47 protein-coding genes and 1 pseudogene (1 of these 48 running past the window's edge) are annotated in these 57,671 nt (G+C 46.3%); 32 read left to right on the plus strand and 16 right to left on the minus strand.

The features are described from left to right. The first annotated feature begins 389 nt into the window (after window positions 1–389). Window positions 390–1,856, plus strand: a complete 1,467-nt coding sequence (locus tag HQM11_00005; GenBank protein ID MBF0349378.1) for a TrkH family potassium uptake protein — start codon at window positions 390–392, stop codon at window positions 1,854–1,856. A 351-nt stretch (window positions 1,857–2,207) separates the two neighbouring features. Here HQM11_00005 and HQM11_00010 read toward each other — a convergent pair whose 3' ends face one another. Next, entirely contained in the window at window positions 2,208–2,390 is a 183-nt protein-coding gene (locus tag HQM11_00010) for a winged helix-turn-helix domain-containing protein (GenBank protein MBF0349379.1), read from the minus strand. Between the two features lie 17 nt (window positions 2,391–2,407). Here HQM11_00010 and HQM11_00015 point away from each other — a divergent pair. Both HQM11_00015 and HQM11_00020 read left to right on the plus strand, forming a co-directional pair. Beyond that, window positions 2,408–3,564 (plus strand): annotated as a pseudogene (locus HQM11_00015) (IS3 family transposase). A gap of 472 nt (window positions 3,565–4,036) precedes the next feature. Beyond that, the gene (locus HQM11_00020; protein MBF0349380.1) at window positions 4,037–4,798 is read left to right on the plus strand and encodes a hypothetical protein; all 762 of its coding nucleotides are present in this window, start codon (window positions 4,037–4,039) and stop codon (window positions 4,796–4,798) included. 22 nt (window positions 4,799–4,820) lie between these two features. On the opposite strand, the gene HQM11_00025 is transcribed toward HQM11_00020, so the two are convergent. Further along, the gene (locus tag HQM11_00025) at window positions 4,821–5,171 is read right to left on the minus strand and encodes a hypothetical protein (GenBank protein MBF0349381.1); all 351 of its coding nucleotides are present in this window, start codon (window positions 5,169–5,171) and stop codon (window positions 4,821–4,823) included. 127 nt (window positions 5,172–5,298) lie between these two features. On the opposite strand from HQM11_00025, the gene HQM11_00030 reads away from it, so the two are divergent. From HQM11_00030 to HQM11_00090, 13 genes are all read left to right on the plus strand, one after another. Continuing rightward, complete coding sequence (locus tag HQM11_00030; protein MBF0349382.1) at window positions 5,299–7,638, plus strand: VWA domain-containing protein; 2,340 nt, start codon at window positions 5,299–5,301, stop codon at window positions 7,636–7,638. Beyond that, on the plus strand, window positions 7,625–10,108 hold the full coding sequence (locus tag HQM11_00035; GenBank protein MBF0349383.1) for an adenylate/guanylate cyclase domain-containing protein: 2,484 nt from the start codon (window positions 7,625–7,627) through the stop codon (window positions 10,106–10,108). The genes HQM11_00030 and HQM11_00035 overlap by 14 nt, the downstream gene beginning before the upstream one ends. 3 nt (window positions 10,109–10,111) lie before the next feature. Continuing rightward, window positions 10,112–11,110 carry a hypothetical protein gene (locus HQM11_00040; protein MBF0349384.1) on the plus strand — a complete coding sequence of 333 codons (999 nt, stop codon included), beginning with the start codon at window positions 10,112–10,114 and terminating at the stop codon, window positions 11,108–11,110. A gap of 230 nt (window positions 11,111–11,340) precedes the next feature. Next, the gene (locus HQM11_00045) at window positions 11,341–11,550 is read left to right on the plus strand and encodes a hypothetical protein (protein ID MBF0349385.1); all 210 of its coding nucleotides are present in this window, start codon (window positions 11,341–11,343) and stop codon (window positions 11,548–11,550) included. Beyond that, window positions 11,547–12,317, plus strand: a complete 771-nt coding sequence (locus HQM11_00050) for a FecR domain-containing protein (GenBank protein MBF0349386.1) — start codon at window positions 11,547–11,549, stop codon at window positions 12,315–12,317. Before HQM11_00045 ends, HQM11_00050 begins: the two co-directional genes overlap by 4 nt. A 6-nt stretch (window positions 12,318–12,323) precedes the next feature. Then, complete coding sequence (locus HQM11_00055; protein ID MBF0349387.1) at window positions 12,324–13,922, plus strand: hypothetical protein; 1,599 nt, start codon at window positions 12,324–12,326, stop codon at window positions 13,920–13,922. Window positions 13,923–14,144: 222 nt separating this feature from the next. After that, window positions 14,145–15,500 carry a hypothetical protein gene (locus HQM11_00060; protein ID MBF0349388.1) on the plus strand — a complete coding sequence of 452 codons (1,356 nt, stop codon included), beginning with the start codon at window positions 14,145–14,147 and terminating at the stop codon, window positions 15,498–15,500. Window positions 15,501–15,554: 54 nt separating this feature from the next. Then, window positions 15,555–16,412: a HEAT repeat domain-containing protein gene (locus HQM11_00065; GenBank protein ID MBF0349389.1), complete on the plus strand. Its 858-nt coding sequence runs from the start codon at window positions 15,555–15,557 to the stop codon at window positions 16,410–16,412. A gap of 110 nt (window positions 16,413–16,522) precedes the next feature. After that, a complete protein-coding gene (locus HQM11_00070) occupies window positions 16,523–17,194 on the plus strand; it encodes a FecR domain-containing protein (GenBank protein MBF0349390.1) in 672 nt (223 codons plus the stop codon). A 53-nt stretch (window positions 17,195–17,247) separates the two neighbouring features. Beyond that, window positions 17,248–18,516 carry a hypothetical protein gene (locus tag HQM11_00075; GenBank protein ID MBF0349391.1) on the plus strand — a complete coding sequence of 423 codons (1,269 nt, stop codon included), beginning with the start codon at window positions 17,248–17,250 and terminating at the stop codon, window positions 18,514–18,516. An 84-nt stretch (window positions 18,517–18,600) separates the two neighbouring features. Continuing rightward, window positions 18,601–19,749 carry a hypothetical protein gene (locus HQM11_00080; GenBank protein ID MBF0349392.1) on the plus strand — a complete coding sequence of 383 codons (1,149 nt, stop codon included), beginning with the start codon at window positions 18,601–18,603 and terminating at the stop codon, window positions 19,747–19,749. Window positions 19,750–19,773: 24 nt separating this feature from the next. Next, window positions 19,774–20,964 (plus strand): tetratricopeptide repeat protein, encoded by a 1,191-nt coding sequence (locus tag HQM11_00085; GenBank protein MBF0349393.1) that lies wholly within the window; start codon window positions 19,774–19,776, stop codon window positions 20,962–20,964. 6 nt (window positions 20,965–20,970) lie between these two features. Beyond that, window positions 20,971–21,978, plus strand: a complete 1,008-nt coding sequence (locus HQM11_00090; GenBank protein ID MBF0349394.1) for an NAD-dependent epimerase/dehydratase family protein — start codon at window positions 20,971–20,973, stop codon at window positions 21,976–21,978. A 316-nt stretch (window positions 21,979–22,294) separates the two neighbouring features. Here the strand turns inward: HQM11_00090 and HQM11_00095 are convergent, their stop codons facing one another. The 4 genes from HQM11_00095 to HQM11_00110 are packed head-to-tail and all read right to left on the minus strand — an operon-like array spanning window position 22,295 to window position 29,340. After that, a complete protein-coding gene (locus HQM11_00095; protein MBF0349395.1) occupies window positions 22,295–22,471 on the minus strand; it encodes a hypothetical protein in 177 nt (58 codons plus the stop codon). 43 nt (window positions 22,472–22,514) lie between these two features. Then, window positions 22,515–24,167 (minus strand): response regulator, encoded by a 1,653-nt coding sequence (locus HQM11_00100; protein MBF0349396.1) that lies wholly within the window; start codon window positions 24,165–24,167, stop codon window positions 22,515–22,517. A gap of 14 nt (window positions 24,168–24,181) precedes the next feature. Further along, window positions 24,182–25,006, minus strand: coding sequence for a protein-glutamate O-methyltransferase CheR (locus HQM11_00105; GenBank protein ID MBF0349397.1), 825 nt, complete (start codon window positions 25,004–25,006; stop codon window positions 24,182–24,184). Then, window positions 25,003–29,340 carry a response regulator gene (locus HQM11_00110; protein MBF0349398.1) on the minus strand — a complete coding sequence of 1,446 codons (4,338 nt, stop codon included), beginning with the start codon at window positions 29,338–29,340 and terminating at the stop codon, window positions 25,003–25,005. The genes HQM11_00105 and HQM11_00110 overlap by 4 nt, the downstream gene beginning before the upstream one ends. Window positions 29,341–29,793: 453 nt before the next feature. Between HQM11_00110 and HQM11_00115 the strand changes: the two genes are divergently transcribed. After that, on the plus strand, window positions 29,794–31,119 hold the full coding sequence (locus HQM11_00115; GenBank protein ID MBF0349399.1) for a hypothetical protein: 1,326 nt from the start codon (window positions 29,794–29,796) through the stop codon (window positions 31,117–31,119). A 31-nt stretch (window positions 31,120–31,150) separates the two neighbouring features. Here HQM11_00115 and HQM11_00120 read toward each other — a convergent pair whose 3' ends face one another. Beyond that, window positions 31,151–33,166: a HAMP domain-containing protein gene (locus HQM11_00120; protein MBF0349400.1), complete on the minus strand. Its 2,016-nt coding sequence runs from the start codon at window positions 33,164–33,166 to the stop codon at window positions 31,151–31,153. Between the two features lie 299 nt (window positions 33,167–33,465). Between HQM11_00120 and HQM11_00125 the strand changes: the two genes are divergently transcribed. Next, on the plus strand, window positions 33,466–33,966 hold the full coding sequence (locus HQM11_00125) for a hypothetical protein (protein ID MBF0349401.1): 501 nt from the start codon (window positions 33,466–33,468) through the stop codon (window positions 33,964–33,966). Next, window positions 33,953–34,141, plus strand: a complete 189-nt coding sequence (locus HQM11_00130; GenBank protein MBF0349402.1) for a hypothetical protein — start codon at window positions 33,953–33,955, stop codon at window positions 34,139–34,141. Before HQM11_00125 ends, HQM11_00130 begins: the two co-directional genes overlap by 14 nt. Before the next feature lie 7 nt (window positions 34,142–34,148). On the opposite strand, the gene HQM11_00135 is transcribed toward HQM11_00130, so the two are convergent. Next, window positions 34,149–35,240 carry a beta-lactamase family protein gene (locus tag HQM11_00135; GenBank protein ID MBF0349403.1) on the minus strand — a complete coding sequence of 364 codons (1,092 nt, stop codon included), beginning with the start codon at window positions 35,238–35,240 and terminating at the stop codon, window positions 34,149–34,151. Between the two features lie 86 nt (window positions 35,241–35,326). Between HQM11_00135 and HQM11_00140 the strand changes: the two genes are divergently transcribed. Together HQM11_00140 and HQM11_00145 are read left to right on the plus strand one after the other, a co-directional pair. Further along, complete coding sequence (locus tag HQM11_00140) at window positions 35,327–36,391, plus strand: histidinol-phosphate aminotransferase family protein (protein ID MBF0349404.1); 1,065 nt, start codon at window positions 35,327–35,329, stop codon at window positions 36,389–36,391. Between the two features lie 108 nt (window positions 36,392–36,499). Then, complete coding sequence (locus HQM11_00145) at window positions 36,500–38,212, plus strand: HAMP domain-containing protein (protein MBF0349405.1); 1,713 nt, start codon at window positions 36,500–36,502, stop codon at window positions 38,210–38,212. A gap of 100 nt (window positions 38,213–38,312) precedes the next feature. On the opposite strand, the gene HQM11_00150 is transcribed toward HQM11_00145, so the two are convergent. Then, window positions 38,313–38,603 (minus strand): type II toxin-antitoxin system RelE/ParE family toxin, encoded by a 291-nt coding sequence (locus tag HQM11_00150; protein MBF0349406.1) that lies wholly within the window; start codon window positions 38,601–38,603, stop codon window positions 38,313–38,315. After that, window positions 38,593–38,844, minus strand: coding sequence for a type II toxin-antitoxin system Phd/YefM family antitoxin (locus HQM11_00155; protein MBF0349407.1), 252 nt, complete (start codon window positions 38,842–38,844; stop codon window positions 38,593–38,595). Before HQM11_00155 ends, HQM11_00150 begins: the two co-directional genes overlap by 11 nt. A 190-nt stretch (window positions 38,845–39,034) precedes the next feature. Here HQM11_00155 and HQM11_00160 point away from each other — a divergent pair, with 190 nt between their 5' ends. The 7 genes from HQM11_00160 to HQM11_00190 all read left to right on the plus strand — a co-directional run bounded on the left by HQM11_00160 (window position 39,035) and on the right by HQM11_00190 (window position 45,652). Next, window positions 39,035–40,012 (plus strand): RluA family pseudouridine synthase, encoded by a 978-nt coding sequence (locus HQM11_00160; protein ID MBF0349408.1) that lies wholly within the window; start codon window positions 39,035–39,037, stop codon window positions 40,010–40,012. A gap of 265 nt (window positions 40,013–40,277) precedes the next feature. Beyond that, a complete protein-coding gene (gene ilvC / locus HQM11_00165) occupies window positions 40,278–41,324 on the plus strand; it encodes a ketol-acid reductoisomerase (GenBank protein MBF0349409.1) in 1,047 nt (348 codons plus the stop codon). Between the two features lie 36 nt (window positions 41,325–41,360). After that, window positions 41,361–41,699 carry an inorganic pyrophosphatase Ppa gene (locus HQM11_00170; GenBank protein ID MBF0349410.1) on the plus strand — a complete coding sequence of 113 codons (339 nt, stop codon included), beginning with the start codon at window positions 41,361–41,363 and terminating at the stop codon, window positions 41,697–41,699. Between the two features lies 1 nt (window position 41,700). Further along, on the plus strand, window positions 41,701–42,171 hold the full coding sequence (locus HQM11_00175; GenBank protein ID MBF0349411.1) for an EVE domain-containing protein: 471 nt from the start codon (window positions 41,701–41,703) through the stop codon (window positions 42,169–42,171). A gap of 7 nt (window positions 42,172–42,178) precedes the next feature. Beyond that, window positions 42,179–43,657, plus strand: a complete 1,479-nt coding sequence (locus HQM11_00180; GenBank protein ID MBF0349412.1) for a DUF3369 domain-containing protein — start codon at window positions 42,179–42,181, stop codon at window positions 43,655–43,657. 535 nt (window positions 43,658–44,192) lie between these two features. Continuing rightward, complete coding sequence (locus tag HQM11_00185; protein MBF0349413.1) at window positions 44,193–44,771, plus strand: hypothetical protein; 579 nt, start codon at window positions 44,193–44,195, stop codon at window positions 44,769–44,771. Further along, window positions 44,768–45,652: a class III cytochrome C family protein gene (locus HQM11_00190; GenBank protein ID MBF0349414.1), complete on the plus strand. Its 885-nt coding sequence runs from the start codon at window positions 44,768–44,770 to the stop codon at window positions 45,650–45,652. The genes HQM11_00185 and HQM11_00190 overlap by 4 nt, the downstream gene beginning before the upstream one ends. A 72-nt stretch (window positions 45,653–45,724) precedes the next feature. Here HQM11_00190 and HQM11_00195 read toward each other — a convergent pair whose 3' ends face one another. From HQM11_00195 to HQM11_00220, 6 genes are all read right to left on the minus strand, one after another. After that, window positions 45,725–47,011, minus strand: a complete 1,287-nt coding sequence (locus tag HQM11_00195) for an FAD-dependent oxidoreductase (GenBank protein ID MBF0349415.1) — start codon at window positions 47,009–47,011, stop codon at window positions 45,725–45,727. A 1-nt stretch (window position 47,012) separates the two neighbouring features. Then, window positions 47,013–48,377 (minus strand): radical SAM protein, encoded by a 1,365-nt coding sequence (locus tag HQM11_00200; GenBank protein MBF0349416.1) that lies wholly within the window; start codon window positions 48,375–48,377, stop codon window positions 47,013–47,015. Window positions 48,378–48,541: 164 nt separating this feature from the next. Beyond that, window positions 48,542–49,180: a methyltransferase domain-containing protein gene (locus tag HQM11_00205; GenBank protein MBF0349417.1), complete on the minus strand. Its 639-nt coding sequence runs from the start codon at window positions 49,178–49,180 to the stop codon at window positions 48,542–48,544. 27 nt (window positions 49,181–49,207) lie between these two features. Further along, window positions 49,208–49,372: a hypothetical protein gene (locus tag HQM11_00210; GenBank protein ID MBF0349418.1), complete on the minus strand. Its 165-nt coding sequence runs from the start codon at window positions 49,370–49,372 to the stop codon at window positions 49,208–49,210. Window positions 49,373–49,948: 576 nt separating this feature from the next. After that, window positions 49,949–53,761: a serine/threonine-protein phosphatase gene (locus HQM11_00215; protein ID MBF0349419.1), complete on the minus strand. Its 3,813-nt coding sequence runs from the start codon at window positions 53,759–53,761 to the stop codon at window positions 49,949–49,951. A 6-nt stretch (window positions 53,762–53,767) separates the two neighbouring features. After that, complete coding sequence (locus HQM11_00220; GenBank protein ID MBF0349420.1) at window positions 53,768–54,094, minus strand: STAS domain-containing protein; 327 nt, start codon at window positions 54,092–54,094, stop codon at window positions 53,768–53,770. A gap of 195 nt (window positions 54,095–54,289) precedes the next feature. Between HQM11_00220 and fliJ the strand changes: the two genes are divergently transcribed. From fliJ to HQM11_00240, 4 genes are all read left to right on the plus strand, one after another. Continuing rightward, complete coding sequence (gene fliJ / locus HQM11_00225) at window positions 54,290–54,736, plus strand: flagellar export protein FliJ (protein MBF0349421.1); 447 nt, start codon at window positions 54,290–54,292, stop codon at window positions 54,734–54,736. Window positions 54,737–54,792: 56 nt separating this feature from the next. After that, entirely contained in the window at window positions 54,793–55,386 is a 594-nt protein-coding gene (locus tag HQM11_00230) for a hypothetical protein (protein MBF0349422.1), read from the plus strand. An 86-nt stretch (window positions 55,387–55,472) separates the two neighbouring features. Further along, window positions 55,473–56,978, plus strand: coding sequence for a flagellar hook-length control protein FliK (locus HQM11_00235; GenBank protein ID MBF0349423.1), 1,506 nt, complete (start codon window positions 55,473–55,475; stop codon window positions 56,976–56,978). A gap of 11 nt (window positions 56,979–56,989) precedes the next feature. Further along, window positions 56,990–57,671, plus strand: the 5' portion of a protein-coding gene (locus HQM11_00240; GenBank protein ID MBF0349424.1) for a flagellar hook assembly protein FlgD. It continues 134 nt past the right edge of the window; 682 of the gene's 816 nt are visible here — the first part of the coding sequence; its start codon is at window positions 56,990–56,992; the stop codon falls past the right edge of the window.

Consider the following 57,671-nt stretch of genomic DNA (forward strand, 5'->3'; position numbering starts at 1 on the left):
CAGCTACTAACCAAGGTAATGCTTCAATACAAGGGATTTTCATACGTCCTCCTGGGGTGAATGGCGCTCAGAAAATTTTTATGCCAAATCAACACAACTCAACAGATGTTTTTTTCGAAAACCCAAGAAAATATTCTTTTTTACCAAAAGGACACTTAAGTCCTCCTGAGGTGAATGGTGCTCAGAAACTTTTTATGCCAAATCAACACAACAGATGTTTTTTTCGAAAACCCGAGTAAATGACGGTTCGCTAAAAATTGTCCAGATTGGAGAAATGGGGCTGAAAGCTTTTTGATAAAAATTTTACGGGTTTTTCCATATTTTTGATCCCTGTTATATATCGGGATTGTTATACTCAAGCCTTCATGAATTCTATCTGGAGGCGATGTATGATTGATACCCCCAATACCCGAAAAACTTTTTGCCAGATCACCGGTAAACTCCATTTGCTATTTTCATTATTCTTGCTGTTCCCCTTGCCTTGGTGCTTCTATTATGAATGGAATCCGGACATCGGACTGCTGTTCCTCCAAATTTCCGGGGTGGTAGCGGTCATTGGCGTTGTCCTGCGATATTACGGCAGGGACGCGCCGAACATAATATTGCCGCGTGATTCCTTATTCATCGTGGGCTATTCCTGGCTGGCGTTAGTGGTGACTGGCGCGTTGCCGTATTGGAAAAGCAATTACATTCCCGGTTTTGTGGATGCGATCTTTGAATCCGTTTCCGGTTTTACCACCACCGGAGCGTCCATCATGACGGACGTGGAGATCCTGCCGGATGCCATCCAATTCTGGAGAGGGTTGACCCAATGGATCGGTGGGATGGGAATTATCGTGTTATTCGTGAGTGTGTTTCCCAATTTGAGTTTGGGAGCCAAAACCTTGTTCAAACGAGAATCCAGTCAATTGCGTTCCGATCCGACAGAGCCTGTGATTCGCGACGCGGCCAGGAGCATGTGTTTGACTTACATGGTGTTGACAATCCTCCAGATTCTCCTGTTGCGGGGGGCGGGAATGTCTGTTCTGGACGCCATGATCCATACGTTCGCCAGTATTTCCACCGGGGGTTTCTCCAGCAGAAATGCCAGCGTCGGTGCTTTTCAGTCTCCGTTCATCGAAGGGATCATTATCGTTTTCATGTACTTGGGTTCGATCAATTTCGGCTTATATTATGACTTGGTTCATGGCAAATGGCGACGGGTCCTCAAAGATGCGGAATTGCGGTTTTTTCTAAGCGTGGGTTTGATTTTCACGGGTCTCTCCACGCTTTCGTTGTGGTTTCATTCCGGTTTCAATTTTCTGAAAGCCTTGCGATCCTCCGCTTTTCAAATCAGCACCATTCTCACCACGACCGGCTTTGCCTCGGACGATTATGAAAAATATCCGTTTGGCCCACAGGCTCTTATTTTTCTGTGCATGTTGATGGGCGGGATGGCGGGTTCCACGGCGGGAGGCATCAAACAATTTCGCATTTTTTTACTGTTCAAAATCATTGTGAATCACATTCACCTCAGTTTTCGTCCGTCCCTGGTGACCAAACTGCGTGTGGGCGACACGGTCATTCAGGATAACCTGTTACAGTCGGTATTGGGCTTTTTCTGTGTCTATGCCGTGACACTGGCAATCGGATTTGTATGCCTGGCCTTCAGTGGACAAGATCTGCTGACATCCCTGACGGCGGTGATGACCTGCGCGGCGGCCGCGGGTCCGGGTTTTGGGATGGTGGGTCCCACGGATAACTTCGCGGCCCTGAATGATTTTGCCACAGTGGTGTTATCGGTGGTCATGCTGTTGGGACGTCTGGAATTTTTTGTGCTGTTGGCATTTTTCCATCCGAGATTCTGGAGACGATAACCAACCAGCACGTGATAAGTACCCGACCATAAATCTTTAACCATTTTTTCTGGTTCCCTACCTCTTCTGGTGGGGAACCCTCCTTTTAATGTTAAAAAAACTTTTGAGCGGTACTTATCAGACACGGATCGGCAGGATGACCAAGGGAATACCGTGTTGATAGAGCCTTCGCTGTAGGGTGAAGGCGGTATAATTGTGCAGCCATCGTGTGGTGAAGAGGGAATCCTCGGGAAACACCAAGGTGGTCCTCTGGCAGAACCAAAAATATTTGTTCAGGACCATAGCACAGGACGGAAATGCTACTGGCACCCAGCATCAACCCGATCCATCCCGCAGAATAAGGACGCTGTTTCATGGCGTTTGTTCCTCAAGGAGGAGTAGCCGATAACCGATTCCCGGTTCGGTGATCAGCAGAGCGGGATTGTTGGCATCGACTTCGATTTTGCTCCTGAGTTGGGCGACATACACCCGCAGATAATGATGTTGTGGTACAGTCACTTTAGAGTATGCATGTTCCCGATCCTCTGCTAAAATGAAGAAAAAGGAGGTGGATTATGAAACAAGCATCACGACACTATACGGAAGAGTTTAAACAAGACGCGGTAAAATTGGTTGTGGAAGATGGGTACAAGCAAACGGAAGCGGCACGGAATCTGGGTATTCCTCCCCGCACGCTGGAAGGATGGGTCGAAAAAGCCCGACATCAGGATTCTGGCAAAAACCTGACAGCGTCAGAACATCTGGAGTTGAAACGGTTGCGTCAAGAAGTCAAACGATTGACGATGGAGCGAGAAATTCTAAAAAAGGCCACGGCCTTCTTCGCAAGGGAAAATCATTGAGATATGAGTTCATTGAACGAGAGAAGAAGGCGTATCCGATCCGGGTGATGTGTCATGTATTAAAAGTATCTGTTAGCGGATATTACAGTTGGAATAAACGTCAACAAAAACAAGAGGGAACCACGATTTCCTCTCGAAAGAATCTGGTAGACAGAGTCAAAGAGATTCATCAGGAAACCCGTGAAAGTTACGGGAGTCGGAGAATGTCTGCCCAGTTGAGGAAGGAAGGTCATCCGGTAGGACGCGCTCAAGCGCGAAGCCTGATGAAAGAAGCTGAGGTCACGGTAAAACAGAACAAACGGTTTATTCAGACCACAGACAGTCGCCATCCCTGGCCTGTGGCGGAAAATTTGCTGGATCGCCAATTCAATCCTGAAAAACCCAATCAGGTCTGGGCTAGCGATATCACCTACCTTTGGACTTCTGAAGGGTGGGTTTATCTGGCGGTTGTGATTGATTTGTACTCACGGAGGGTGGTTGGCTGGTCCGTTGATTCCCGAATGACCACCGAATTGGTGGAAAACGCCCTGAAAATGGCGATTCAACGAAGAAAACCAGCGCCTGGAATTCTGTTTCATTCGGATCGGGGAAGCCAATACGCCGCTGAAAGTTTCAGAAAACTGTTGAAACGTTATGGAATGATTTCCTCCATGAGCCGAAAAGGGGAATGCCATGATAATTCTCCGGTGGAACGCTTTTGGGGCTCCCTGAAAAAAGAATGGACCAACTCCATCCGTTATCAAAATGTGGATGAAGTCCGGTTGGATGTCATGAAATATATTGAAATGTTTTACAACTCCAAACGATTACATTCCACTCTGGGCTATCAAAGCCCCGTGGAATTTGAAAAACTGGCTTCCGCCAGTTGATCTCCCCAAAGGGGGATCTTGTTGCCTCCGGCGGCCAGAACCCTCACGGTTCTGGACTCTGGGTACGTTTGAAATGATCGGGAAGGAAGTAACTCCATTTTGTCTTGACCACCACAATATTTATTCATTGTCATCCTCCGTCTCCACTCCGGTAACTGTGAAAAATATATCCAATGCCACCGCGCTTACCGGGGGATATTATCATACGTGCGCCACATCCGGTGGCAGTGTCCGATGTTGGGGACATAATGGATATGGTCAATTGGGAAACAATAGCGCGTCCATGTCATCCAGCACGCCCGTGACCATTACGGGGTTATGAAATTCGAGCATAGAGTCCGACACAGAGAAAATTCAAGTTCCCAATTAACTCATTGGTACGATGCAATCTCTGATGCCTCCACGCCAGTGACCATCAAAGGTGTGAGGGTTATGAGCATGGCTTTTTGTTGTGATACAAGGAAATAATTTTATGCAGGCGTTACGATTTTGTCTGATCCGTTGCATTCCATGGGTAGCCTTGGCTTGGCCGGGTTTAATCTGGGCCGCGTGTTCCTATCAGGACATCGCGGATCTGAAAAACGAGAGTTTCCGGGATGATGATATTCGGCAATTTTGCCAATTGATGGAAAAACAGAATGCGGTTGCCGCTCCAACTTCAAATCTGGCGGGAACGCCGGTGAATGTGTCACCGGCTCCGGCTTGCGAATCCGTTTCGACACTGCCTGACGCGCCTCCGGCGCAGGAAACCCGGGACAGTTCCGGTTCCTCCCTCTGCTCCTGGATTCCATCATTGCCGGAAACCTCCTGGACGCCTTTACGGGGAATCAACGTGGGACTCACGCCCTTGTCCCTGCTGGCGGGAGCCATTCAGTTGCAGGGCGAATATATGTTTTCCTTCGGGATTTCCCTGGGAGTGGAACTGTTTGACTGGGATGCTTCCAGCAAGAATTACGGCACGCAAAGCCTGCGGCTCTTTGCCCGGAGTTACCATCCGTGGCGAACGGGGCACTGGTATGGCGGCGGGGGACCCGGGATGATCCGGGTGGAATACCCCGCCGAAACCATCAACAACACGGGCGCGACCCTGGATGGCGGTTATCGTTGGGTGAGCAATCAGTTCTTCATGGATCTGGGAATTTATATGGGATTTTGGGGCAAACAAGACGTAGATGGCGTGGACCGCAACCTGAATGTTATCGGCGGTGACTGGAAAGTCGGATTACGGTTTTAGAAAAAGAGCCTGTTCATGGGCGTCACGGATTTCTACTGGTGTTGACAGCTATCTGACGCAACAAATCCACGGTTTCCTCACGAGAACGACGAGATTCCTCAGCCAGTTGATCCATATGGGACGTCAGTTCCTGAAATCCGGCATGTAACGTGGTTTCCACCCGCTCCAGTCGGTTTCCCACTTGGGCCAGTCGGTTTTCCATGCGTCCCAGGCGTTCATTTCCCGAACGTTGGGCTTCCAGGATCGCGCCAAGAAGCGTGGTGTCCTGGCTACCGACCTGATCCGCCAAATCCTGGAGGGCCAGAATCAGTTTCTTGACGATTTCGGGGGTGCTGGATGGGGTTACTTCATCAATATTGGGTAATTTCAGCATGGATCTCCTGAGCAATGATCGATATCTTCGGAAAACGAATTCGGCACACGACGATATTTTTAAGTACGTTGAATTTACCATAATGACAAGTCCGCACTGACAGCGATCGGAACAAAAGGAGAGGAACATGAAAAACCGTTTAATCATGGCGGGTTTGATCTGTGGATTGACACTGTCGGGGTGTAACGCGGAAAGCCTGGGAACCTATACGGACACAGGACGGCATTCTGATCAGAGCGGTCAAGCTTTGGATGAAAAGAACGAGGTCTTGCCTGACGCGGAAACCAACATTCCGGAATCTGAGGCAGTCAATTCGGCCTCAGGGCTGAAAGCCGAGGATTTTTCCAAGGATTATGTTTCGATTGCTCCGGATAACATTCGGGAAACCCTGAAAAATACCAGGGAATTTTATAACAACTTCGATTCCGGTTTTCTGGGAAGACAGCCCACACTCACCAGTGTTTCAGATCTGGGAACGTGCAATCCTTTTGTGGAAACCATGAGTTTTATTGACGCAGGCAACGGCTTTTATGAACGTTTCAGCGCAGACAAGAATATCGAAGCTTGTCTTAACCAGGCACGAGATATTGAAACCATGCGTTATGTGAGTTCTGTTCATGGTTTTTTTCAGAAAACCCGGTTTTTGGATACGGAGGGATCTCCCGTCAATTTAACAACGCAGACAGACCTCGGTACTTTTCCCAGAGCAGAGGCCTTGAGCCGTTTTTACAGCAAAACAGTGATTCATCATATCACCTCCGCTACGGGCGAAACCCTGGAAGACCTCACCGAACTCAGACAATTGACCTCCGCATCGTCTAGTCCGGACCAAGTATGTGTACTCAATCCGGGTCAGACACAGATGGATTGTGTTCGCTATACGCAAAAAACAACAACCCAGGCAGGCAGTATCCTCAGGGATGAGACAACCGTTTCGTCCTTTGTTTCCAGCAATCTGACCGTTTCGGCGACGGGAACCTATTTCACTCAAGGTTCCATCGAATTCAGACTGAACAACTGGACCGGCACCATGACGTATTCCGACGATCCGGAAACACCGCCTTCGTTCACCGTAACCAATGGATCATTGACCGTGACAGGGAAACTGGGTGAACTGAACGTCAAAAGCCTGGGCAATGGCCAGAGTTTTTTTGCGCCTGGAGACATGAATCTGTCGGATAAAGTCACCGGAAATTTCAGCGGATTGACGATGAATACAGGAGAACAAAGTGACGTGGTGGGGTTTCTTGCCCTGGTTGGAGCGAGTTCCGGGGAAACCACCGGTAGCGCTGTGTACCAGCGGATGATTACCGATATTCAGTCATTGACCACCGTCATTTCTCAATTACAGGCGGTATCGGTGTTTGATAACGGCAATACCGTTCGTGGCAGTTACTCACTGAGTAGCCGGACCTTGCTGAATCCCACCACACTGTCCAATGAACTGCTGAAGAAAATCGGGGTGACTTCCGGAAACCAGGTCCAGAATCTGCCATATTCACCACTGAACAGTCTGGATTATCAGACGTTCCGGTTTGAACTGGCGGTTCAATACAATTCTGCGACAGAAGTCATTGTGATTGTCAATTTGGTCGCGAATGAAAATTATACCACTTATCAAGCGATGGTGGATTCCACTGTGAGCGTGAACAATCTGGTGAATGAGGAAGTAGCGCGGGTCAGTCAGAAAGACACTTTCACGGTAGCCGCCACAGCCAGTGTTGCGGATTTTTTGATGGTCATTGACAACTCAGGCAGCATGTCCGATGAGCAAACCGCACTGGCCGAGAATGCCACCAGTTTTTTTGACAAGTTGCAAAGCGCGGGGCTTGATTTCAGAATCGGTGTCATTACTACGGACAGTTCCACTTTACGCCATACAGGGTTTACCAACGATAAAACCGCGTTTCAGACAGCGGTTCAGGCGGGAATCGGCGGATCAGGCACGGAATCCGCAATTTACTTTGCCGAACAGGCACTTCTGGATACCGGCAGTGTGGTCAAGGCCGGATATCCTCGCGCAGGAGCCAGCCTTTCCATTATCATGCTCAGTGATGAATCGGATCAGTACAGTTCTTATGCTGGCAAAGCTTTTGATTTTGATTCAAATGTATTTCTGACCAAGAGCTACAAAGTTTATGTGATTGTCGCGGATTCCGGGTCCTCAACCACAGGCTATATCAAACTGGCCAGTAAAACCGGCGGTAGTTTTGGAAACATCTATCAGTCCAGCTATGCCGCAACCCTGGATGTGATTGTCCAGAATGCGGGTGGTGCCAATTACACTTTGAGCCACACTCCAATTGCGTCCACTCTGGAAGTGAAGGTCAACGGATCCGTGGTCCCCATCAGCAACACCAATGGATTTTTGTATAACGGTTCTGCGAACACCATTGCCTTTTTTGGAACAGCTATTCCAGCCGCAGGCGCGACGATGGAGGTCAGGTACCAGTATGTCTCCAGGTAAACGCCGTATCGTACCCCGGCTGTTATCTTTGAATGTTCTGATGATCGTAGGAGTGCTGTATGTTCTGCAGCCCCGTTTTCTGACGTTCATGGATAAAAAAAGCGTGGATTTGCTGATCACCGGGCAAAGCAATCCACCTCAGGCCAATGTACCCGTATTCATTGCCGCAGTGGATTCCAAAAGCATCGACGCCTTTGGCCGCTGGCCCTGGACTCGCTCCCGGATGGCGACATTAATTCAGGAATTGACCGATTATTATCAGGTCAAAACAATTGGACTGGATATGGTTTTTTCGGAACCTGAAACCGTATTACCGGAGCAAAATCGGAATGTGAATGGAATGCTTGAGAAATACTCCGCCAAGGATCAGGCATTGCTCAGAAATTTTCTCCAAACCCTCTCCATGAATTCAGCGGATATCCAATTGGCACAGTCAATTCAACAGGGGAATGTCACGCTGGGGTATTTCTTTTTTCTGTCCAGTCAACGATACCAAGTGGATCAGGCCACCCTCAAGACTTTGAAAAAACGGGGTGTCCCGGAATCCTTGCTACAAGCGATGGCACCTTTGCAGCTTTACCGGCGGATGACCCTGGAGGAATTTGATCAACTGTTGAATCAAAAATTGACTGAAGAAGATCTGGCCCAATTTCAAAGCATGATTCTGGAAGAAAGCACTCATGCTCCCTGGGATTATCTCACTCCGGAACAACAGCGTCAGGCTCAATTGACCTTGCAGGGCAACTCCTTCAATCTGGTCAGTGGGGTTCGGCATCTCAATTCAGTACCGTTGATGCGAGGGGATGCGGTGGAACCCAATATCTCACGGATTCATACCGCAGGAAAAGAAATTGGTTTTTTGAACGCTTTTCCCGACGGGGAAGATGGTGTCATCCGACGGGCACACCTGGTGATGCGTTATGGGGAATTGCTGTATCCGTCCCTGCCGCTACAACTGCTTAAAACTTTTCGGGATGAACCCTCAATGCAGGTCATGTTGAGAGAAAACCGCATGATAGAATTACGCATGGGATCGCATGTGTTCCCAACCGATGCGGATGGCGCCATTCTGTTGAACTTTCGGGGTCCCCGTGGAACCTTTGCCACGTTTTCCGTGGTAGACATCATGGAACATCGGGTTCCCAAGGAGTTTCTGACCGATAAAATCGCGCTGGTCGGCATCACGGAAGCCGGTTTGCTGGATATTTACAACACGCCCGTGGGAAATATGTTTCCGGGCGTGGAAATCCATGCCACCGTGCTGGAAAACCTGATGCACCAGGCCTATCTGAAAATATCTCCCTGGCAGGACGTGATCCTGTTGAGCGCCATCCTGGGGGTCGGAGTGTTGTTGAGTTGGCTGTCTCACGCACTGATTTATCCTTGGTTCAGCGTGGTTTCCAGTCTACTGCTTCTGAGTGCGTTTGCCACGCATTATTACGTGGTGATTCACCTTCAGACCTGGATGAGTATCCTGTATCCGTTTCTGCTGATTTTTGGGATTTGGGTGGTCAACACTGTGTATCGGCTGATTCTGATTGATCTGGCCAGAAAACAAGCTCGTCAACGCATTATTGAAACCAAAAATGTGTTTCAACTTTTCGTGCCGCCCCAGTTTCTGGACCGTATTTCCAAGGGCCGCTTTGAAGCCCTCCAGCATGGAATTGCCAGGCAGTCGCCTGTGTCAGTGATGTTTTCCGACATTCGATCCTTTACCACGATTTCTGAAAATCTTTCTCATCTGGAACTCTTTCAACTGCTGAATGAGTATATGCGCCACATGATTCCTGAAATTCAGCGGCAGGGCGGCTTCATCGACAAATTTATCGGGGATGCCATCATGGCGCTGTTTGATGAGGAAAGCTGTAAGAATGCTTATGGCGCAGAATCGTCCATTCTGGCGGCCATAGAAATGGTCAAAGCGCTGGACTTGTTCAATGAAAAACGCAAAGCCGCGTTTCAACCCCCGATCCTGTCAGGAATCGGGATCAATTCCGGCACAGTCACCATGGGCACCCTGGGCAACGAATCACGAATGGAATCGACGGTGATCGGCGATGCGGTGAATCTGGCCTCCCGTCTGGAGGGACTGACCAAAACGTTTGGCTCCCGGATTCTGATCAGTGAATCCACCTGGAAACAACTACCCGATCCGGATCGGTTTCAAATCCGCGAAGTGGGCTATGTCAGTGTGAAGGGGAAAAAGAAACCCACCACGCTGTATGAAGTATTTGATGCGGACCCGGAATGGGTACGTAACAAAAAAGCAAAATCCTGGCCCTGGCTGTTGAAGGGCATGGGCTTTTATCATCACCGCCGTTTTGACGATGCCGTGGAAGCATTGAAAACCGCGACTGCGATTTTTTCGGAAGACGTGGTCATTCAGCAATACCTGCACCTGGCGCTGGAATATCAGAAAAATCCGCCGGGTGAAAATTGGGATAGTCAAATCGTTATGACACACAAGTGAATTATGAAAACCATTATAACCACCATCTGCCTGAGTCTGATGCTCTTTGGTGCAGTGCCGATTCAGGCGGCAGATATTCTTATTTACAGTTCGTCCCACACCAGCGGCGCAGAAATCACGGAGTCGGAAATCACCGTACAGTTGGAAATCCGTGCCTTTGAACCGTTGACGGAGGTCATGATTAACGGACAAACCGTAGATGCGGACGGCGAAAGGCGGGTTTCCGTGGCGGTTCCCCTCATCCTCAAGGAAGGAGAAAATCCCATCGTGGTTTCGGCAAAAACAGCTCGGCAATCCGCGGAAGAAAATTTTGTATTTATCCATAAAACGGAACAACCCGACCATTGGAGTCTGATGTCACAGGTTGCCCTGAAATTGGATTCCAATGTCAACGAAGTCTCCCGCGCCTCTTCCCGGGTCCGGGGGCATCTATGGCAAGCCATTGTGATGCCGGAATATCTCCTGGAATGGGATACGGACACATGGGTGGGAATCAATGCGGTTGCCAGCCGGGAACGCTATCAGGAAAATGTTCTGCGTCCATTTGAAAACGGATTTTTGCGTGCGATAGGATTTTTACGCAAAAACATCGAATGGGGACTTTGGGAAACCGGACTGGGACACAACCGGATCAATGATCAGATGCTGGAACCTTCCAACAGTCTGGATATTTATCAAAAAGCACCGTCTCGTCAAAATCAGACAGAGCTTTACACCCAGCTTCATTATCCGTTTTCAGACACATTGCGGATGCTGGGAAAACTGACTTTGAAACAGCAAACGATCAGCCGGATTCCTACCGATCCCGGCTACAATGACACGGCGGCGCTCCAGAATTTATCCCTGAGAATTTATTGGCGTTTCGACACGAACAACACCCTGCTGGGACGCTGGGAGCGCGAGAATCATGACGCACAAGGAAAATATACCGATCATACGACAATACCTTCGCCAAATTTGAGAAAGACTAGTCACGAAAACACTGGGCTACCTCAGAAATAACTGAATTAAAAATAGACCCCTCAAATTCAAGGGTTATTATTAATTACTAATAAACTGATTTAATAAGGAATATTAGTTTCATAATTCTCATTAGATATTGTTGCGAAATCGGCCTACAACCATTTAAGTACGGAGGTCGTGTCTGTTGGCGAAGGTATTGTACGAGCGATACGCTTCAGATCAAAGGTTCCTATGATTTGGATTCACATCAATTTTCCGCAGGATGGAAGATGAAGACATTTCAACATGCCGCGACAGACCCCGCCCTGGATCTTGCCATCCAGTCCATAGAACAGCAGTGGACCCTGCGCTATGGTTATGCCTGGTCGCCCATATGGAATCCCTTTGTGGAATATGAACTGGAAACAAGCGATGCCAATACTTCCTTTCTGGAATACCGTAAACAAACTTTCACATTTGCTCTGTTGATTGTCTTATGAAGCATCTTATCATTCCTGTTTTGATTTGGTTGGTGGCGCCCTTGCTTTACGCTCAGGATGGTGTCCTGATTTTGCTGAAAGGATATTTACAACACACCCATGCAGGTTCCGACCAGGTTTACCGGGTGGGTGACGATTCACCTTCTGTTGAGGTCCGTGTTTTCGAAGGGGATGAAATCCAAACCGGAGAAAACACCGAGGTAGAACTCAAGCTACGTCAGGACAGTGAAAAAATGACACTCTATGCCAACACCTATCTTAAAATCAGCCGGATTGATGAACAGGAAACCTTACTGAATCTGTGGATCGGCAAGGCAAAATTTCTGGTAGAATCCGTAGTGGATCAATTTTCAGGAATCATGCGTTTCAAGGTGCAGACCGGAGTGGCATTCCTGGGAGTCAAGGGAACAGAGTTTTTTGTGGAAACCAATAAAACCGGAACTTCGCTGTTGACGCTTTCCGGAGTGGTGCTATTCGCCAACCGGACTAACCTGGAAGACCTGGTAGAAGTCACTCAGAACCATGTGTCCAAAGTTATCCAGAATCGACCTCCTACGCCTCCCGGTAAAATCAGTGACGCCAGGAAAGAACGCATTCTCAATGGCGACAGTAAAAGCTGGGGTAGTGCCGTACAGGAAACGGAACGCATGGATCAAGGCTTGAAGGATTCGTCACAGGAAACCCTCGAAGCCTTGCAGGAAGACCAAACGCTGGAACTGGAATTGTTGAAAGAAAAACAGGTGAAAATTCAGGTTGAATTTCAGTAGGACGGGATGATGTCAAAAATAATTTTTGGAATATGCTGGGTGTTGGGGCTTTTTTTACTGACCGGTTGTGAAGAAATTCCCAACAAGGATTCCTCTCGGCGAGGCCATGTGGTCTTGCAATTGAAACTGGAATCAAGAAATCCCCAAATGTCTCGATTGACCAGGGAACTTTCCACCAAAACCAACACCATTGTGGTTCAGGTCATTGATCCCACCTTGCTGACCGGAAATGAGATTCCCCCCGTAAGTCAGTTTACTGGCCAGGCTATTGCCCAAACCCTGCTGGATTTACAAACCCATACCATGGATGTTAACTTGCCGTTTGATCAATCCATGCGGTTATTGGTGTATGTTTTTGAGCAGCAGGTTTCAATTTCCGGGGTGGCAACCCTCGCGGAAGTGCCCATTCAGCGTGGTATTTCGGAAATCTTCACCATCGACTCCGACACAAACGAATTGACGCTTTCCATTTCCCTGGAAACAGTATTACCCGCCGCCGGCAGTTTTGGAACGCCGCCCAATCTCGTGCTTTCCGGAGGCGGACGACATTCCTGCCGGATTGACGCCTCCAACGCTATTCAATGCTGGGGACGTGGGGATCAGGGGGAATTGGGCAATGGTTTTACCACCAATTCCATGATTCCGGTTTCGGTTTACCAAATCACGACGGCACGACACATCACGACCGGAGTGGGATTCAGTTGCGCGGTGCTCACCGATGGAACTGTTTCCTGCTGGGGCAACAACACAGAGGGCACGCTGGGAAACGGTGAAACCGATAATCAAAGTTATCCAGTGGCCGCAAGGGGAGTGACTAACGCTATTCAGGTTTCCACCGGAAGTTTGTATGTTTGTGCCGTATTGGAAACAGGGAAGGGGATGTGCTGGGGCAATCTGTCCTATGGGTCCATCATCACGGCGGATGATTTTACTCCCGGCACGGGAAATCCCACGCCCAAGGAAATCAACGGACTGTCCAATGTGGTACAGATCGCTCCCGGTGGGGTTCATGCCTGCGCCCTGATTTCCAATGGTACGGTTCAGTGTTGGGGTTATGGGGGATTGGGGCAATTGGGGCAAGGTTCCACTTCCAGTTCTGAAACCCCGGTTCGCGTGCTGGAGATTTCCGATGTCAAACAAATTACTTCAGGTGGGGTGCATTCCTGCGCATTGCTCAAATCTGGTCTGGTTAAATGCTGGGGTGGCGGAACCTATGGGCAACTGGGCCATGGACAGACTCCGGAAAAACAGGCAAACCCTGTGGATGTTTCAGGGATCACCAACGCCACGCAAATCACGGCCGGTTTCTATTTCACCTGTGCATTGCTACAAACCGGTACGGTTCAATGCTGGGGCAACGGCAAATCCGGGCAGTTGGGAAATGAAACCAACACGGCAATTCAAAGCACTCCGGTGGATGTATCCACTCTCGGTGACGTGCTTCAGATCAGTGCGGGAAATTCTCATGTTTGTGCTGTTCTGAACGATTTGAGCATGAAGTGCTGGGGATTGGGACAAAACGGACAGCTTGGCAATGGTCAAAACTCCAGCCATAACAAACCTGTTGCGGTCCAGATCACGGGAGAAACCCTGACTCCGTTATAATCAAAATAATTTTAGTCAACCTGCTACGACGCATTAGGCCTATTATCTATTCCCACACGTGTTGTTACCAAAGATTTGTGCTGGCTGAAAACTCGCAAGAAAAAGATTTTTCTTGAGTTACTCAATTCTTTGTTTTAAGCAGAAACAAGCATGTTGTTTGGATTCACTGGGAAACTGGTGAATTCGAGTTTATATTTTGTAAATTTTGACAGAGGAATACTTATGAAACATAGTTTATTAGCGTTATGCATGGTCATTGCCGGATTAGTTGCTGTGAGTTGTGGTCCTTCAGCCCCACCTCCTACACCGGAAACATTCCTGACTCTGGCTGATGTTTCAGGCCGCCCCACTTTTCAGGAAACGTCACCCGATGTGAGAGTTATCGCGGTAAAAGCCAAAGCGTTCATCAAGTTGAATGATATTCGTGCGGCCAAGGAAAGAGCCAAGGAACTGGCTTCCATTCAGGCGGTGGACTCCATGGTTCGTGAACTGCTGGATGCTGATACCTACAACAAAAATTATGAGGAAATTGATCGGTATATGTCCCAGAACGTCAATAATTACATTGATGATGTTGAGGTCGTGGGTGAAAAGAAAATCTTCAATGACAAATATTATGGAATTGCCGCGGCCTTCAAGGTCAACCGTCAGAAAGTACTGGTTGCGCTACAAAAAGAGCTGAAGCTGATCAACACCAGCGCCAACAGCCTGATCACTGTGATTACCAGCAAAAAAGGCATTGATCTGTCAGCCGCGGGATTCAGGTTTGAAGACATGGAATCTGCTTTGATGAACCAGATTCAGACCGATTTGAATCAGCGTGGACTCCGAGCCATGGATTTCCGTAATGCCATCACTTCCATGCAGACCGATGAAACCAAAAAAGCCGCGTTTTCCAAAATTTCCAAAGATCAGTTCATGGCCACTATCGCTGGCAGTTCCGCCGGTAATGCGTCACTGGACCAACAAGTCAAGGGTGCTGAAGAGTTTTACAGCACAGGATTATCCCTGATCAAACAACTGGCAAAAGTTGTGATTGAAGTGAATATCTTCGCGGTGAATGGAAACATTCAGGGCGATATTGCGTTGTCCATGAATGTGACAGCCAAGAATATTGCCACTGGAACCGGCGGCGCGTTTGCCAACACTGTGGTGAATGTCGCGCGACGCGGCGGTCCGAATGTGATCGCTTCAGCCATGATCACAGGACTTGTCAAGGATTCCTATGAGGAAATGACCAAAGAATTTATTCCTCAGGTGGTTAAGGAAATGTCCACTGTTTCTGTTGGTGGCGACAAACTGATTGCGTATGATATTGTCCTTAAAGGCTTTGATGAAGAAGGTTCAAAACTGCGCAGACGGATTTCCGGAATGGAAAATGAGACATTCCGTTTTATCACCCTGGACAACACTGTTCCTACTATCTTAACCCTCAAAGTTCGTTACTCAGGAAAAGCACTTAAATTGTCAGACATGATTCTGGGTGCGATTGAAGAAGCCAATGTACCTGTAAAAGAACCTATATTTGCGCCTGAATTGACAGATATCGTGTTTGTTCGCGATACTTCTAAAAAATAATAACCATGCCGGGGTAACCCGGCTTTCCGATCTTCTCAGTTTGTAAAGGAATATATGTTACGAAAATTATCTTTATTGTGCGGAATCGCTTTGGTGATGGCCCTGGCCGCATGTTCCAGCCTGGATAAGGCAGAACAATTGTATCAGCAGGGAGAAAAAGACAAAGCCACAGATATAGCGATTGGTTTTCTGGACAGCAGTGATAAAGGTGAGCGAACCCGTGCTGCGGATTTGTTGGGAAAAATTGGAGGTGATAAAGCCGGTAAGGCTCTGACCGAAAAAATAGATGACCCTGATCCGGAAGTACAGGCAACCATCATTGTGAATGTTGGAAAAACCGGCTATACCCCGGCTTCGGCAAAGCTGGTTAAAATGGTTCCTGATGCCCGCGGAGAAATTTTTGAAGCAGTGGGTAAAGCCATTCGGCAACTGGGTGATCCGGCAATCAGTCTGCTGGTGGAAGATTTCCATGCGCCCAGCAAAAAGGCCTCTCAGGATCAGATCAAAAAAATGCTGGTTTATATTGGGCCAGACGTGACAGAATCCATTGCCCGATCCATGAAGAACAAATCCTATTTTGAGAATAAAGCTAATTTTGATATCCTGATCGAGATCCGGAATCCAGCAGTTGCCTCAATGATGCTTCCCTATATTGAAGATGATGAAGTGGCGCATCTGGTGGTGGAAGGTCTGACAAAACTGGGTAGCATGGCCGTGGACCCGGTGATGGAAAAATTGCGAATAGTGTCTCAAGCTTCAGGGAATGCCGCTCTGAAAGAACGACTTGTGAAAGTTTTGGGGCAAATCAAGGATCCTCGTGCAACCACGATCCTTGAACCCATGAGTCAGGATGAAAGTGATCTCGTTCGCCAGGCTGTCGATCGTGCACTTTACCAGATTCGGGGATTCTGAGTGATCGTCCGGAAGTCCTGCGGGTTCTTCCGGATTTATGCTTTCTTAAAGACCTCCGTCAGCCTTCATTTCTTGTCCATACCGAATCATCCTTTCTAAAAAAGGTGTTTATGAAATCGTTATTCCGTTGTTTATTTTTGGCGGGAATCCTGTTGTTGGGCTGGTCCTTTTCCGCAATGGCGCTGTTTCCTCAACAGGGATTTGGAACGTTGCAGGTCAAGAATCCTGGTGTCAAAGTCATTCGGGACGGCAAAGAGCAGATGGTTGGTTCCCTGGGACTGGCACTGATGAAAAAAGATGTCATCCAGACCGATGACAAAGGCAAAGCACAGATAGCACTGAACACTGGTGATGCCATCTTTGTGGGTCCAGTCACTCGCTTGATTGTGGATGAATCTCTCACAAATCAGGGATCATCAAGCGGTGTTCGTCATATCGTTTTATCCGTGTGGGGCAAAATCAGATCGCAGGTCAAACCGGATCCTAAAAAGAAATTCGAAATATTAACGACAACGGCCACAATCGGCATCAAAGGAACAGACTTTATTGTTGAAAACGTGGATGATGTGACCACAGTCGGCACGCTCAACGGGCTGGTTATGCTGTCTTCCCAGAAAAATCAGAATTCTGTGGATATTCCACCTGGAAAAATGTCATCGGTTTCTCCGCTCGGGGAGGTGATGCCGCTGACAGAGTTTGCGGGACGGTTGATGCAGGACATGGAATTTGCCGGAGCAAAAATGAAAGAAGAAGAATCCTCCGGAGCAAAAATCCGGTTGTGATTTTAAGGAAACGCACAGCTCAAATCTTGTCAGATTTAATTATGGAGAAAGGTATGTTACGTCAAAAGTTATTGGCTTCACTGCTGTTGGGCATTTCATTCTGGATGCTGGCTGGTTGTGAAACTCCGTTGTCCCAGTTTGAAGTGCAACGTCCCGCACGGGTCAGTGTGCCCCGTCAGGTGACCAAAGTGTTCATCAAACGCGCCCAAATCAAGGATATCAACGATGAATTGAAACTCAAGGAACAGGTACTACAGCATCTGGCGGCCCAGCTCAATAGTTTTGGCCGGTTTGAGGTTCAGGTTGTCGATGATATTGATGAAAGTAAAATTGACCGCGAAAAAGAAACGATCGGTATCATTCAGGGGGAAATCATCAGCGGAGGTGAGGTCGATCGAGGCCAGTTCACAGAAACCGCCATGTGCAAGGGCGGAATCGCCGGTCGGTTGATCGCCGCGGGTTCCGCCGCCGCTACAGATGCGGCGATCACCCTCGACAGCCATGCGTTTGTCTGTAAAACAGGAGGAATCAAAACGGCGTTGGTGGAAGGCGCGACCACACAGTTGCTCGCAATGGCCATGAAAACAACCAAACCACCCGAGGATGAGGTGGTTCGAGCTTACAACTACAAGAACATTTCTTTGTTTGCCCAGGCTTCCTTCAGTTTTTCCATCATCGGACAAACCAGGGAGACACTGGCAATCAGGGCGGATGCCGCCAGTTTCGGACGTCATGCCATTGATAAAAACAGTTATCGTAATGTGACAGAAGGACGTCCGCATCCACTGGTTCGGGCATCCATTCAAGTGTTCAAATTACCCACATTTCCAATCACGATCCGTCCTGCGGGTGTGGTGATAGACAGCATTCCCAAAGATGACTATTATGCCAATCCTCAATTGCCTGTGCCTTCTGTCAGAGATATTGATCCACAGGAAAAACAGGAAGTGATCAAACAACTGGTGGCAGAATCAGTCCAACCTTTTATTCAAACCATTTCGCCTTATCGCATTAAAATTCAAACGGAAATCGCATCCGGTGGTAAAGCCGAAGTTCAGGAACTCCTGAAGAAAGGGCAATGGAAAACGGCACGGGAACGTATTGAAACATTGTCTCAAAATGATCGGACACCACCAGACTGGTATAATCTGGGTCTCGCTTATGAAGGCAATGCTATTGTGGTGGAAGATTATGAAGACGCACGCCGTTTTTATATTGAAGCGCTCAATCGTGATCCCGGCAACAAACTGTATGCCATGAGTATTGGCCGCATGGCGCAACGACTTTCGGAAGCAAGAAAACTCAGACAACAGACTCAGTGAACAGTTTAAGTCCGTTTGTTTAAAACAATAAACATACCGAAGCCCTGGATTGGGACGTCGACTTTAATTCAAAAAAGGAAGTTTATGAAAACACTGCGCGGAAAACAACACAGAGCCCTACTTATTTCAGGGTTAGTGCTCCTCATGATCCTGGCGGGTTGTGCCAAGGCAAAGCTCAGGGTGCTGACACCCGCTGAAATCAACACAGTCAATATCCAAACAGTCGCTGTGGGTAGTTTTCAGATTGGCGGTATTCGTGAAAAATTCAAATCCGAAAGAAATGGCGGATGGATCACGCATGAAATTGCACTGACAGCCGCTGAAAAACAGGCCATCAGTCGGGCTGTGAGATCCAGAGTCATCAATCTGTTGACCACAACACCGTATTTCAAAGTCAGTTTTTCCGATGAATTCGCCTCAATGGAAAATGACACAGCCTTGCAACAACTTGTTTCCACTAAAGGTTATAAAACCCAGGATATTGACGCTGTGATCAACGGTAAAATCTGGCTCGATATCGAACGAACCGATGGAGCAGACATCAACAAGGTTGAGCTGTCCTATATTGAGCCTTCACAAGATCCTGAACGCCAGATGGATCTGGGGGTGGAACAATTGATCTGGTGGCCGTATAAATCGGAACGGGGAACTCTGGCTCTTGAAATCAAACTCACCCGCTTGAATCCGACAGAAGTCGTGGCTGTTACTTTTGATACCCGAAGTTACGCACACCGGATTGGTGGTATTCCCGCAGGCTTACTGGACCAGGCTTCAGGTGCGCTTTCCATGATGGGTGGTGCGGCGTCAGCGGATGCCGACAAAACAAAAAAGATTGAATCCGCGGATGAGGTTCTGCCTTCGTTTGACCAGATGGTTGCGGACCTTTCGATGTCTATTGCCGCCGCTTTTGTGAAAAAAATCGCTGTCACCGAAAAAGTCGTCAGCTATCCCATTGCGACAGGAGGCGATGCCAACACAAAGGTGCTGATTGAAGCAGGGGCTTATGATCTGGCCATTGAAAAATTACAAAATATTACCGCGACTGAACCTCTGGGTGATGATCTTTATAATCTGGGGTTATGTTTTGAAGCCAAGGGTGATTTTGGACTCGCCCTCAATTTTTATAGAGATGCCTTCAAACAGGATTCCACAAATCTGCTTTACGCACAGGGAATTGGACGGCTTGAGCGGCTTCAGCGAGAATATCCGGCGTTAAGAAAACAGCTTCGTTAATTTTTTCACATCATTGAGGTACCCATGAATCACAATCGATTTATTGTATATTTTTTTCTGCTGTTGATCGTCGGACTTTCCGCTTGCGCGCCTCAGGTGACGTATCAGGTGAAGCGTCCTCCGGCATATCCTGTAGAAAACATTGAATTTGTGGCAGTCGACTCTTTTGCCGCGCAAGATGGCCAGATTGCTCTGCCCAAACCCGTCAAAAATGTGAATGACAAGGATCTGCTCAAACCTGTGATCAATGAATTTGTGTCTGACACGGCTCAGGCGGGAATGGCTGGCGATTTGGCACGAGCCAATCTGGTTTCTGGATTATCGACTTATTCGCCTTACAGGATCATCAATACAACGGGTGAGCAGAACGCGTTCACGGGCGTTTTACCTGATGCGTCAAAAACAGCCTTGATCCGTGCGAAAGTAAAATATTCTGAGACCATTTTTGAAAGAAATGAAAAATTGAAATATGTATTGGTGATCCATAACCGGAAGGATCTGGCCTCACAACTGATGTCCATTGGCTTGGCAGCCGGTGCTCATGCGGCCGGTGCCGGTTTTGAGGAACCAACGCCTTATGTGGAAATTGTCGGTGCTATGGAAGTTGAATTTGAACTGTTGCGTCAAAGCGATCTTACCCCCTTGTTGCCCAATCAAACGCTCAGGGCCTATTACGTCAGAAAGTGGGGTGGGGAGAGCGGAACATCGCATGTTCCTGAAACACTGAGAAACACCATTGTGCAAGAATACCAGGGGGATGAGGCCGCCTTGAGCAGTTTGCTGTCTGACGTGGATAAAGCCCGTCTGGCACTGGATGATCCGGATGAATATCTAGCCAAAGGTTATGGCTTAAAAAGAAATTTTAATGTACCGCTCACACCACTTGATGTCAAAGTCAGGCTGGCTCGTCAGGTGACTCAAAAATATCTGAAAATGATCAGTTCTTATGAGGAACCCGCCAATCTGACTGTGATGGGTGGTGATGATGTTGCCGCAACCCTGATTAAAGGCAACGCTTATGAAGAGGCCATTGTCCGGTTGCAGGGATTGCCCGGTCAAACTTTTGAAAATACCTATAATCTGGCTCTGGCTTATGAAGCGTCAGGACAATTCAGTCTTGCCCGCCAGACTTATGAAGACGCCTTGCGCATGAATCCGGGAGATGCTTCTGTCAAGGAAGCTATGAATCGTCTGAAAAACTCTGTTACACGATAAATTACGATGGCTGCAAATATTCTTGTTACTGGCGCGACAGGGTTCATTGGTTCTCATCTGGTGCGACAACTGGTAGCTACAGGCCAGTCTGTGCGGGTGCTGGTTCGTAATCCTGAAAAACTCAAGGATGTGGAACTGGAACCATCTCCTTTGCTGGAAATCGCCAAGGGGGATCTGCTGGATCCGGAATCTATTGAACAGGCCCTGAAGGGGATCAGCAGGGTTTACCATATCGCAGGTTACATTTCGACCCGCAAACAGGATGTCGCTCAGGTTTATAAACTGAATGTGGATATCACCCGAAATCTGTTTTCAGTCTGTGCCCGGCATAAACTCGAAAAAATTGTTTATCTGGCAAGTATTTTTGCGCTTGGTGGAAATTCAATCATGCCAGTGGATGAAACCACGGAATACAACCTCGGACATTTCCCGATTGGATATTTCAAAGCCAAACGGGAAGCGGAGCTATACGCTTGGAGCTGTGTCAGCGAGGGCCTTCCGCTCACCTTTGTCTATCCGGGATTTTGTTATGGCCCCGGCGATGTTTATAACTCAAGTTCAGAAGCTTTATTGATGTTTCTGCACCGCCGGTTGCCGGTTTATCTGACAGGTGGCGCCAATGCCATGGATGTGCGGGATGCCGCACAGGGATTGATTCTGGGAATGGAAAAAGGACGAATTGGCGAAAAATATCTGGTTGGAGGAAGAAACATTTCCAACAGTGATCTGTTTGATCTGTTTTCTCAAATCACCCGTATTCCCGGACCCAAACTGGCAGTTCCCCGATTTGCCGGGCAGTGGGCCGGTAAACTGGCTGAAAAATTGATGAAGAATCCGCTGGTTGATTTTGAAGGCGCGACCGTCATGGGGCACTACTGGTATTATGATTCCTCCAAAGCCCGCAAAGAACTTGGGTTCACCTCCCGTGATCTGCGTGAATCCATCACAGATGCCATCCACTGGTTCTGCTCCTGCAAAATGGCTCCCTGGCCACCCGGTTGGAAACGAAGCTGATCACGAACCGTCGCTATAACACAACTCAGTTTTATTCCCTTCAATCATACGCTTTGTGGAACTGGCGGGGCCTGTAATCCCCGCCTACCATCCGGTTGACGCTCAAAATCAGAAGAAGTAAGGCGAAAACCGGAAAAGAATATACCGGAACGGTAGCCCCGGGTTACGTCCCGGGGAAGGCGACAAACCGTGGAATTGCATCGGGACGTAACCCAATGCTACCGTCTCGAAATAATATGTTACAGCAACAATTCTGGTATGTTTATTTCCGGCGATCGCCTAGCCCTAGTCAAACAGGGCCATTAAGGGGCAGGAATCAATGAGAGTGATGTTTGGCATGGATTTTTTCCCGGATTATTTTTTTGCTTTGCCCGGAAAGATGACCTTGGCCGCTTCCGTATTTACCAAAAAATTCTTTGCCGATTTCCCATGAAATAGTCGGGACCCGTTTGGTGACATGCTGCAGGGAAATCACAACGTTGGAGGATGTCATGGGGTTTCTTGAAACAGGGTTAAGGATATGGTCGAAAAACGAATTAATCCAGAAGTTGGGAGAAAACTTTGCTGAATTCATGCAATGTCACAGGCTTGTGCAGTAACCCGCGAAATCCAATGGCCAGCAGTTCCTGTTCCGACAGTGTTTCCAGATAGCCGGTCATAATGACAATGGGCAGATCGGGATGTTTGGGAATCAAGGTTTTGGCCAGATCAAGTCCGCTCATGTGAGGCATCGCATAATCCAGAAGCAACAGATCCACCCGCGATTCAGGTTGCTTCAAATAATCAATCACAGACTGACTATCACTGAAGAGTGTCACCTGATAACCCAGGCGCTCCAGAGCCAGTCGATACCATTGCCGGAGTTGGGGTTCATCATCAAGGATCACCAGGTGTTCGTGTCCTGAACGTATAAACGTTGCCTCTGCGTTTTGTCCTGTCACGGACTCAACCACAGGAAAAAACAAATCAAAGGTTGTGCCCTGGTCCGGGATACTACGCACCTGAATGGCTCCCTGATGTTTTTTTACAATGCCATAAACCACGGAAAGTCCCAGTCCTGTTCCTTTCCCGACGGGTTTTGTTGTAAAAAAAGGTTCAAAGATTCTTTCTTGAATATGGGCAGGCATTCCACATCCTGTATCACGGATGGTTAGTTGCAGATAATCGCCTGCGGTTAAGTTGAGGAGCCTGGCCTCATGGGCCGTCAGATGACTTTTGAGCAAACTCACGGTCACGACACCTTCCCTGCCTTCCAGTGCATGGAACGCATTGGTGCATAAATTCATCAGGATTTGATAAATCTGGGTAGGGTCGGCCAGAATCATGGGCAGATTCGCGTCAATCTGACGTTCAACCCGGATCATTGGGGGCAAGGTTGATTTTAACATTTCGAGAGCTTCCTTCACAATCGCGTGAATATGGACAGGATGAAAGCTCTGCTCAGACACACGACTAAAAGTCAGGATCTGCTTGATCAACCGGGCGCCTCTTAAGCCTGCCTGCATGAGGATATCACAATAAGCCATGCTACGATTTTCTGTGGGCAATTCTTCCTGCAGAAGTTGAGTATAGCCCAGAATGATGTTTAAAATATTGTTAAAATCATGAGCGATCCCACCGGCCAGTGTGCCAATGGCTTCCATTTTCTGGGCATGACGCAACTGGGTTTCCAGCAGTTCCTTGTCATCCACCAGTTGATTGTGAAAGTTGAGTTCCTGCCGCAATTGTTCATGGGTCTGTTTCAGTGACTGATTCTGTTGGACAATATGTTTTCCGAGCAATTCAGACTGATGCCTCAACAATTTTTTCTGCTGATCCATTTCGACAAAAACAGAAACCTTGGCTTTCAAAATCTCAGGAGGCAGAGGTTTGATCAGATAATCCACCGCGCCCAATTCATAGCCCTTGAACACATGGACCATTTCATGATTGCTGGCAGTCACGAAGATGAGCGGGATATGGCGGGTTCGTTTGATGGAACGCAAAATTTCCGCGGCTTCAATGCCATCCATGTCCGGCATCTGGACATCCATCAGAATCAGCGCGATGTCATGCTTGACGCTCAGTTTCAACGCTTCATCACCCGACTGAGCCTTGAGGATCTGAAGATTGAGACCTGCGAGTATGTCCTCGAACGCCAGCAGATTTTTGGGATTATCATCAACAATAAGAATGGTAGAAGGTGTCAAAATGTTCCTTAAAATTATGAAAGTTTACGATAAACACGTTCTTCTTCAGCAACGCATTCAAAATTATTTTCATAGTCTGAAAAACGAAGGGTTTCCCTGGTTCCCAGTCCGAGAAAACCACGGTCACACAAACTTCTGTGAAACAGGCCCAACGCGCGGTTTTGCAAATCATCATCGAAATAAATCATCACATTGCGGCATAAAATCAAATGCATTTCGTTGAACACTTCATCGGTTGCCAAATGGTGCATGGCAAACACGATGTTGGTTTTTAAGGAGGAATCCATGGCCATTCCGGTTTTTTCCGCATGATAATAATCGGAAAAAGCACCTGTTCCTCCGGCTTGATGGTAGTTTTCGGTATATTTTCTGATTCGTTTGGCGGCGTAATGTCCTTCTCTCGCTTTTTGTATCAGAGCGGAATTCATGTCGGTCGCATAAATTTTTGCCCGCTCATAAAGACCTTCCTCTTTGAGTAAGATTGCCATGGAATAGGCTTCCTCACCGGTCGCGCAACCTGCAATCCAGATGCGGATGAACGGATAGGTGCTCAAAAAAGGCAGGATTTCCTTCCTCAACACCTGAAAAAATTCAGGATCACGAAACATTTCCGTGACATCAATGGACAGATCCCTGAGGATCGTTTTGAAACAGGATTCATCCTCCAGCACAGGATGCACCAGCTCCGCGATATGGGATAACTTCATGATGGCCAGGCGGTGTGCGATACGCCGATGCAGAGAACTGCGCGCGTATTTTCTGAAGTCGTAGCCATACCGGCGAAAGATCGCTTCGAGCAATAAATCGAGTTCAATTTCCCGAATTTCTTTTTCCATTATTGCAACCAAACCCTGAGCAAGGAGATGAGTTTATTGAAATCAACCGGTTTGGTCATGTAATCATTCGCACCAGCGTCAATACATTTTTTACGATCTTCTTTCATCGCTTTGGCTGTAAGCGCGATGATGGGCAGATTCGTGAAACGCTCCTCCTGACGAATTTTTTTAATGGTTTCATACCCGTCAATACCAGGCAACATGATATCCATCAGCACCAGATCTATCCGTGGATTTCCATGGAGCATCTGCAACGCTTTATGTCCATCAAAGGCCTGCAATACTTCCAGGCCGTTTTCTTCCAGACGACTGCTCATCGCAAACGAGTTACGCGGGTCATCATCCACCAGCAGAACTTTTTTTAAATTCAGGTCTTCATTGGAGGAATAAAATTTCCGGATCATATTCTGCTGTGGTCCGGGCAGACTCGCTTCAGCCTGATGCAGAAACAGGGTGAGTTCCGCCAGCAATCTTTCCAGGGATTTTGTCCCTTTGATAATAATTTGCCGTGCATACTGACGCAGGCGGATTTCGTCATCCTGTGAGATCATTTCACCCGTATAAACAATGACAGGAGGCAACGCCCGTTCTGACTGTTGCTGAATCAGTTCCAGAAATTCCAGTCCGCTCATATCCTTGAGTTGAATGTCCATGATGATGCAGTCGAACCGTTGCTGTTTAAGCAATTCCAGGGCCTTGTTGCCTGTCGTAGCCACAAAGGCATCCGCCTCGGTAAAGCTCGCAAGTTCCATCATGGCATCTCTCAGTTCCTGTTTATCTTCAGCAATCAACACCTTTTTCTGCTTCGGAATCCTTGAGTTTTCAAGGCTTTGGAACAACTCATGGAACTTGTCCGGAGTGACAGGTTTTTTGACAAAACCGATGGCTCCCATTTGCATTCCTTTCATCCCCTGATCTTCTGAGGAAATAAAATGCACGGGGATGTGACGTGTCTCCGGTGAACGTGTGAGTTCATCCATCACATTCCAGCCGTCCATTTGAGGCAGTTCCACATCCAGAATGATGGCATGCGGCAGATACTGACGAGCTATTTTGATCCCCTGGCGGCCATCTCCGGCATGAATGAGTTTGATATTCCGTTCATGCGCGATCTCAAGCGCGGAAAGGGCAAAGCGGACATCATCCTCGATCAGTAAAAACACCTGACTGTCCGGAAAAAGCTGGTCCCGATCATCCTGAAAGGACATTGAAGCCGGATGATTTTCTTTTTCCGGAATTGCGGGTTTTGTGGCAGGAGGTTCTGATGTTGCCGGTTGTTCTGATACCTTCGCCGCCAACAACTGTTGTTTGACAGAATTGTCAGGGACAGGAGTCGGCAGACTCGTTGAAACAGGAAGCGAATGCGGGATATACAAGGTAAAGGTGCTTCCCTTGCCCTGCTCACTTTCCAGTTCGATCCTTCCTCCCAGCATATCTGCCAGTTTTTGGCAAATATACAGTCCCAGACCTGTGCCACCGTATTTTCGGTTGGTAGCCCCGTTTTCCTGTTGAAACGCTTCAAATACAAGCTCTTGCTTGTTTTGGGCAATGCCGATCCCTGTGTCAATCACCGCAAAGGCCAGGTATTCATTATCAGGAAATGTGGGTTGATACAGATGAACAGTGATCGAACCATGCTGTGTGAACTTGAGGGCATTCGATATGAAATTTTTAAGAATCTGCTCGAGTTTTGTATGATCCGTTTGAAGCGTCCGGAGTGCCTCCTGTTCCGCGTGTATCTGAAAAAGCAGTCCTTTTTTGGCAATGGCAGGTTGAAAGACGCGCTGGATATATGCCAGAACAGATTCCATTCGGACGTCTTCCATATGCAATGTCATCTTGCCGGCTTCAATTTTTGACAAATCCAGAATGTCATTGATGAGTGTCAGCAAATCCATCCCGCTTTCATGAATCATGTGCGCAAACTGCACCTGTTTTTCATTCAGATTGCCTTCTTTATTCCGCGAAAGACTGTCTGCCAGCAACAACAGGCTATTGAGCGGTGTGCGCAATTCATGGGACATGTTCGCCAGAAATTCAGATTTGTAACGGTTGCTGATTTCAAGGGCGGTGGCTTTTTCCTCCAGCGTTTGTTGGGTTTCTTCCAACACCCGGTTTTTCTGTTCAATCATTTTATGCTGTTGTTCCATTTCATGAGATCGTTCTTCCAGTTCCTGATTGGTTACCCTGAGTTCTTCCTGCTGTTGCTGTAGTTCTTTTTCTGACTTTTTGAGAGCATCCGTCTGATTCATCAACTCTTCATTGACTTGTGACAATTCTTCCTGTTGCCTTTGTAATTCCTCTGTTTGTCGTTGAGAAGTTTCCAGCAGTTCCTTCATTTTCATGCGTGATTGCGCCGAATGGAGCGCAATCGCTATGTTTTCCTGCGTCTGATTCATGAATTCAAGATGCTGTGGTGTGAATTCATGCAAGGAACCCAGTTCAATCACACCTTCCAATTTTTTTTCCAGCAGAATAGGCACAATCAGCAGGCTTCCCGGAGTCACTGCGCCGGTGCCAGAGGAAACAGGCCGGTAATCCGCCGGCACATCCTTGATCAACAGAGTGGTTTTCTGGAGAGCCGCTTGTCCAAGCAACGTTTGACCGGGCAAAAGTCGTTCAGGATAGGGCTGTTGTACCGGTTGCGCATAATGGGATTTGAGGACCAGAGTTTGATCTTTGTCCAATATATAAAATGCCCCTGTCTGGGCATTCAGATAAGCCGTTAGAAAATTCAGGATGTTCTGGCTCAGTGTTTTCAGAGAAAGCTCTCCACGCATCACATCACTCAGTTTGCCATAACCTTCGCGAAACCAGTTTTGCCGTTGCGTCTCATGATGATATTGGCGCAAGGTCCGGGTCATGGTCATCAGGGCCAGGCCCAATTGATCATGCTCAGAGCGGGGTGTGAGTTCCACCGAATAGTTGCCTGACGCAATGGTCTGTGCCTGCTGAACCACCGCGACAAGACTGGCACGCATGGCATTGACCGCTTCGCCCATGGTGTCGGTATCGCTTCTCAACGCAATGGAACGTGAAAGATCTCCCTGAGCGATGGAAGAAGAAACTTCAGTGATTTGCCGGAAAGAGCCCACCACCTGTTGAAAACTGTGATACACGGTCCCGATTTCATTGTTTGGAACCTCATACGCTTCATCCGTCAACTCGCCTTTCGCGACCCGTTGTGCCCAGTTCGAGACATGAATCAATGGACGAGTGATCCAACGGGAAACCAGCCAGGTCAGGAGAAAGACACCTGTTAACGCAAAAAGCAGGATAAGCAACAGTGTGTTTCGTAACTGAGCAAGATCAGCAAAGGCCTCAGTCTGATCAATTTCAGCGATCAAATCCCAATGGACACCCAGGCTGAAAATTTCATCCGAATGCCGGAGGACTCCAATCACTGGAACACCGCGATAATCGTCATAGAGTCTTGTTTCAAACTGAAAATTTTCATGTTTCTCTTGCGACAGCCAATTCTTCCGTTTTATGTTGAGCAATGCGGAATTTACAGGCTGTCTAAGAACGGTTGGTTCGGTAGAAAGATGTGAATTGGAACGCATCAGTTGATCACCACCCACCAGATAGGCTTCACGGTGCGGCGCATGCTCATTATGCAGAATCTCATGGATACGCTCTTGAGGGAACCGAATGGCAAGCAAACCGGAAACTGTATCATTCTCCATGATTGGCGCAATCAGAAAACCGACCACTTTATCCTGTGCCGCGGGGTAAAATTCCAGGTCTGAAAGGCGGATTTGTCTGGTCAGCAGAACTTGCTGAATCGTCTGGCTGAAGTTGGTATTCTGATATGCTGTCTGAAACAGGTTGATGCCGAGATCAGCATCTTTCGCAACAGTAAATAAAATGTTTCCCCGGGCATCAAGCATCAAAATATCACTGATCTGATAAACGTCCTTGAAGCGTCTTAAGTCCTGACCATATTGATCAGACAAGGTCTTCCATGTCACACTTTGAACCCAGTCTTTCAAGGAAGATTGCGAATCGCTCCAGCTTGTTTTCAGAAGGCGGAAAAATTTCAAATTGTCAGTATGTTGTGATTCATAGTGAAGATCCTTGACACGCTGACGGAAAAACCGGTCAAGAGCTTCGACTTTGAGTTGTGCCTCCAGTTCCAGATTTTGGTGTGTGGTTTCGGTAATGTCACGGCGAGCCTGATAATAATTGAGTCCACTCAAGAGAAATAATGGTATGGTCGCAATGAACAGAAACCAGAAAAACAGGGTTCGCCTCAACGAAGCTGAACCTTTGCGGAAATTTAGGAAATTCTGTTTTTCCGGATCATTTTTTTTTGAAGAGGGATCATGGTCTGGCATAATAATTTTTTCATGGCGATTGAAAGTCACGGTTTTTTACCGAGTTCATGACACAAAGAACTGACATTGGGAAGACAGAAATATCAAGATTCATCTTTATTTAAGCCGACTCAGATCCCTACTGGATATCCTGTTCCGCTTGGTGTAGAATCGTTGACATTGAGGTTTCATCACAATAAACACGAATTATCACCATCAACCCCTGTGTGTGCCATGCTGAATCTATTCTCAAAATCAAACAAGTACCTGATCAGAAGTTTATTAACATTAATCTGGTTCCTGACGTCTCGTCAGGAACCGTTTCATAAGGCACCTCCGGTACCCTTCCAAGCCTCGTTGGCAAGCCACCGGAGGTGGGCTAAGGAGGGTTCCCCACCAGAGGTAGGAAACCAGAAAAAATGGTTAAAGATTGATGGACGGGCGCTTAACAGAACATTATTTCGAAAGACCGGCATGATTGGACTTCTGTTTTTCAGTCTGCTGGTCGGTTTTATTTCCGAAATTTCCGGGCAAGAGGCTGATCTGTTCGCGGACGATGACCAGCTCAACGCTCCCACTGCCGCAACCGTGTTGCCGGATTCAGTCAACATGATCTGGTCGGGGCTGTTTGACATGCGGGCTGTCTCTACCGGAAAAGCAATACCATGGCAGAAGGGAGGAACCAATCTGACACGCTATGGTGGCATTGACACCGATCATGATGGCACTGGCGACCGAGGTTCACTGGAATTTCAGGTGTCACAAGCCTCTCTGGTTGCCGAAGTTCTGGTTTCCGGCAAGGTTGGCGCCCACCTTCAGTTCAACTATGATGATCCTTATGATGGCTCTCAGTCCAATGGCCGGTTGGGTGTTGCGGAAGGGTATCTGCTCTATGAACGGAATCCGGGGGAACATCAACAACTCAAGGTCCGCATGGGCCGTTTGTTCCCGCCCATCTCACTGGAGCACCCCGGAACGGCCTGGAGTACCCGTTACAGCATCACCCCCTCAGCGTTGAACACATGGGTTGGTGAAGAGTTGAAACCTGCCGCTGTTGAAATGGCCTGGCGTTATGACTATGCGCCCTATTCGCATCTGGATATCACTCTTGCACCATTTTCCGGAAATGATCCCGCAGGTGAAATCCTTTCCTGGAGAGGCTGGGCACTGCACGATTATCAATCCACTGTCGGGGGGCGTCTTAAATTTTACAGCGAAACTCCTGCGACGATCTCTCCTCAAAATCAGTGGGGAGAACCCTTCAAGGAAATGGATGGCCGACTGGGAGTTTATGGAAAAATAGGCTGGACCCCTTCAGCGCAATGGCATTTCAACAGTTTTTATTTCAATTCGCTCAGTGATCCCAAGATCAAGGACACTAAAAATGAATATTCCTGGCAAACCGAATTCACCGTTGTTTCATTTCAGCTTCAACCCGTTTTGTCGCTGACTCTGCTGGGACAGGCGGCCTCTGGAAACACCTTCATGGGGAATCCTGAAAATCCCGGGGTGGATAATGATTTCAACACCTGGTATCTGATGGCCAGTTATGACTATGAGGCGCATCGAATCACGTTGCGTCATGATTCTTTTGCCGTCAAGGATCTCGATTCATACCCTTACGATGACAACAATTCTGAAGGAACAGCCAATACCGTGGCATATTTTTTCAGAGCTGGAGAGTTCTATCAGGTGGGGTTGGAATATCTGAATATCCAGAGTGAACGGTATTTGAGTCCGGATCTTACACAGGACCCGGAGGACACCCTGTATCAATTGATGCTCAGGATGGTGTTTTAATGTAGGGGCGACCGGCCGGTCGCCCCCCTGTTTATTTTTGCGACATCACCTGAACGCCCTGCCATGACGGTTCTGGTGGATGGCTCAGATAATTCTGACATTGCTCAACAAATCGATGTGAAGGTCCATCCTGAGGCGCACGTTTCAGACAATTCTTAAAACAATCAAGGGCGGCCTTGAACTGTTGTGTCCGGTATAGCTGAAGTCCTTCCTGAAACATCGCTAGCAGTTCTTTTTGCTCAGATTGGACGTCTTGTGTCATCCCCAGTAACTCATAAATTCTGAGCACATTGCTTTTTCCTTTGAGCACGGTCAAATCGAGTTCACGTACCAGAAATTCATCGATCGGCAGTGCTTTGAAAATATTCTCTGAAATGATGATTTGTGTTCCATAATATTTATTCAGCGATTCCAGACGGGCGGCAATGTTCACCGCGTCCCCGATCACGGTGTAATCCATACGGGATTCCGAGCCTACATTCCCCACAATCACTTCGCCGCTATGAATCCCAATCCTGGTGCTGAAGCCGGCTAAATGATCCGCCTGCTGGACAGGGAGCGGATCATGCCGTGCCTGTTGATTCAAGGCTGTAATGCAGGCGTTTCTCGCCTGATTCGGCACAACAAGCGGTGCTCCCCAGAAAGCCATGATGGCGTCGCCGATATATTTGTCAACAATACCGCCTTCCTTTTCGATCAGATTGGTCATGTGGGTCAGGTAGTTGTTCAGAAACAGAATCAACTGCTCAGGCGTCAGTTTTTCACTGATAGAAGTGAAATCGACAATATCCGAAAAATAAATCGTCACATCTTTTTTTTCACCACCCAGCGTGACATTGGATTTTAACAATTCATCCACCACAGACGATGAAACATATTTTTTGAAGGTGCGTTTGATGTGTTCTTTTTCTTTCAATCCCTGAACCATGGCATTGAATGTTTGCGCCAAATGCCCCAGTTCATCCTGTGATTCTACCACCAGATGCACGTCCAGATTGCCGTTTTTGACAGAGTCTGCGCCCTCTGAAAGAACTTTCACTGAACGGGTAACGCCCCGACTGATCAACAATGAGAAAAAAACACCTGTCAACACCGCCAGCACCCCGATCACATTCAAGAGATCTGACAACCGGGTAAAAAACCGCATTTCTTCTGTTTTTGAACGAAAAATCAGGATACTGCCAATCTTCTCCCGCATGCCATCTGTCACATGCGTGGCCAACACCAGAAAATCTTCATCCTGATGTTTAAATGCGTAGATCGCATCTTCCTGTTCCGGGTCCATACGGGAGGCAAGCTGTTCAAGAGCCTGGTCATAAGCCATGTTTGAACTGCCATACAGTTTTCCTGCCTGAAACACCGCGATTTCGGAGAGCGTGATTTTTTTGATCTGATTCAGGCTTTCAGTCAGATCCAGGCCAATAATCAACACCCCTGTGACATCATCGCCAAAGACCACCGGCTTCAAAAAAACTTCCACCAGTTTATATTCCTGAGCCGGTGTTCCCTCCGGCAAATATTGATAAACCGGGGAATCTTTGCCCCACCAGGTGAACAACTCATAGCCATGCAGTGCTGACTGCATCACCGGTAACGGGCTGAGATCTTTTTCAAGCAGATTTTTTGCGCCTTTCTGGTACAAAACTTTTCCTGCCCCATTGGTGATGATGAACACCGAACTTTGCTGAAACAACGCGATTTCCCGCACGATGTCTTCCATTTTTTGCGATATTTCTTCAGGGGTTTCCGAAAGCTGGACATCACCAAACAGATCATCGTCATTGTGGTTATATTCCGACAGACTGGCGCGTAATTGCGGGTTATTCCCGATCAGAGCCGATGTGGCATCTGAATAATACCGCAATTGGGTTCGACGGAATTCTTTGAGCACATTGGCTGTGATTCTGGTTTCTTCAATGATCTTGTTTTCGCTGGCCTGATGCAACCTGATATTGACTGAAATCACACTCACACCAACCGACAACACAATCAGTGTGGTGAAGGCCAGCACCAGTTTGTTACGCATGCTGTTCAATAAAAAACCCATGGACACCTATTGAATGGGGTGGTGAAAACAACGGTATTCAAAAATTTTGTAATGCTCCTCTTTCCCTTTTCCCTTTTTACATATTTCTGTAAAAAAATTTTCACATTGGCTCAAAATAACAATGTGATTACCAAAGCAATACCGGGTTCGATATTTTAATCAATGCCCAAGATTGACAACAAATCAATAAATGATTTATTCTTGGAATCCGAATGATGCCATGTTTTTCTTTGTTCTCACGCTCTTGATTGGGATGCGATCTGTGATTCATGCACCTGGCACCCCATTTGAAGGTATTTATGATGTATGAAACGGTTTTTGAAAAATTTGCGAAAAATAATCTTCGTTATGTGGTGATTGGTGGAATTGCGGTGAATTTTCATGGTTTTTCCCGTGCTACCAGCGACCTGGATATTTTGATGGTATTGAGTGATGAAGAGATTCGCAAATTCATCTCGATTGTCACTGAACTGGCATATTCTCCCAGACAACACATCGCATTATCCGATCTGCTGAATCCAGAAAAAAGACGAGAATGGATTGAAGAAAAAAACATGAAAGTGTTTTCTCTCATTCGTCACAACAACCCGATGGAAACAATTGATCTCATGATTCACTGCCCGCTAGAGTTTGAATCCATCTATGAACGTCGCTTGTTGATGCCCTTTCGTCAGATTGAGATCCCGGTTGCGAGCATACCGGATCTGATTGAATTGAAAAAATGGGCAGGACGGGAGCGGGACTTGATAGATATCAAGGCCTTAAAAAAAATTCAGGAGTTACAACATGACCCTTCCTGAACCTATGCGGCATACAGATTACGATGAGTTTGATATTGACCGGATGCGATATTTCATGTCGCTTTCTGTCGAGGAAAAATTGAGACATCTGGAACAACTGAATCTTCTCACCCGGACATTGATGCCCGAATCCAGTCAACGGATATGGGAACAATTACAGAAGGATGGTTTCTAATCTATTCCTAAATCAACGATAACAGAAAATTATGCAATCGGGGACGGAAGGTTTTCATCTGCGGGATGTTGCCTTCACGGCTCAAATGAACCCTGTTGGTCAGCACAATCAACACGACATGGGAAATCGGATCCATCCACAGGGATGTGCCTGTAAACCCTGTATGCCCAATGCTGCCGTCAGGAAAAAGTTCACCACAACTCCAGTATCCCCGCCCCGACTGCTTGACATCCCAACCTAAACCTCGTGGCAGTAATTGCTTCGAATTGTGATTGCGTAGCATTTGGGTCACCGTCCTTGATGACAGCACCCGTTGTCCCTCCAGTGTTCCTCCGTTCAACATCATTCGACAAAAACGGTGAAGATCTTCCGCTGTCGAAAACAGCCCTGCGTTTCCTCCTTCACCCTGAAAGATAAAAGCGTTTTCATCATGAACAACGCCTCTCAACAACTGTTTCCGCCAAGGACAATTTTCAGTTGGAGCGACAGACATCACGGAAAGTCCGTGAGTCACCGGATTGAACGCGGTGTGTCTCAACCTGAGAGGAACCGCGATATTTTTATGAAAAAATTCGGTCAACGACATCCCAGACAGTTGACAGATGATTTTTCTCAAAATGATGAATCCCAGACAACTGTAAATCATTCGGGTTCCTGTTGGGCAGGCGAGTGGAATTTTCATTAATTTATTCCACGCATCGTCTTCATCAGTCGCCTCAGCGAATAAATTTTCCCATGCGGGCAATCCCGATGTGTGTGTCAGCAAATGGCGCAATGTAATGAATTTGGTCTCGTCTCTTAAAAATTCCGGAATGAAGGCGCTTACAGGATCTTCAAGATCCAGTTGCCCATGTTCCAGCAGAATCATGCATGACAGTGCTGTTGCCACAGGTTTTGTGATAGACGCGATGTCAAATAATGTGTTGCTCTGAAGTGGGTCTTCTGACGTCCGATCCAGGGAACCCCAGGCATGATGCAGTAAAATGTCATCTCCCACAGCAAACAGGATTTCAATTCCGGGAAACACGCCGTTGCTGAATTGTTGGGCTACCAACTGGCTCAATTCATGATATTTCTGATCGCTAATCGTGTATGTCATCTTGGATTATGGCTTGAAGTTAATAAGGAACAAAGATGTATTGTTCAAATTGATGAGTCAACTTTCCCCTGTCAACTGGAGCAGTCATGAAAATTCGATCCGCCATAGAAAAATTGACCCCCTATAAACCACCACTGGAAGGCAGAAATCCCAGGGAATTCACCCTGCTGGATTTCAATGAATCGCCTTTTCCCCTGCCACCGCATGTCCGGGAGCGACTGGTGGAATATATTCAGGGAAACACCCTGCATGTTTATCCCGCTTATGGCGATTTTCTGGAACACCTGGCGGCCTATACGGGAGTCACGCCTGAACAGTTGATTGTTACCAATGGCTCTGACCAGGCTATTGACATCATCCTGCGATGCATTCTGGATGCCGGTGATGAGATGGTGCTGGCAAAACCCGGATTTTCCATGTTTTTTCAAATAGCCGGAACCCTCGACGCGTCTGTGATTTCACCCTTCTATTCTCTGGACGACATGCGTTTTCCGATGGACCAGATCGTCCGTTCTGTCACAGAAAAAACCCGGTTGATCGTGGTCATCAATCCCAACAATCCGACGGGCACATCCGCCAGCCTGGAACAACTCCGTCAACTACTGACCACATTTCCGGATATAGCGGTTCTGGTGGATGAAGCTTATTACGAATTTACAGGAAAAACCTGTGTCTCACTGGTGAACGAATTTTCCAATCTTGTTGTGATCAGAACCTTTTCCAAGGCGTTTGCCATTCCCAGTTTGCGTTTGGGCTACGCGCTTGGCAATCCGGACTTCATTCAGCAACTTTACAAGATCAGAGGTCCGTATGATGTCAATATGCTGGCCATCGTTTCGGCCAGAGCCCAACTGGATAATCCTGAACCATGGAAAGAAGCCATACGCCATGTGATGACAGAATCCAAGCCCGCATTGGAACATTTTTTTCAGACCCATCAAGTGAAATATTATCCAGGCGAGGCACATTTCATGTTGGTAGTTCCTGAAAATCTGCCGGAATCTGTTAATTATTTAAAAGATCATGGAATTTTGGTTCGCCCCATGCATCCGCCTATCGGCCATATGTTTCGGGTCAATGCGGGAACCATGGAGCAAACACAAAAATTCATTCAGATTTACAAAAAATATCTGGAGCTTGTTCATGATTAAAAATGCCATTGACATTGAACCCTAAAACTCAATATAGGTTAAATTAAGGTTTAGTTTAAAACAAATCATCCCATTCCTTGATGAACAATATTCAACCCAACAGGAATTATGACTACCAAAGCAGAAGATATGATGAGCGGTATTTCCAAAGCATCAGGAACCAAAGCACTCTCGCTTACAGGCAAAAAATTTCGGATGAATATTCTGACGAAATTTCTGGGCAGTGTCGCCATCACCACCATCGTGATATCGGCCCTCGGCGCATTAATGGTTTCACAGCAGTATACTTCCGCACTGGAAGATGAAACAGAACGATCAATCAACCTGAAAGAAGAACAAATTGATCAGTCCATCAACGGGCAAAAAGAACTACTGAAGGCTAATTTGATCCAGCAGATGGAAATTCTGGGGGCTGTCATGAAGTACACTCTCGTCAATGAGAGTGTGGATGAGGGGCGACGCCGCGGGTTGGATGTCATTACTTCCATGCTGGGAGATAAAAACATTGTGGCGATATTGATCACCCATGGGGATGGCGCATCTTTTGTGGGGGGGCATGTTACAGAAAATGGTCAGATTGCGAGTCTGAAACAACTTACAGAAAATCATCGCAAGAAGAATTCGATCCTTGAACGTGATATCACCAGTGGAACAGGTGAAGTGATTGGACGCATCAGCCTTGTTTATTCTCAGGACGTTATCAACAAAGCAAAACAGGCCTCAGAAGCAGAGTTGGCAGAATTGTCCAGTGCCATGAAACAAAGCATTGGCCGACAAGTCTTTTTGATCGTCAGAAATCATGTCATTGAGAGTATCATCTTTTTTATCATTCTGATGATGATCATCACCTGGCTTACCCAGAATCAGGTCATCAAACCGCTGGCAGGATTCAAGTCCATTCTTTCTGATCTGGCATCGGCACAGGCTGATCTGACACGCAGAGTGGGCATTAAAAGCAATGATGAGCTTCAGGAAGTTGCCGGATTGCTCAACAGTTTTGTTCATCAAATCCAGTCGATCGTTTCCAACATTTCCAGTATTGCCTCCAAAATCGACCATGAAAGCACTGAACTCAACTCCTCGATCGGTAGTGTTTCCGGAACCATCCATGAGTTGACCGAACTGGCAACCACTCAGTCTGCCGCGATTGAACAGACGTCCGCGACCATGCGGGAGATTCAGTCCGGTGTGGAAATGACAGCAAATTATGCCAAAGACGCAGACAGACTTTCAACCGAAGCTGGTGAGGAAAGTCAGGAAAGTTCAAAAGCGGTGCAGCAGATGCAGTTGAGTATGCAGCGAATCCACGATACCGCGTCCCAAATCAACAATTTTATTTCCGCGATCAATGAGATTGCCAACCAGACCAACCTGCTTTCCTTGAATGCCGCCATTGAGGCCGCCAAAGCTGGAGAACAGGGAAAAGGGTTTGCGGTGGTTGCGGATGAAGTCCGGCGTTTGGCTGAGAACTCCGCCAAAGTGACCCAGGAAATTCAGGGCTTGATTCAGGAAAGCAACCAGCGGATTGGCGAAGGACAGGATGCTGTTAAAATGGTGGATGCCAGTCTGGCAAGAATCAGCGAAAAAATTGCCCAAAGTTCAACAGTGGTGTCTGAAATTTCAACCGCGACTTCCGAACAAAGTATTGCCGCGCAAGAGATCAACGTCACGCTGGAACGTCTTGCGGAAAGCAGTTCCCATGTTGCGGATGCCGCTGAAAAAATTGACAAGACCTCATCCCAGCAGGTTCAGTTTGCCCAGCATGTTTCTTCCAGTGCTGGAGAACTTCAGGATCAGATCAAGCAATACAAATACAACTAATCCGCACAAATTAGTCCGGGGCGACTTGATTCCCCGGATGTCCTCCTTTGTTTCGCATAATCCATAATTCTATTTTTCTATTGACCAAGGATGATCTCCATTATGGTTTCAACCTTGTTCTTGCAATTTCATACACTTTATTTCCCTCTCGTTTTCCTATCGCAATCACCAAAACAACCAGCTCATTTTCAATGACTTCATAAACCAGACGATAGCCACTGGATTTTAATTTAATTTTATAGTGGTTTGAGAATCCTGAAAGTCGACTGGCAGATACATGAGGATTCTCCAGTCTTTCTTCCAATTTCTTTTTCAACTGTAATTGAATGTTTGAATCCAGTTTTTTCCATTCTTTGAGGGCTGTTGGCAGAAAATGTAATTTATAACTCATCAATGGACACTTCAATGGCTTGTTGTTTTTCTGAAAGACGTTGTTTTACAATTTCACCCAGCTCATGATCCTCAAGTTTTTCCAGAAGCAGTTCATAAGTTTCAGCAGGTATTAGATAAGCCGTCGGTTTATTATGACTCAGAATAGTGATTGGATTTCCTTCAGACTGTCTTAACAATGCGGATGGATTCTTCTTTAGCTCTGAAATGCTGGCAGAAAATCCGGCTAGTATTGGTTCCATTTCATTTCTCCCAAATATGATCCCATTAAATCATTTTATTTATTTCATATATAGAGTATGCCTCATGAGTTGCAAGTTCCCGTACTTACGAAATTATAATGCGTGAATAGCGAATCACTTAAAACGGGATACTCTCAAGATATGCTTCATTTCACAGCTTGAATTATTGACAACCTGCCAGTTATTAATCATGGAACACGAACATCATCACACCATCGCAGACACAGACGCCAATCAGCGAATTGACAAATTTCTGGCTACGGATGAGTTTATCACGTCACGGGCTGAAGTGCAGCGTCTTCTCAAATCAGGGGATATTACGGTCAATCAGCTTTGTGTCAATCCGTCCTACAAACTACGGGCTGGCGATCTGGTCCGCATTGTGTTGCCTGAACCGGAACTGCTGGATCTGGTGCCTGAGCAGGGACCTCTGGATATTCTTTATGAAGATGCCAATTTACTGGTGATCAACAAGGCCGCGGGCGTTGTTGTGCATCCGGCGCCGGGACACAATTCAGGAACGCTGGTCCATTTTCTCATGCACCATTGCAAGGATCTGGCAGGGATCGGGGGGGTGCAACGGCCTGGAATTGTCCACCGACTGGATAAGGACACCTCCGGAACGCTGGTTGTGGCAAAAAACGATATTGCCCACCAGAGTCTGGTGGAACAATTCAAGGTTCACTCAATCCATCGACAATATATCGCTCTGGTCTGGGGCGTTCCCATGATGTCATCAGGCACTATTTCCGCGGCCATCGGGCGCAACCCCAATAACCGCAAAAAAATGGGTCTGAATGAACGTGGAAAGCATGCGGTCACGCATTGGCGGGTCCTGGAACGCTTTCAAAATTGCGCTCTGCTTTCATGCACGCTTGAAACCGGAAGAACCCATCAAATCCGCACCCATCTCACGTCCATGGGATTCCCACTGATTGGCGATCAGCAATATGGAACGTCGCCCCTGCATCGTCTGAAAAATCTGCCGGGACCGGTGAAACAACAATTGAGTCAGTTGCACAGACAGGCGTTGCATGCCCAGGAACTGGGATTCATCCATCCTGTATCTCAGGATTATATGAAATTTTCCGCTCCTGTTCCTGAAGATATGTCGCTCTTGCTGGATATATTAAGAAAATTTCATCCTAACCATATGCTGCGGAATTGACACCTGAAACACCTATCTTTCTGCTTGAACCTTGTCTATGGTTCCATTATCGTTCCTCCTCTTAACAACTCTTCAATGAAGGGTTTCTGAGGTGCGAGTTCTTTGAAAAAATTGTTACTCATTTTTCAATACTCATCATTCTCGAGTTCATAGCAAATAACCCGAAAAGTTTTACGGGTTTTCCGTGATAACGCATGTAAGCATTCAGGTAACAGAACCACTGAATGTTTGCGGAAACAGCAGACTCATTCCCAGAGGAATTTACATGAAAAATATCAACATTGCCGGCCATACTGAAACGATCATCGAACGAGCGGATTACCCGATTGAAAAATGTAAGAAAATTTTAGACAAAGAAGTGACCGCCATCCTGGGCTATGGTCCACAGGGACGAGGACAAAGTCTCAACATGCGCGATCAGGGATTCAATGTCATTCTGGGTCTGCGACCGGGCTCCAGTTGGGACAAAGCAGTTGCTGATGGCTGGGTTGCCGGAAAAAATCTGTTTGAAATCGCGGAAGCCACCAAACGGGGAACCATCATTCAATACCTGCTGTCGGATGCTTCACAAATCGCCATGTGGCCCACTGTGAAAGCAAACCTGAAGGAAGGAGACGCACTGTATTTTTCTCATGGTTTCGGTATTGTTTTCAAAGATCAGACAAACATCATTCCTCCGGCCAACGTGGATGTCATTCTGGTGGCACCCAAGGGTAGCGGCTTGACTGTCAGAACACATTTTGAAGCAGGTCGCGGAATCAATGCGTCATGGGCCATTCATCAGGATTTCACAGGAAAAGCCAAAGACCGTTGTGTTGCCACCGCGTTTGCCATCGGGTCCGGACATCTGTTTCAGACCACTTTTGAGAAGGAAGTTCACAGTGATCTGACGGGCGAACGTTGTGTGTTGATGGGTTTGATCCAGGGTGCGTTCCTTGCGCAGTATGAAGTGTTGAGAGAGCATGGTCACTCCCCCTCTGAAGCGTACAATGAAACCATTGAAGAAGCTTTGCAAAGTCTGTATCCATTGATTGCCGAAAAAGGAATGGACTGGATGTTTGCCAATTGTTCCACCACAGCCCAACGCGGTGCTTTGGACTGGGCCCCCAAATTTCACAAGGCCGTCAAACCCGTGATTGAAGAATGCTATCAGAGCGTGATTACCGGCAATGAAGCCAAACTCTCCATTGATTCCAATTCCCGTGCGAATTATCGTGTTGAACTGGAAAAAGAGTTACAAGCCATGCAGGATCAGGAAATGTGGCAGGCAGGCAAGGCCTTGCGTCCATTACGTCCGGAAAATGCCAGGTAATTAAATGAACCATCAAGGAATTATTTGAGGAGTGTTATGTCAGGATTAAAGCTCTTAGGTGAAGGCAGCCAATATTATGCAATGCAGTCTCATCAGAGATTCAGGAAAAGTGAAGATCTGGAAGTGGATGCCATTCCTTTTTCAGGAGCTCTTCGCCATCATTATAATCCCAACATGGTTCTTCTGCTCACTCATCCCTGGGACCGGGATGGGGTTGTTTTTGAATTTCGGCAGGAAGACATCATCTTTGCGGAAGAGTTATCCAGCCAGACTCGACCGGATGGCGTTACCGTTGAAATGGCCAAACTCTGGTTGAAAAAAGGTAGCATTGCCATGAAAATGCAACCTGTCCGGGTTGGCGATTCAGAAGAATGATATGAAATACTGGCTGATGAAATCAGAGCCAAACGTCTTTTCCATTGATGATTTGAGGCAGTGTCCTCAGCAAACAGAAAGCTGGGATGGTGTGAGAAATTATCAGGCACGCAATTACATGCGTGATGAAATGTCCAGAGGCGATATGGTTCTGTTTTATCACAGCCGTATTTCCCCCTCCATTGCGGGATTGGCTGAAATAGTTCAAACAGCCCATCCTGATCCCACATCCTGGAATCCTTCCAGTCCCTACTTTGATCCCAAAAGTACCCCTGATCAACCGCGCTGGTTTATGGTGGCTGTGCGGTTCCGGGAAAAATTCAAAAATCCACTTTCGCTGGATTATCTGAAAACGATTCCTGAACTCCAACCCATGATGTTATTGCGTAAGGGATCCAGACTTTCGATCCAACCCGTCACGAAGGAGGAATACACCATCATTCTTGATTTGGCACATTCATCATCTCTTTGAGGTTGCAATGGATTCCAGTGAAAATAAATTTCAATACAGCAAGAAACCATTGTTTTCCCCCAGGCAGGCTGCTTCCAAGGAGGAGCTTGCGACTCAGAAATGGAAAGTATTGATTGTGGATGATGCGGAAGAAATTCATCTTCTGACAAAAATGGTGTTACGAAATTTTACTTTCATGAACAGAGGGCTGGAATTCGTCAGCGCCTACTCCGGAGCGGAATCCCGCAAAATCATTCTCCAGCATTCGGATATCGCTGTTATTCTGCTGGATGTGGTGATGGAAGAAGATGATTCCGGACTCAAGGTGGTCAGGTTCCTTCGCAATGAACTGCAAAACCAGTTGGTGCGCATTGTTCTGCGGACCGGACAACCGGGACAGGCACCGGAAGAAAAAGTGATTGTCGAGTATGATATCAATGATTATAAAGCAAAAACAGAGTTAACTGCCCCTAAACTGTTCACCACCATGTTCTCCGCATTGAGATCATACCGTGATCTCATGACCATTGAAAACAACCGGCGTTCTCTTGAAAAAATCATTGAATCCTCGTGCAACCTTTATAATTTGCCGTCCATGAGGAAGTTTGCGTCTGGAAGTCTCAGTCAGATTGTCTCCATTCTCAATCTCAGTCCACATGCCATCTATTGTCATGTTTCCAACTCATTGCAAAAACCGGCCTTTGACATCATTGCCGCAACCGGCAAATATGAAACACAGATACATAACAATTTATCCGAAATCCTGAATGTCACCGCTTTGAACGATTGCCTGTCAGTGGTGCACAATCAAAAAAATCTGTACTCGGATCATCACTACATTGGTTATTTTCAAGGACATAATCTGGGCGCCAGCATTCTGTTTCTTGAAAGTCACAACGAACTCACTCAAACCGATTGGCAATTGCTGGATTTCTTTTCTCTGCACATCAAAACGGCTTATTCTAACCTTGATGTCAAACATCAACTGGTATGCGTGCTGGAACGTTTTATGAATATTATGGAGGAATTTTCCCGAAATCAGAACCAGTTCGAAAAAATAAGCCATTTTTTCAATAAAGCCCCGCAATATGCCCATATGCTGGCACTCAGGTATGGACTTTCTGAGGACGAGGCGAAGCATCTTAAAAACGCGGCCAGCATTTATCATCTGCGCCAATTGCTACTTCCGTCAACTTTGCAAATGATTCCAGCCCAAACAACAGAAGACTATTCTTCATTCATCCAATCCGCGATCACCATCACACTCCAGATTCAGGCGTATCAGGCGCAAGGTGTTTCACAGGGTCTGCTTAACAATGAGATCCATCTCTATACAAAAATAGTTGCCTTGGCCAACGATCTCACAGAGGTGATAAACAGTTCCCCTCAAGGTGACAGGGACCTGGACAGCATCAAAAGTAAATTGCTTGCTCTCCCGGGAACCAGACATGATCCTGAACTGATGTCTCTCCTTCTTGAACATCTGGACGTATTTCTGGAAGTCTGAATTATACTTCAGACGGGTGAAATCTGGAATTTTAAGAGTTGTGTCATACCAGACTTGATCCGGTATCCAGAGTCCACAGAGCGCCGCATACCCATGGATTCCGTGTCAAGCAGGGAAGGGGTTAAGAATCAAATTTTGTAATCGTCGATAATATTTCATAGCTCTCATTTCAGAATTGGTGTGGAACCCCCCTGGTCTCTGTACATCAAAAATTCTTCTGTTATCTTTTGCCTGCCGTTGACCATAAAAGCAATACAACCTGTGAGTGACGAAAACGTAACGGAAATACGGCACTGAACCATGCCTGGGCAGTATTCTGTTATTTGACGGATAAATGCATTTAGATTCTTGAAATAAAATGGTTTTTAAGGATCCGTCATACGTCTGATTGAATATCATGGGTTTTTCCATTAGCTGAGTCAAACATCATCGCGGGTCTGAGATGTGTGACCGTGTTTCTGGGCGGTGGGCATTCAACTTGGCTGAAGAGGCACAGGTCACATGGTTATTCACAACTTAATTGATGAAAACACTTATGGAAAAATCGTTATTTCGAAAAGAAGTGTTACCTTTCTTTTCACAGTTCACACTATTGATTGTGGCAACAATCATTGTGGATGTCATGCTACACCAGCTTGGATTGGTTTGGATCGGTAGATATTTAGGAATACCGGGAACCTTGATCATTCTGCTATCTTTTCTCTATTCACTGAGAAAACGAAAGAAAATTCAACGGGGATCCCCTAAAAAATGGATGCATTTCCATGAAATTTGCGCATGGTCAGGTTCATTGCTGATATTGGTTCATGGTGGTATTCATTTTAACGCAATTCTGCCCTGGTTGGCTATCATTGCCATGCTGGTGGAAATTATGAGCGGATTAACAGGTGAATTTCTGCTGAAACGATCCCAACAACGAGTTTCTTCCAGAAAAAAATATTTTCTACAGCAAGGGCTCTCCCAGGAAAAAATAGAAAATACAATTTTCTGGGACGCGGTTGCCGTGGATTTAATGAAGAAATGGAGATCTGTGCATCTCCCGATTACCCTGGTATTTTCTGTTTTGTCCATCATCCACATTGTGACTGTTTTTCTATTCTGGGAGTGGAAATGAAAAAAAGAAGCATCTATCCTCTTCTGACTATATTATTACTGGCCTGTGTAGTTCTCAGTTTCTTGTATCCTCATTGGCTGTTAAGTCCGGGAAAACTCATGGACGCACATCAGGAATTAACAACAAATTGTTTATCCTGTCACACTCTTTTTCAGGGAACTCCTGTAAATAAATGTATTTCCTGCCATCGCGTGGATGATATTGGCTTGATGACATCCAAAGGGGTTCCCATTAAAAGGGAGAAAAAAGACACAGTCGCATTTCATCAAAATTTGAATGAAGCGGACTGTATCAGTTGTCATGCGGAACATCAGGGATTTAAATCGGTCAAACCGGTAACAAGATTTTCTCATGAGCTGTTGAATTCTTCGATCAAAACCAATTGTACGGCCTGTCACAAGAGCCCTGAAGATTCGTTGCATGCGCATGTTCCACAAAACTGTACTGAATGCCATAATCTGGAAAAATGGGTCCCTGCGCGCTTCGAGCATAGTGTGCTGGATTCTGTTACCCTTAAAGATTGTGTCGCATGCCATCCATCACCCAAAGATAATTTTCACCAACAAGTTGCAGGAAGTTGCGGGCAATGTCATAGTCAGGATAAATGGCTTCCCTCAACATTTGACCATCGAAAATATTTTGTTTTTGATAAGCACCATCCTAAGGATTGCAACAACTGTCATTTAAAGAGTAATTATCAGCAATATTCCTGCTATGAATGTCATGAGCATAGCCCCTCAAAAATCAGAAGTGAACATATTGAAGAAGGAATTTATAAGTATGAAAATTGTGTGGAGTGCCACCGAAGCGGCAATGAAAAAGATATCAGATGGAACAGAGGAACAAACAGAAAATGGGAGAAAGATCACGATGACGATTGATTGTAAGATCTGAGCATCTGCCTTTCAGTCGCTCTTGAAACAGCGACTGAAAGGCAAGAGAACAGACACGGCTCAGGCCGCGTCGTCGATTTCTCTGGTGGCAGTGATTGCCGCTTTGGTTCCATCCGATACCGCGACGGTGATCTGGCGGTAAGGATTATTCGCGACATCTCCCACAGCAAAAACATCTTTCACAGTGGTCCGCATAAACACATCGGTTTTGATGTATCCCCACTGGTCTTTTTCAAAGCGATCCCCGAATAAATCAATATTGGGTTTCATTCCCGCGAATATAAATACGCCATGAGTGGAAAGGGTTTTAAGCTGGCGCGTTTTTAAATCTTCGACAGTGACATCCATCCCGGTGGGGGTTTTTTCAAATTTTCTAGGCTCATGTTCCAGGATAAACTCAATTTTTTCATTGGCGAAGGCTTTTTCCTGAGCCAGTTTATTAGCCTGCAACGTCGCAAATTGATGAACAATGGTCACTTTGGTGGCAAATTTGGTGATGAACAGCGATTCTTCCACCGCTGAGTTTCCGCCACCAATCACGACCACTTCCTTATCCTGAAAATATTTACCATCACACGTCGCACAGTAACTGATGCCATCGCCTTTGTATTCTTCTTCTCCGGGAACTCCCAAAAGCCGGTGGGTTGAACCGGTGGCAACAATGATTTTTTTGGCCCGGATCGTTTCGACGCCATCAATGATGATCTCTTTTTTTTCCAGATCAGCGTGAGTCACATCCACCGCATACCGTCGCTCCACACCAGCCTCGACCGCCTGCTCATTCATATTGTGCATCAGCATGAAGCCTTCAATGGGCTTGGTGAATCCAGGGAAGTTACTGACCAGGTGGGTTTTGGAGACTTGTCCTCCCGCAAGACCGATATCCACGATAATCGTTTTCAGTTTTGCCTGAGCCGTATAAATTCCGGCAGTCAAACCGGCAGGACCTGCCCCGAGAATCAGAACATCACATTCTGTTTCAAAGGGTTTGATTCCGCTTTTCAACTCTCTGGCCCGCTCAGTGCCGATCATGCTGTCAAGGTTTTCCATGATCTCCGCGCGTTTGATACCGCCTGTCAATTTTTTCCCGATGAGCTGGCCATCTTTATAAAATAACAATGTGGGAGAACTGTTGACGCCAAGTTTATTGGCCAGTTCACGGTTCCCCTGCCTGAATATTTTTACAAATTTAATATCATGGCCATACACGTCATGCAGGCTATGAAATTTTGAAGCCAGGGCTTCGCAGGGAGGACACTCGGTTGAGTAAAAATCAAACGCGACCAGGCCTCCATTCAATACGACTTCTTCATATTGAGCTTCATTGATTTCAAGAATGTTTTCCATGTTACAACTCCTCTGCGAAATAAGTTGAAATGCCCATCCCCATCAATTGATCGACAGGACGGCAGTCTTCAGATAAAATTTCCCCTGTTTTGTTTTTTGCGACAGAGGCACACCCTCCGCCACAAGCCAGTGCCAAATTGCAACTCCGGCATTTGTCAATGGACAAAATATTTCTTTTTCCCCAGCGGCTGATAACATCAGCTTTTTTTGTGACCTCAGGATAAAAAGTCCCCAGGATCTCTCCTGTCTTTCCTGCTGTCGCGGTGCAGGAATAGATGTTGCCGTTATAATCAAAAGCCCATTCTGTTTTGGTGGCGGGACAGGAATCAAACAACGGGTCTGGAAGTTCGCCTTTTTCAAATAAAAATTTTGAAATAGAAAATGCCGGTTGATGGAATTTCAGAAAATCAGGATACCTTTTGACGATTTCATACACATGCTCATACATGGTCACTCTGCTGAATAATTTGGCGCTATCCGCTTGGCATGTGTGCAGTTCATAATTTCGACCCAGTTGCGTCTTGAAAAATTGGCTGTCGGTCCATCCTTTTTCAATGGCAAACCGGGCCAGATTTTCCAGATCATCAATATTTTCCTTGTCAACGACGATTCTTAAATTGATTGGAATTTCATTTTGTAAACATAAATCAATCCCTGAGACAATTTTGTCAAAGGTTTCATTGCCGTTGCGTAACGCTCTTCTCTTGTTATGAAGCTCCCGGGTTCCATCCAGTGTCACCTGAATTTCCTTGATCGAAGCGGTTTTCAGGATATCGATATATTCTTCGAGCGTATAACCGTTGGTCACGCCCGCAATCTGGAGGTTTCGCTGATTGGCTTTTTCAATGATTTTTTTAATGTTTTCCTGGTGAAATTTCCCAATCAGAAACGGTTCGCCCCCAAAAAGCGTGATATATTTTTTGCGTGAGTGGAATTCCCGGTCAATATATTGAAAAAAAGCCTCGAGTAGCTCTTCTTTCAACGGATTCGGGGTTTGGGCGTATTCTACCTGAAAGCAGTATTCACAATCAAAATTGCAACTGTATTGAGGAACAAAAAAGATCTGTACCTCGTCCTGTTCCTGGTTCTGGAGAAATTCCAGATACTTTAATTTAAACCGCGATTCCTCTTCTTTTTCATCAACGAGATACCCTTTTTCAATATATTCATCGATGTCTGAGTATTTCCCTTCCTGAATTTCGCGGGCCTTTTGTGCTGTGAGAATATCAGCGTTTCCTGAGAGCAGGTTGACCAGAAAAAATTGATCAGAATCTTTGATTTGTGAAAAAATATTATGATGAGAGAAAATCACTTTGACCTGATGGCAATAAATGTTTGAACCCCAAAAACGGGTAATGACAAACACACTTCTCTCATTACCCGCAAGTTACTGAAACTTAATCGTGACAACCGGCGACTGTTGTGGAAACTTTCGCACAGCACTGTGCCACTGCTTTGCATTTACAATCTTTCTTTTTAATCAATGATTTCATAAATCCTCCTTGTTCAGGTTAATTAACAGAGGCAAAATCAGGGTTTCCAGCCCATGATGGTAAAGCTGGCAACCGTTGCTTTGCCTTTCTCATAAGGAACACTTTCCTTAAGAATTTGAATGCGTTCAAAACCAGTATTAGTCAAGGTTGCCAGATATTCATCCCTGGTAACCGCGCCAGCCCAGCATTCAGATATTGCGACAGGATCGTTTCTGTAGTCTTCAGGAATCTGTTCCATGGAATAGATATCGCTGATCACAAACCGACCTCCTTTTTTCATCACTCTGAAAATTTCCTGCCAGACAGCGTTTTTATTGGTGGCATGATTGATGGTACAATTGGACACAACCAGGTCCGCTTTTTCATCCGCGACCAACAACTGGTCCAGTTCCGTCTGGATGAATTCCACATTCCTGATTTCTGCTTTCTCAGCGTTTTCTCGGGCTTTTTGGATCATTCCATCTGAAATATCGATTCCATAGGCAAATCCCTGGTCTCCAACCATAACCGCCATTTTCAACAGCTCATGTCCACGGCCGCTTCCTAAATCAATACAGACTTCACCTTTTTGAGGCTTTGAATAATCCAGTGTGTTGCCACAGGACAAACAACAATTGCTTTCAGCCAAGCCGGAATAGCGTTGATTGATGGTTTCGATGGTCATTTCAGTATGCATATGTTCTCCAGGACAGATTATTGCGGATCAATCTTTTTTCCAATTGACTTCAATCTTTTTTTCACCAATTTCATTTTTGGCTATTGTCGCTAACTTGACCAGTTCCTCTTTGCAACAGTCGATCGTTTTCGCTTCGCTGATCCTTCGAATCAATTCATCTGCGAATTCTTTGATTGTAATGGTTTTTTTCATGATATTCTCCTCTTTCATAAGGTTTGAATAATGAATAAATGACAGTCTCGTCACCGTCTTTGTATACAAAAAACGATGTTCAAAATCAACACGTGACATTCGCAATTTTACACATCACTCTCGTGCGGTGTCTTGTCTTCCGGCTTTGCTTTTTTTGTCGGCACGCGACAAACATTATTCCCCATTCAACCGGGAACCCCAAATACCGATGACAATACCTTTTGCAATACAAACCAGATCGCGACAAATATTATAAAATCCAATTCTCTCATTGCTCACTCCCATTAAACTTTATTTTTATAACATAAAAATCTTTCAATATATGAATACTTGAATATTCTGATTCGGTCAATATAATTTTTTCAGGTATGTATTCTTTCGTAAGCGTTCAGCCGTCAGTTTTCAGTTTTCAGAAATTCTCAAGGCCTGGAAGCCAAACGATATTTTCTGCTATTGAGTTATAATGCTTCTGAAGCGCATAAACACTGAAAGCTGAATACTGAAAGCTGAACGCTTACGTTTTTTCTCATCTGCCATCCGTGGCGTGTGGCTTAAAAAGTGGCGAAAGAATAATGCTTACGGCCCATTCACTTCAAGGATCAAAAAAGTCACATCATCCCGTGAATTGCCACCGGTGAATTGTGTCCACTTGTCCTGCAAAAACGATTTCATGTCGGTCAACGACAGATCCAGACACTGTTCCAACACTTTTACCACGCGTTCTTCGCCCCAAAATTCACCACTGCCATTCTTGTTTTCGGATTCAATCAGACCATCTGTGTAGAGAAACACCTTGTCTCCCGGCAGGAGTCGACTGGTTTGCTCCTCATAAATCAAACCAATATCCTTGTCCGGCATAGCACCAATGAACAAACCACGTGTGTCCCAGAATTCCAGTGTTTTTGTCTGATGTCTAAGAATAACAGCGGCTGGATGAGACGCGTTGCTGTAAATCACACTTCCGTCAGGAGAGAGTTTCAGCAGGAACGCCGTCAGGTATTCATTGGTTTTAATGATCTGGAACATGGATTGATTGAAGTTTCGCAGGATCGCTTTGGGAGAATTTTGATGCCTGAGAATATCAGAGAAACAGAGTTTGGCCATAATGGTGATGAAGGCCGCCGGAACGCCGTGCCCCATCGCATCCGCAATCAGAATATATAAGGATCCGTCTTCCAGGGGGATGATTTCATAATAATCGCCGTTGACCTGCCCCAGTGCCCTTGAATAACCATCAATCCTGAAGTCTCGATGTGACAGGGGCAGAACAGGAAATATTCCCTGCTGAATGTTGGATGCCAGTTCAAGTTCCCCTCGAAGCAACGCGTCTTTATGTTTCAGGTCATCCAGCGTCTGGTTGAGATAATGGGTCCGTTCCAGAACCTGACTTTCAAGATTTTGAACGAGGGACGCGTTTTCAATATAGGGTGGCAGTAATTCACACACATGCGCCAGAAATTCATATTCTGATTCAAGATAATGCGTTCCATTGATTTTGTGCCCCAAAAACATGATGCCCACAAGGGTTTCACCAGAAAAAACTCCGCAAAACCATTCCGTATTTTTCAATAGAGACCCCATGCTCAGATGATTATCAAGGTTCCCCTGTTTGAAATCCCGAAATGTATCCCGATGCATCGGGTAGGTTTCAAGCATGCTGAACAGCGGGAGATCTGCCGGAAAGTGCATCAGGGAGACAGGGTCTTCTTTTGCCTGATGCTCCCAGAACAGACTGCGCCGAATATTGGTTTTCTGCCAACCATCAAACGAATTCTCCTTTTTGTTATAAAACACGACCGCACAGTGCATGGAAAATAATTCCGCAAGCAAATGCATTGAAATGCTCTGAAAAATGTCTTCCAGTTGCCGGGCATTGGATAATTCAGATGTCAGTCGTCGCAGGCGTGTGTTCAGTTCATATCTGCGACTGTGTCCCAAAAACAGATTTACGGTTCGCATCCACAGACTTTGAAACAGATAAATTCCGCCAAAACAGACAAAAATTACCTGCGCATACCATTGCAGGGTATTCTGACTGTTGACCATGTTCAGCACAAACGCGATTTCGTAAAATAACCAGAAAATCCCTGACCAATACAGACTCTTGCGGAAAAATGACTGCGCATACGGAATATCCCCCCTGTAAAAGCCATAGATCATGATGAGGATCGGTAAAAACGCGTAATTCCCGGGTGGATACCACTGGAACCATTCCACCAGTGGCATATCCAGCAACATGAGATCGGCTGCGCCACCCAGACCAATGAGGATGTAAATCACCTGTTCTCTGCGGATCATCGTCATTTGGTGATAATTTTTGTAAATAGTATAGGTCACAGACAGAAGCATCACAATGACCCCTAATTCCAAAGGCAGATACAGGGGACCTGCCAAAGCGAAGCGCCCCCAGGGATAATCCACAATATCTACGATCAACCATGGTGTTTGGGAGGTTATCGCCAGGGTGCCACATAAGCCATAAACCAACAGCAACCACAAACGACCGGGCTTGTAATCCATCAGCCACAGAAAAAACCGGATCGCCACACCTAATTGCAACGCCAGCATCAAATAACGGATTCTTGCGATTTTGAGACTCCATTCGTAATGACCGATGATCTGGTTCACCAGAAATTCGAGTCCGTAAAAACTGAAAATAATGAGAACGACGCCCATCATCAGCGTTTCTTTGGGAAACTGGGTTTTTTTCAGAACCAGGATTGCGCCGAAACAGGAAAAAATGATCATCAAGGCCGCCGGAATGCCATAAGGAACCACCGCGTTGAATATCAGTTCATGGTGAAAATTACTGAACAGATACAGCACAGTGAACAGATGCACGGCAAAGCCGGCATAGATAAAACCATACATCAGATATTTTTTTGTGCGTTTCCATCGAACCAGTGAGACCATCCAGTCTTCTGTCGTATGTGTGACATAAATCATCAGGGCATATGCCGCAATCATGAATAACAAGGCATACGGGTACTGTCCGGCAATACTGGAACGATCGGTATATCCAGCCAGTAACGAAATTATCAGGAGCAGAATTCCACTGAGAATATAGCGATGTTTCCGTTTTCTCCGTTGCGAAAACATACTGGAACCAATGGTTTGAACGGCCAGAATTTGCTGAAACAGAAACCATAACAGCGTCAGAAAAGCTCCTGCGCCTCCTGATTCAATAATCACAATACCATTGGTGTAGAATGAGTTGGATTCAGCAATCTGTTCACCCCACAAAAACATGATCAATACCAGCACACTCCAGAGATTGAAACGTTTCCAGATTGTATAGGTATCAAGAACAGTCACAAACCACCAAATGTGCAGCAATCCCTGAATTACCAGAAAACTGAGACCGGTTCGCAGGATCCAGATTTCCCACGTACCAAAAGAATGAGTGGAGAGGAAATAGGCAAATTCAATAAGGCAGGCCCATAGCAGGCACATCATCCCCAGTAAAATACTTTCTATTCGGCGTCTTCCTGCTTGCAGGCACCAGAGTGCCGCGCCAAAAAACGCCACCTGCGCCAATAAGATACTGATCAAATAGGGCGATTTTTCCAGAACGACCGCATTTCCTGTCCAGTAATGGTACAGCAGTGCGATCACATTGCCGCCAAAAATACCTGAAGTGATCAGCAGCATAAATCCTGAAAACTGCCCACTGACAACCAGTGTTTTAAAATAATTTTTCCAGGAATTTTTCCACAAGCCAACCGCAATCAGGGTCAGCGGTAAAAACCGTGATTGACTCAGCAGATACCATTCTTTGCCTTCCATGGGAAATGTTCTGAGAATCTCCATGAACCAGCCCAGCAGAACGCCTGAAAACACCCAGCGGTAGGTTTCCTGACGCAGTGGGATAGGACTTCTGAAACGGTAAAACAGAAAGGCTCCATAAACCATGGTTCCCCAGCGTAGCAGTGTGAGTAAATATAAACCCGCGCCACCGCTAAGCGTAAACCCATAGGAAAACTCAACACTACCTTTGAAATAAAACTCGGTGAAGGTTGATGGAAAAAAAGCCAGCGCGATGGTATACATCGTCCACTCCAGCCAGTGTCGCTGTGACTGTCCGGTCACACGATGCATGAACTGAATTTCAACCGGCAGAATGAGGAGATAAATAAAATAATGGAGTTTGATGAATTCGAGCCACGTATTCCCTGACACCATGAGGGAACCCAGACTGACATCCACCGCGGAAAATAAATGCAGCAAACAGAGAATCGCAAAAAAACGGCTGGATTGAGATTCGCGTTCCTTTTTAAACGTGTAGGTGAGAAATATGCTACTGAAAACAATGGTGAAAAGAGAAGGAAGCAGATAAGGAAAGATCCGGTCTGTACGGAACAACATGGAAAGCAAGTCTTGCTGTCCCATAATTACCTATTGATTGAGAGCTGATACCCCGGCGTCAACGGTATCAAACACCGAAAAGAGCGTATCCAGTTTAGCAATAGAAACCAGGTGGCGGTTTTTTGCGGTAAGGTTGCATAAGGACATCCCCACATTGATCTCTTTCAGGTTATTGTACATGGCGACCAGCAAGCCGATATTGGATGAAGTTAGAACTTCTATCTGTGATAAATCTATCAATACTTTCCGGGCTTGTGCTGATTCAACGTCCTCAATCACATCATGGACATCATCCAGAGAAAAATGATCGAGAACGACAATTTTGCAGACAATCCCTTCATGTTCCACTTCAATCATAATTGACCTTTTGTTTTTATTCATCGGAGGGGGAAACAATTATTTATACGTTGTATTTATTCCTACAGAGGGCCATGTGATAAAATCAAGGCCTTAAACTATTTTTCACAAAAAAAAGCAACAGACGCAGTTGTGCAAGATAATTGCAATTCTGTTTCTGATGTCTGGAAAATGCCCTATTTTTACCGGTTGACTATGAAACCATTCAAACTCCAAACAGCGTTGAATGTGCGCCAACGCTTTGAAAAACTGAAACAAAAAGAATTTGCTGAACAGTTACAGGTTGTTCAGCAAATCCAGACCCACATGGATGAAATTAAACAATCTCTGTCTGAGCGCGAACAGCAACTGGATGTTTCCAAAAGGCAGGGCTTCACTATCATGGAGTTACAAATTCATTCCAATTATCAGCAAGGGGTGAAACAGGATCTCAAACGACTCTCCCGGCAATTGAAAGAGCAACAGCAACTGGCCGATTCCAGACAGAGAGTGCTGATCAAAGCCACCCAGAAAAAGAGAATTCTGGAAATTCTCAAAGAAAAACAGGAATCTCGTTACAAGGAAGAACAAAAACGGATTGAACAGGCCATGATGGATGAAATTTCCCAGAACCAGTATAATTTGAAGAATAAAGAGCGATAATTTTTTCCTGAAGCCGTAGCCCCATTATTCTAATCCATAGCGTATGATTAAAAAAAATGAATGATAAACCACTGAATTCAAAAATACTTTATACTTTCATTCTCGTGTTTTGTCTATTTCTGACATCGGCGAGGCCCGCTTATAGCATACCGAAACCTGTGGAAGATCTGTGTACCAAATTCAATCTTCGATTTTGCGCGGGTCCACCTCCTGAAGACAAAACAAAGCAGGAAGAAGAACCGCCCAAACATGAATTCACTGACAGTGAACGGAAAATTCTCACACGACTGGTTGAATATCAGAAACAGCTCCAAAGCAAGGAAAGCCAGCTTGAGCAACGTGAATCCCAATTACGCTCATTGAAAGAAGACATACAACGTCAGATTGAACAACTTGAACTGATGCAAAAAAGCATTGCGCAGGATATTGAAGCAAAAAAAATTCTGGATACAGATCAGTTCAATAAGGCTGTCAATTTTTATGATAAAATGGAATCGCCGAAAGCGGCTCTATCGCTTTCACAGTTGGACACGAAAACAGCCATCCAGATTCTTTTAAAATTGAAAGAAAAAAAATCGTCAGAAATTCTGGCCAGCATGAAACCTGACAAGGCCGCGCAATTGATTGAAGGAATGACGAGAAAGCAATAGCATCATTTGTATCAGAAGAAATCTTATGGAAGAGGTTTCTTGTTTGAAGTGGATCACTCCCAATTTATCTTTTTGATGAACTATCTATGATTTCCGCGATTTCAAATGCCCTTTCTCCCGGCAATGCACAAGGAGACGTGATGGGAATGCCTGGCGTAGCCATGGATTCTCAAATGGCCCCTGACTTCCAAAATTCCTTGGATGAGGCACTCAGCCGTAGCGTTTATTCGCCTGCAATGGCCTCCGCGCTGACTCCTGTGGAAACCAATGAAGACATGCTGTTTGGCGTTCCTGTGGAAGATCTTGATATGGCAGATCTCGACACTGAGACGGAAGCAACCGACATTGACGAAAACACAGTCCCGGTCATGGCAATCACTCCATTTCGCGCAGAGTTAGCTTCCATGCAACCGAGTTCAAGGTCATCTGAAAACAAACCTTCTGTTCCTGATATCCGAGTCGGAGTGCCCCCTTCGCCACAGCAGGCTGTAAGCCCTGAATCTTCAAAATCCCTTGAGACAAGTCCTCAAAAACGCGTTGCTTCATGGCTTCAATCCTCCAACAAGGTTAATCATAATCGCTTGCCTGAGACATCGGCAGAAGCAGAATTTTCTTTAGAAGCTCAGGAAAATTCTCCTGAGATGCAGGCTGATCCCCGTGTGACTATTGGCCAGAAAGCAGCTTCAGACCGTGCGACCATTTCTATTGGAGAAAGTCTTCAAAAAAGTGTGGTTCGGCAGTCAGAACAGGAAAAAGCCATTCAGGAAGGATTAGCCGTCGCACCCAAAAAAGGTATTTCCCTCAAGGATTTTTTCCACCGTGTCGATTCCGCCAAACTGGAAGAAATGAATCTTAAAACCGACCCGGCACTTTCCAGAGTAGAACCCTTACCCACTCCTGAAACCCAAAAGCTGAACCTGTTGCAACAGCAGCAAAATATCATGAAGCAGATGTTTCAACATGATAAAACCAGGGATATGATGCAGGCAACAACCATGCCCTCGGGTATGGCCGGAGCCATGATTGCCAATCCGGATACGATGTTACAGGAACATGAAATAGAAGAGTCAGAATTTTCACTGGATTCAGTGCAGGGAGCGTCCAACGAATTGAAAGCCTTGTCGCGCGAAACAAAAACCCATGAAAACACCGCACCCAGAAAAGTGGATAGTCCGTTTGATCTGGAGCAGATTGTCAGCAGGGTCAATTCCGGAAATGGCGACCCTCAGGAAATAACCATGGAACTCAATCCTGAACATCTCGGCAAGCTTACAATGAAAGTCATGCAGGATGGAGATAACCTCTCTGTGGAAATGAGAGTGGATAATCCCATGGCAAAACAAATGATTGAAGCCAGTATGAACGACCTCAAAAACCGGTTCATCGAAAAGGATTTTTCTTTTTCAAATTTCAATCTCTCAGTCAACATTGATCAGCGGTCCAATTCCCAGTTTCAGCAATCGCCCAATCAGGGCGGCTTTGCCCAGGACCATATTGGCGCCACTCAGTCAAACCGTCTGGAACGTGAAGTTCCTGTGATGGCATCAATCCGGAGGCCTTCAGCGGCATCCGGACTCAGTTTATACGCTTAAAGGAGATCTGTATGGATACCACAGCCGTCCAACAGGCATTAGGTCAGGCCAGCAATTCCCAACGCAATGCCGCCGTCAAAACGCATGGGCCGCCCAAAGACAGTAAAGATGGAAAAGAATTGGGAAAGCAGGATTTTCTCAACTTGCTGATGACCCAGATGGCCAATCAGGATCCCATGGACCCCATGGACAGCAAAAGCATGATGGCCCAGCTTTCTGCCATGGGAACCCTGGAGCAATTGCAGAACATGAACTCCAAAATGGATCAACTGCTGACCCATCAGTCTGATATCGCTCAAGCCAGTTCCAGTGTTTATCTGGATAAGGATGTTGAACTCGCAAGTCCAACACTCACCCTGAAAGGCGGGGTTTCCGCACCGGTCACCTACTCACTGGGAGGCGATGCGGCCAAAGTGAGCATTTATATCACGAATGACAAGGGCGACATGGTCCGCACGATCAACATGGATCATCAAGGTCCGGGAGAACACGCTGAAACATGGGATGGAAAGGATGATGACGGTGATGTGCTGTCAGATGGAGCTTTCCGCTATGAAGTGATTGCCAAAACCGAAACTGGCGAAAATATCGAAGTGTCTCAAAATAAAAAAGGCAGAATCTCCAAACTGGATTTCAAAAATGGCCGGTCCATGGTGGAAATCAATGGAGAATGGCTACCTGCTGAAAAAATTC

Source organism: SAR324 cluster bacterium, from assembly GCA_015232315.1.
GTDB lineage: Bacteria > SAR324 > SAR324 > SAR324 > NAC60-12 > JADFZZ01.

Coding starts and splice junctions, on each gene's coding strand:
- HQM11_00005 (MBF0349378.1), top strand. CDS start 390: ATGATTGATACCCCCAATACCCGAAAAACTTTTTGCCAGATCACCGGT.
- HQM11_00020 (MBF0349380.1), top strand. CDS start 4,037: ATGCAGGCGTTACGATTTTGTCTGATCCGTTGCATTCCATGGGTAGCC.
- HQM11_00025 (MBF0349381.1), bottom strand. CDS start 5,171: ATGCTGAAATTACCCAATATTGATGAAGTAACCCCATCCAGCACCCCC.
- HQM11_00030 (MBF0349382.1), top strand. CDS start 5,299: ATGAAAAACCGTTTAATCATGGCGGGTTTGATCTGTGGATTGACACTG.
- HQM11_00035 (MBF0349383.1), top strand. CDS start 7,625: ATGTCTCCAGGTAAACGCCGTATCGTACCCCGGCTGTTATCTTTGAAT.
- HQM11_00040 (MBF0349384.1), top strand. CDS start 10,112: ATGAAAACCATTATAACCACCATCTGCCTGAGTCTGATGCTCTTTGGT.
- HQM11_00045 (MBF0349385.1), top strand. CDS start 11,341: ATGAAGACATTTCAACATGCCGCGACAGACCCCGCCCTGGATCTTGCC.
- HQM11_00050 (MBF0349386.1), top strand. CDS start 11,547: ATGAAGCATCTTATCATTCCTGTTTTGATTTGGTTGGTGGCGCCCTTG.
- HQM11_00055 (MBF0349387.1), top strand. CDS start 12,324: ATGATGTCAAAAATAATTTTTGGAATATGCTGGGTGTTGGGGCTTTTT.
- HQM11_00060 (MBF0349388.1), top strand. CDS start 14,145: ATGAAACATAGTTTATTAGCGTTATGCATGGTCATTGCCGGATTAGTT.
- HQM11_00065 (MBF0349389.1), top strand. CDS start 15,555: ATGTTACGAAAATTATCTTTATTGTGCGGAATCGCTTTGGTGATGGCC.
- HQM11_00070 (MBF0349390.1), top strand. CDS start 16,523: ATGAAATCGTTATTCCGTTGTTTATTTTTGGCGGGAATCCTGTTGTTG.
- HQM11_00075 (MBF0349391.1), top strand. CDS start 17,248: ATGTTACGTCAAAAGTTATTGGCTTCACTGCTGTTGGGCATTTCATTC.
- HQM11_00080 (MBF0349392.1), top strand. CDS start 18,601: ATGAAAACACTGCGCGGAAAACAACACAGAGCCCTACTTATTTCAGGG.
- HQM11_00085 (MBF0349393.1), top strand. CDS start 19,774: ATGAATCACAATCGATTTATTGTATATTTTTTTCTGCTGTTGATCGTC.
- HQM11_00090 (MBF0349394.1), top strand. CDS start 20,971: ATGGCTGCAAATATTCTTGTTACTGGCGCGACAGGGTTCATTGGTTCT.
- HQM11_00095 (MBF0349395.1), bottom strand. CDS start 22,471: ATGACATCCTCCAACGTTGTGATTTCCCTGCAGCATGTCACCAAACGG.
- HQM11_00110 (MBF0349398.1), bottom strand. CDS start 29,340: ATGCCAGACCATGATCCCTCTTCAAAAAAAAATGATCCGGAAAAACAG.
- HQM11_00115 (MBF0349399.1), top strand. CDS start 29,794: ATGATTGGACTTCTGTTTTTCAGTCTGCTGGTCGGTTTTATTTCCGAA.
- HQM11_00120 (MBF0349400.1), bottom strand. CDS start 33,166: ATGGGTTTTTTATTGAACAGCATGCGTAACAAACTGGTGCTGGCCTTC.
- HQM11_00125 (MBF0349401.1), top strand. CDS start 33,466: ATGATGTATGAAACGGTTTTTGAAAAATTTGCGAAAAATAATCTTCGT.
- HQM11_00130 (MBF0349402.1), top strand. CDS start 33,953: ATGACCCTTCCTGAACCTATGCGGCATACAGATTACGATGAGTTTGAT.
- HQM11_00135 (MBF0349403.1), bottom strand. CDS start 35,240: ATGACATACACGATTAGCGATCAGAAATATCATGAATTGAGCCAGTTG.
- HQM11_00140 (MBF0349404.1), top strand. CDS start 35,327: ATGAAAATTCGATCCGCCATAGAAAAATTGACCCCCTATAAACCACCA.
- HQM11_00145 (MBF0349405.1), top strand. CDS start 36,500: ATGACTACCAAAGCAGAAGATATGATGAGCGGTATTTCCAAAGCATCA.
- HQM11_00150 (MBF0349406.1), bottom strand. CDS start 38,603: ATGAGTTATAAATTACATTTTCTGCCAACAGCCCTCAAAGAATGGAAA.
- HQM11_00155 (MBF0349407.1), bottom strand. CDS start 38,844: ATGGAACCAATACTAGCCGGATTTTCTGCCAGCATTTCAGAGCTAAAG.
- HQM11_00160 (MBF0349408.1), top strand. CDS start 39,035: ATGGAACACGAACATCATCACACCATCGCAGACACAGACGCCAATCAG.
- ilvC (MBF0349409.1), top strand. CDS start 40,278: ATGAAAAATATCAACATTGCCGGCCATACTGAAACGATCATCGAACGA.
- HQM11_00170 (MBF0349410.1), top strand. CDS start 41,361: ATGTCAGGATTAAAGCTCTTAGGTGAAGGCAGCCAATATTATGCAATG.
- HQM11_00175 (MBF0349411.1), top strand. CDS start 41,701: ATGAAATACTGGCTGATGAAATCAGAGCCAAACGTCTTTTCCATTGAT.
- HQM11_00180 (MBF0349412.1), top strand. CDS start 42,179: ATGGATTCCAGTGAAAATAAATTTCAATACAGCAAGAAACCATTGTTT.
- HQM11_00185 (MBF0349413.1), top strand. CDS start 44,193: ATGGAAAAATCGTTATTTCGAAAAGAAGTGTTACCTTTCTTTTCACAG.
- HQM11_00190 (MBF0349414.1), top strand. CDS start 44,768: ATGAAAAAAAGAAGCATCTATCCTCTTCTGACTATATTATTACTGGCC.
- HQM11_00195 (MBF0349415.1), bottom strand. CDS start 47,011: ATGGAAAACATTCTTGAAATCAATGAAGCTCAATATGAAGAAGTCGTA.
- HQM11_00205 (MBF0349417.1), bottom strand. CDS start 49,180: ATGCATACTGAAATGACCATCGAAACCATCAATCAACGCTATTCCGGC.
- HQM11_00210 (MBF0349418.1), bottom strand. CDS start 49,372: ATGAAAAAAACCATTACAATCAAAGAATTCGCAGATGAATTGATTCGA.
- HQM11_00215 (MBF0349419.1), bottom strand. CDS start 53,761: ATGGGACAGCAAGACTTGCTTTCCATGTTGTTCCGTACAGACCGGATC.
- HQM11_00220 (MBF0349420.1), bottom strand. CDS start 54,094: ATGATTGAAGTGGAACATGAAGGGATTGTCTGCAAAATTGTCGTTCTC.
- fliJ (MBF0349421.1), top strand. CDS start 54,290: ATGAAACCATTCAAACTCCAAACAGCGTTGAATGTGCGCCAACGCTTT.
- HQM11_00230 (MBF0349422.1), top strand. CDS start 54,793: ATGAATGATAAACCACTGAATTCAAAAATACTTTATACTTTCATTCTC.
- HQM11_00235 (MBF0349423.1), top strand. CDS start 55,473: ATGATTTCCGCGATTTCAAATGCCCTTTCTCCCGGCAATGCACAAGGA.